Below are 57,671 nucleotides of genomic sequence, written 5' to 3'. Positions count from 1 at the left end.
TCTCTATCGTGGCATGGTTTGTCTATATCGTTCTGTTGTGGGGGCATTACCATGAAGGCTGGCGCGGACGTCGCGTCGTATGGTTTAACGTCGCAGGCGCAGTCATTCTGACGCTGGCCTATTTCGGCAGCCGTATACTGCAGCAGTTCGTGAGTTAAATCTTTAAGGAACCCTACGTGGAACACATCTCCACCACCACGCTCATTGTCACGCTTCTCATCATGGTGGTCATTTCCGCCTATTTTTCCGGTTCTGAAACCGGAATGATGACCCTGAATCGCTACCGTCTACGTCATCGGGCCAAGCAGGGAAATCGTCAGGCAAAACGCGTTGAAAAGTTACTTCGCAAGCCGGATCGCCTGATAAGCCTGGTGCTCATCGGTAATAATCTGGTGAATATTCTGGCCTCCGCGCTCGGCACCATTGTCGGTATGCGCCTGTATGGCGATGCAGGCGTCGCCATTGCCACCGGGGTACTGACGTTTGTAGTACTGGTTTTTGCCGAAGTATTACCAAAGACCATCGCCGCGCTGTATCCGGAAAAAGTCGCCTATCCAAGCAGCGTCCTGTTGGCTCCCCTGCAGATTCTGATGATGCCCCTGGTATGGCTACTCAACACCATCACGCGGCTGCTGATGCGCATGATGGGCATCAAAACGGATATCGTAGTGAGCGGTTCGCTGAGTAAAGATGAGCTGCGAACGCTGGTGAATGAATCGCGCTCGCAAATCTCACGCCGTAACCAGGATATGCTGCTGTCAGTGCTGGATCTGGAAAAAGTCAGCGTCGATGACATCATGATCCCGCGTAACGAAATCATCGGCATTGATATTAACGATGACTGGAAGTCAATCGTGCGTCAGCTTTCGCACTCTCCGCACGGCCGTATTGTGCTGTATCGCGACTCGCTGGACGACGCCATCAGCATGCTGCGCGTACGTGAAGCCTGGCGATTGATGGCCGAGAAAAAAGAGTTCACTAAAGAGACCATGTTACGCGCCGCCGACGAGATATATTACGTACCGGAAGGCACGCCGCTCAGCACCCAGCTCATTAAGTTTCAGCGAAATAAGAAGAAAGTGGGATTGGTCGTCAATGAATATGGCGATATTCAGGGGCTGGTCACGGTCGAGGATATTCTGGAAGAAATTGTCGGCGATTTCACCACCTCAATGTCACCCACGCTTGCCGAAGAGGTAACGCCACAGAATGATGGCTCGGTGATCATTGACGGCAGCGCCAACGTTCGTGAAATCAATAAGGCGTTTAACTGGCATCTGCCGGAAGATGACGCACGTACCGTAAACGGTATTATTCTTGAAGCGCTGGAAGAGATCCCGGTGGCCGGCACGCGTGTGCGTATTGGGCAGTACGATATCGATATTCTCGACGTGCAGGACAATATGATTAAACAGGTGCAGGTATTGCCGGTCAAGCCGCTACGAGAAAGCGTGTCGGACCAGTGAGCGTAATTCAGGCCGGGTAGCGCGTGAGCATTACCCGACCTGAAGGCTGATTAGCCTTTGGCTTTCGCCACAGAGACCATCGCGGCGCGGATGGTACGTCCGTTCAGGGTATAGCCTTTTTGCATTACCATCAGCACATTACCGGCAGCAACTTCGTCAGACTCGACCATTGCAATTGCCTGGTGCACATTCGGGTCCATCGGCACATCGATATCCGCAACCACCTGTACGCCAAACTTCGCCACGACATCCAGCATTGACTTACGGGTCAGCTCAATACCTTCAACCATCGCCGCCATAGCGTCATTATCTTTGTCCGCCACTTCCAGCGCACGGTCCAGACTATCCAGCACCGGCAGCAGTTCGTTGACAAATTTTTCCAGCGCAAACTTATGCGCTTTTTCTACGTCAAGTTCAGTACGACGACGCAGGTTTTCCATTTCCGCTTTGATACGCAACACGCTGTCGCGCTCGCGAGTTTCGGCTTCAGCAAGCTGAGCTTCAAGATTCGCAATTTTTTCATCGCGCGGATCCACCTGCTCAGCAGAAGCGTCTGATTCAACCGCCTCAACTTCTTCGTGCTGATCCATGATAATTTCTTCCGGGGCTTGCCCCTCAGGCGTTTTCTGTTCTTTACTACTCATGAATTTCTCCGCGTTTTTTTCGCATTCATCTCGCTAACTTGGCTTATTATGGGGATCAGATTCAGGGATTCAAGGGAAGTACTCACATTGTCACTAATCTTCGTTACAAGGACCTCGAGAAAATGAACAAACATTTCAAGTGTATTGGCATTGTGGGGCATCCACGTCACCCCACTGCACTGACCACACATGAAATGCTCTACCGCTGGCTGTGCGCCAAAGGTTATGAGGTTATCGTTGAGCAACAAATCGCCCACGAGCTACAGCTGAAAAATGTGAAAACCGGTACGCTCGCAGAGATTGGCCAGCAGGCAGACCTCGCCGTGGTCGTCGGCGGCGACGGCAATATGCTGGGCGCCGCACGCACTCTGGCACGTTATGACATCAAGGTTATTGGCATTAACCGCGGCAACCTTGGTTTCCTGACTGACCTTGACCCAGACAATGCCCAACAGCAGCTAGCTGACGTGCTGGAAGGCCACTACATCAGCGAAAAGCGCTTTTTACTCGAAGCCCAGGTATGCCAACAGGATTGCCAGAAGCGCATTAGCACTGCGATCAATGAAGTTGTGCTGCACCCCGGGAAAGTGGCGCACATGATTGAATTCGAAGTCTATATCGATGAAATCTTTGCCTTCTCTCAACGTTCAGATGGGTTGATTATCTCCACACCAACTGGCTCTACCGCCTACTCGCTCTCTGCCGGAGGCCCAATTCTGACACCTTCTCTGGATGCCATTACGCTGGTTCCGATGTTTCCGCATACGCTTTCCGCGCGACCGTTGGTGATCAACAGTAGCAGCACTATACGCCTGCGTTTTTCTCATCGCCGGAATGATCTCGAGATCAGCTGTGACAGCCAAATAGCCCTGCCTATACAGGAAGGTGAAGACGTATTGATTCGCCGCTGTGATTATCATCTGAACCTGATACATCCAAAAGATTACAGCTATTTCAACACATTAAGTACGAAACTAGGCTGGTCAAAAAAATTATTCTAATTTAACGCTAACCTCTTTACTGTATAAAAAACCAGTTTATACTGTATGTAATTACAGTTATGGTTTTTCATACAGGAAAACAGCTATGTTGGCACAACTGACCATCAGCAATTTCGCTATCGTTCGTGAACTTGAGATCGATTTCCAGAACGGAATGACCGTTATTACCGGTGAGACCGGTGCGGGTAAATCCATTGCCATTGATGCTCTCGGTTTATGTCTGGGCGGACGCGCAGACGCCGACATGGTGCGTGCAGGCGCCACGCGAGCCGACCTCTGCGCCCGTTTTGCCTTAAAAGATACCCCCGCTGCTCTGCGTTGGCTGGAAGAGAACCAGCTTGAGGAAGGCCGTGAGTGTCTACTGCGTCGCGTTATCAGCAGCGACGGCCGCTCCCGTGGCTTCATTAACGGTACCGCCGTTCCATTGTCGCAGTTGCGCGAACTGGGCCAGTTACTTATTCAAATCCACGGCCAGCATGCACATCAGCTCCTGACAAAATCAGAACACCAAAAATCCCTGCTGGACGGTTACGCCAATGAGGCGTCCCTGACTCAAGAAATGGCTGCGCGCTACCAGTTGTGGCACCAAAGCTGTCGTGACCTGGCGCATCATCAACAACAAAGTCAGGAACGCGCAGCCCGGGCGGAACTGTTGCAATACCAGTTAAAGGAACTGAACGAATTCAACCCGCAGCCAGGCGAGTTTGAGCAAATTGATGAAGAGTACAAGCGTCTGGCTAACAGCGGGCAATTGCTCACCACCAGCCAGCAGGCGCTGGCTATCCTGGCGGATGGTGAAGACATCAATTTGCAAAGCCAACTGTACACCGCAAAGCACCTGGTTACTGAACTGGCAGGCATGGACGGCAAGCTTTCCGGTATTCTGGATATGCTGGAAGAGGCCACTATCCAGCTCAGCGAAGCCAGCGACGAGCTGCGCCACTATTGCGATCGTCTGGATTTAGACCCTAATCGTTTGTTCGAACTTGAGCAGCGCATTTCTAAACAAATCTCGCTGGCGCGTAAGCATCATGTTGCCCCTGAAGCGCTGCCACAGTTCTATCAGTCATTGCTGGATGAACAACAGCAACTGGACGATCAGGCCGACTCGCTCGAAACTTTAACCCTGGCGGTGAACAATCACCATTTGCAGGCATTGGAAACGGCAAAAATGCTGCACCAGCAGCGCCAACATTATGCTCAGGAGCTGGGACAACTTATTACAGAGAGCATGCATACTCTCTCGATGCCGCACGGTGTCTTTTGCATTGATGTGAAATTTGAGGAGCACCATCTGAGCGCAGACGGAGCCGATCGCGTTGAGTTTAAAGTGACGACTAACCCGGGTCAGCCGTTACAGCCAATTGCGAAAGTGGCTTCCGGCGGGGAGCTGTCGCGTATTGCGCTGGCGATTCAGGTCATTACCGCACGTAAAATGGAAACTCCGGCGCTGATTTTCGATGAAGTGGACGTGGGTATCAGCGGCCCAACTGCTGCGGTGGTGGGCAAAATGCTGCGTCAGTTAGGCGAGTCAACTCAGGTAATGTGTGTGACTCACCTGCCGCAGGTTGCTGGCTGTGGTCACCAACACTTCTACGTCAGTAAAGAAACGGATGGCGCGATGACGGAAACACACATGCAGCCGCTTGATAAACGCGCTCGCCTGCAGGAATTAGCCCGCCTGCTTGGCGGTAGCGAAGTGACGCGCAATACCCTCGCAAATGCAAAAGAACTGCTGGCGGCATAAACTTTTTTACCTTGTGAAGGTCTGAGTTCAACATAAAATCGCCGACCGACCCGACAGCAAAAGGTTTTAAAGTGGTGAAAGGTCTATTATCATCGGCATATTACATATGAGCCGCGTACTGCTCGGGCCCGAAAAGGAATCAAATCACTATGCGCTGTAAAACGCTGACTGCTGCTGCAGCAGTACTACTGATGTTGACTGCAGGCTGTTCCACTCTGGAGCGAGTGGTTTACCGCCCTGACATCAACCAGGGGAATTATCTGACACCGACCGATGTCGCCAAAGTGCGCACGGGTATGACGCAACAACAGGTTGCTTATGCCCTGGGTACACCAATGATGTCCGATCCTTTTGGCACTAACACCTGGTTTTATGTGTTCCGTCAGCAGCCTGGACATGAAGGCGTAACCCAGCAAACGCTGACGCTGACCTTTAACAGCAGCGGCGTATTGACCAACATTGATAACAAACCCGCTCTGACCGACAACAAGTAGGTTTGAAGATCAAAAAAAGGTGCTCAATGAGCACCTTTTTTATTGTCTGTTATTTTTTAGCGGATTTCTCTGCTCGCTGTCTGCGCAGCTCTTTTGGATCAGCAATCAGTGGCCGGTAAATTTCCACCCGATCGCCGTCATGCAGAACATCAGCAAGCTTTACCGGACGGCTGTAGATACCCACTTTGTTTTTACTGAGATCGATATCGGTTCGTAACTCCAGCAGCCCGGAAGCGCGGATAGCCTCTTCCACTGTTGCACCCTGCTGCAGCGTTACGCGCTGTAAATACTGTTTCTCAGGCAGCGCGTATGCCACTTCAACGACAATTTTAGCCGACGCTGACACTGTAAACCTCTTTCGCGCGAACCGTGAAGGCTTGCACCATATTTGAAGCCAGTTCTTTAAAGATACGGCCAAACGCCAGCTCGATTAACTTATTGGTAAACTCAAAATCGAGATGAAATTCAATACGACACGCTTCATGACTCAGTGGCGTAAACTTCCAGCCGCCAATCAGTTTCTTGAACGGTCCATCGACCAGATGCATCAGGATGCTCTGGTTACTGGTCAGTTGATTGCGCGTGGTGAATGTTTTGCTAATCCCTGCTTTCGAAACATCCACAGCGGCCGTCATTTGTCCCGGAGTCGACTCCAGGACGCGGCTACCAGTGCAACCCGGCAAAAACTGGGGATAGGATTTAACATCATTCACTAACTGATACATCTGTTCCGCACTGTAAGGTACTAAAGCGGTCCGGCTAATCTGAGGCATAACAATTCCCATCAATATCAATCACACAAATAATACCATTTATCACCTGCTAAAAAAAACGCTATAGCCTAACTCGTGCTAAGATAGCGCCTTGCGCCCCGCTGGATGAAATGGGGTGTTTTTCGATTCCAGATTACCTATACTGAGCGGCATTATGACGAAGAAAAAAGCACACAAACCTGGCTCAGCCACAATCGCGCTGAACAAGCGCGCACGACACGAATACTTTATTGAAGAAGAGTTCGAAGCTGGACTCGCCCTGCAAGGTTGGGAAGTCAAATCCCTGCGCGCGGGTAAAGCTAACATCGGCGACAGCTATGTCATTCTCAAAGACGGCGAAGCGTTCCTGTTTGGCGCCAACTTCACGCCGATGGCGGTGGCCTCAACACACGTGGTCTGCGATCCCACCCGTACCCGTAAGCTGTTGTTAAACCAGCGTGAGCTCGACTCTCTGTATGGTCGTATGAATCGTGATGGTTATACCGTCGTTGCGCTTTCGCTGTACTGGAAAAACGCCTGGTGCAAAGTGAAAATTGGCGTCGCGAAAGGTAAGAAACAGCACGATAAGCGTTCCGATGTGAAAGAACGCGAATGGCAGGTAGATAAAGCGCGTATTATGAAAAATGCTGGCCGCTAAACGAAACTTCCCTGTGACCAGTCTCTCATTCTGAGGCTGGTTCTTATTTTTTAGTTATTGAAACCCACCCAATACATTCACCAGGTTTATAGTTTATTTGTGCTGAATCGTTCAGGTATGAAATAAACCTCCCTGACGTTACGATAGCAGTCCATAGTCTAATAAAATAAAAGTTCAAGACCATTACGCTCATATTTTTACTTATTTAATAACACTATTATTACTGGTGTTTATTATATTAATGCGTATTCACGCTAAAATAAAAACCATAAAATACAATATGTTATAATAGCTTAGATCGTTAAAAGCATACTGGAAAGTATCCTTTTCAAATCACTAAATACTTTTTTAATATGGATAAGTTGCAGAATACTTTCTTTCTGACTATATCATCTAATACGAAAGAACTATTCAACCCAAAGGGCCCGAACGTAATTAATCAATAAAATAACATCTGCTTGACCTAATCAATGAAATTACATGTGTAAATTCATCTTTATGATGAACGGGCCCCTGTCTGCTCATTTTCCCAACGCGCTGTTGCGGATTAATACTCCCGGCATGCCATCAGGAGTGAACATATGCGTCTACTCGCCGTTGTATCAAAATTAACTGGCGTTTCCACAAATGTTGAATCCTCTGAAGTTACGCTCAGTTCGCCTTCTATCGTGAAACTGTCGGTGTCACGTGAGGAGGTGAGCCAACTGACACGCGTTAATCAGGACTTGGTTGTCACACTCCGCTCAGGTGAAACCATCACCATTAAAAACTTCTATGTCGGAAAAGGTGATGCGCAAAACCAGCTTGTTCTGGAAGACAGCAATGGCGCGCTATGGTGGGTTCAGGATACTGACGGGGCATTCCATTTCCAGCATCTGGACGATCTCACTCCGCTGATGACGGCCGAAGGTAGCCATGAAGGCGGCGCCGTCTGGCCGTGGGTTCTTGGCGGGATCGCGGTCGCGGGCGGAATTGGCCTTGCTGCGGGTGGTGGTGGCGGCGGCGGCGGTGGAGGAAGTGATAATAACGCCGGGAACGGTAGTGGTGGGAACGGCAACGGCAACGGCAACGGTGAAGGTAACGGCAATGGTGAAGGTAATGGTGAAGGTAACGGTGGGAACGGTAGTGGCGACGCCGATGGCGGCACACCGCCAACGACAACCCCTAACATGCCTGACGTACCCGTTATTACCAGCGTAATCGATAACCAGGAGCTGATTACTGGTCCTGTTAATCAGCAGGAATCCACCAACGATAATACGCCCACTCTGCAGGGCACCGGTCCCGCAAATGCCACATTGCATATTTTTGATAACGGCGTCGAAATAGGTCAGGTCACTATTGATGCCAACGGCAACTGGTCGTTTACGCCATCATCTCCGCTCGCAGACGGTACCCACCAGTTTACCGTCAGTGCATCAGACGGTACGGGCAGCAGCGGCATGTCGGACAGTTGGGAGATTATTGTCGATACGCTTGCCCCCGATGCCCCTGTTGTCACGCAGGAAATCGACAATGTTGGTTCCATCACCGGACTTATCGCCAATAACGGCATAACCGACGATGCCACGCCAACTCTCACAGGCACAGGCGAGGCAGGTAGTTTTATCAGCATTTCTGATAATGGCATTCTGATTGGCATGGTTCAGGTGGATGACGATGGTAACTGGACGTTTACACCGGACACGCCGCTCAGCGACGGCGTTCACAATCTGACGCTGACGCAAACTGACGCCGCGGGTAACGTCAGCGCGGAAACGAGCGTGCCGACATTCAAAGTTGATACTACCCCGCCTGCCGCCGCGGTCATTTCCTCCGTTAATCCGGAAGGTACAACGGTGACCGGGAGCGCGGAAGCGGGAAGCCTGGTCATTATTATCGGCAGCAATAATCAGGTTTTAGGTTCAACCACCGTTGATCAAACCGGTAATTTCTCGATCGCGATTTCTCCCTCACAGACGCACGGTGAAGCCCTGATCGCGAAGATTCAGGACCAGGCAGGCAACGTCGGGCCAGACACGTCCTTCAATGCCACCAACTCTGGCTACCCGGGCGTACCCGTTATCGTCAGCATTATGGATGATGTTGCCCCTTCAACCGGACCATTGAACAATAATCAGGCCACTAACGACCCAACGCCTACGCTCTCGGGTACTGCTGATGCCAACAGCACGGTTAATATTTATAACAACGGGGTGTTTGTTGTAAGCGTGCTTGCCGATACCAGCGGCAACTGGACCTGGACCTCCGCTACGCTCTTGCCTGACGGCCCACACGCCTTCAGCGCCACGGCGACAAACCAGTCAGGGACAGGAGGTATGTCGGCGGCATTTAATATCAGCATTGACACTCTGCCACCGCCAGCGCCGGACGATGTCAGCGTTTCCGCTGATGGTAGCGTCGTCACCGGGACAACTGAGCCGGGCAATACCGTGGTTATTACCGACGGCAATAATGTTCAGATCGGCAGCGGCGTCGCCGGAACGGATGGCGCATTTACCATTACCATTAACCCGCCACAGACCAATGGCGAAACCATTACCGCTATCGCCACCGATCCAGCCGGAAACCCAAGCCCACCGGAAACTGCACTTGCGCCAGACATCACGGCCCCGCAGCCGCCGGCTAACTTGCTGATAAATCCCACTGGCGATCAGGTTACCGGCACCGCAGAATCCAATAGCACGGTACATATTCTGGGCCCAGATGGCACAATTATTGGAACGACAACCGCCGGCCCGAACGGAAGTTTCACCGCCACGCTGCTTCCGCCGCAGACCAACGGAGAACATCTTGTCGCCAACGCGACGGATGCGGCTGGCAATACCAGCGGCAACAGCGCGATTACCGCACCGGATACCACGGCACCTGATGCGCCTACTGGCGTTATCGTCGCCGGTGACGGCGGGTCTGTGAGTGGACAAGCTGAAGCAGGAAGCACCGTCACCGTCAAAGACAGCAACGGTAATCAGATTGGCGTAGGCCAGGCTGACAGCGGCGGCAACTTCGCCGTGTCGATTACGCCATCGCAAAAGAACGGCGAAACGGTAAACGTCACCGCAACGGACAGCAGCAATAACGAGAGTCAGCCGACTTCCGCGCTGGCGCCGGATATCACAGCCCCCGGAACACCCATCATTACCGCCGTGACGGATGACCAGCCCATGTACCAGGGCCCTCTCGATAACGGCGACGTCACTAACGACAGCAAACCTAAACTGGAAGGCACCGCCGAAGCAGGTTCTCAGGTCAAAATTTACGATAACGGCATCCTGCTGACGACCGTTACCGCTGATATCAACGGTAACTGGGACTATACGCCAGCCTCGGCGCTGGGCGAGGGCGCTCACATCTTCACGGTGACCGCCACAGACGCCGCGAATAACGCCAGCAGCGCGGCAAGCTGGAAAATTATTGTCGATACCATTGCACCCACAGTTCCAGTGATAACGTTGGTTAACGATGATGTTGGCAGCATTACGGGTAGTGTGGCAAACAACGGTTGGATCACCAACGACAATACGCCAACCATCTCGGGTACTGGTGAACCAGGTTCACTGGTGAGCCTGTACGATGGCATTCAGCTGTTGACGGTAATTCTTGTCGACAACTCGGGTACCTGGAGCTATACCGTTCCGGTAAATCAGGTGCTCAGCGATCGCACCCATCAGTTTACGGTATCGGCAACCGATGCCGCCGGTAATGTCACCACCTCACCCACAGTGGTCAGCGTTACCGTAGATACCCAACCGCCAGGCGATCCTGTCATTTTGGCTGTGACCGACGACGTTGGGAATGCGCCTATCGATCTACCTACCGGAAGCCGTTCAAACGATACCTTGCCAGTGCTGAAAGGTACCGGAACAGCCGGTTCTACAGTCACCATCTATGATGGGGCTACGCCAATTGGAAGCACGACTGTTTTACCCGGAGGCACCTGGAGTATTCAACTCAGCCAACCGCTCAGCGAAGGCTTACACAATTTATCCGCTATCGGAACGGACGTTGCAGGCAACGCCAGCAACGCCGGGAGCTTTACGTTAACCATCGATACCACGCCGCCAGCCGCACCGGTTATCGTCGCCGGGGAGGGACTGATAGGCAGCGCCACTCTCCCCCTGGCAAACGGCGGCAGTACGAAAAGTACCACCCCTGTTCTATCGGGGACTGGCGAGCCGGGAGCTACCATCACCGTTGCAGATAACGGCACAACGTTGGGTAACACCATCGTCCAGCCTGATGGTACATGGACATTTACGCCGCCAAATGCGCTTCCTGAAGGACCGCATCAATTCACCGCCACAGCGACTGACGTTGCGGGCAACACCGGGATCCCGTCGGCAAGCTTTACCCTGACGGTAGACAATACGCCTCCCGCACAGCCTGGCGCGCCCATCATTACCGACGATGTGGCTCCGGTTACGGGTGTCGTGACGAATGGCAACACTAATGACACCACGCCAACCTTTAGCGGTACCGGTACAGCAGGTGATGTTATTTCGGTGTATCTCGATGGCAACGCTACGCCGCTGGGCACCACCAAGGTTGGTGCGGACGGCACATGGAGCTTTACGCCGACCACGGCTATTAACCCGGACAGTTATCAGGTCACCATCACCGCAACCGATCCGGCAGGCAACGTCAGCCAGCCGTCGACTGCCGTCACCCTGAACATTGATATTACGCCGCCGGCAACACCTACAATCTCTGCTGCAAATGACAACGCAGGCACTGTTCTGGGAGATATCCCAGCAAACGGCACAACCGATGACAGTACGCCAACCGTGCGCGGAACCGGGGAGAGCGGCTCGATCATTACGCTGTATAACGGCACTACCGTCATAGGCACTACTACCGTAGTAAATGGTTTGTGGAGCATCACACCGACGACGGCGCTGCCCAACGGCACCTACACGCTGACGGCAGTCGCCACCGATGCTGCAGGCAACCCCAGCGGCACCTCAAACAGCATTTCGTTTACGGTGAATTCGACACCGCTTACCGCCCCGCAGGTGACGGATATTGCAGATAACGTCGGCGTGATTACCGGTACACTCGGCAATGGAAGCGTGACGGACGATCTCTCCCCCACCGTCAGCGGAACGGGAACTCCGGGCAGTACGATCCTAATCTATGATAATGGCAATCTCATCCCGCTAAACATCACGGTAGGAGCCGATGGTAAATGGAGCGTGGACGTTCCGCTTTCTGCAAATGTGCAACATACGCTGACTTTTGGCGCACAGGATGCGGCAGGTAATAGCCTCCCGGCGGGCAACCCGGTAATTATAACAACCGATACGCAAGCGCCACCTGCCCCCATCGTAACCATCATAGATAATAACGGTACGCTGGTGAACGGGACAGCCGAACCGGGCAGCACCGTCATCATCAGAAATGGCACCACGGTCCTCGGCCAGGCCGTTGCTGACAGCATTACCGGCGCTTACACCGTCACGATTTCACCGGCTCAGACGGCGGGTGAAACATTGAACGCGATCGCTCAGGATCAGGCGGGCAACCAAAGCGGAGAAACATCGTTTACCGCCTCTATCTCGGGCCTTCCACACCCACCGACTTTGCAAATCATCGACGATGTTCCTTCCGGTTTAACTGAAATTGGTAACGGAAAAACGACCAATGACACGCAGCCAACCTTACAAGGCGTGGCAACAGCCGGCGCTGATGTACATATCTACCAAAACGGAATTCTGCTGATCACCGTCCCGGCTGACGCGAGTACCGGTGCCTGGAGCTACACCATCCCCAGCGCGCTGGCGGACGGCACGACCTGGAACTACGCGGTCTCTCAAACGGTGGGCGCTGACACCAGCGGCCTGTCGCCAAACTATGCCATTACCATCGATACCACCGCGCCGCTCGCGCCAGACATCACCGCCGTTACTGATGACGTGGCTCCGGTGACGGGCAATGTCGGCAGTGGACAAAGCACCAACGACACGCGTCCTACGTTGAGTGGTACTGGCGAAATTGGGGCGACCATTACGGTTTATGACGGCGGCGTGTCCATCGGAACCACGACCGTAAACAGCAGCGGAAACTGGAGCTTTACCCCGCAGAATGCCCTGAGCGACGGTACTCACACCTTTACCGTGCGCGCCACCGACGCCGCCGGGAACCAGGGAGTTGCATCTGCCCCCTACCCGATTACGGTTGATACGGGCCTGCCTTCGGCGCCGATCATTGTGTCAGTAACCGATGATGTAGGTGTAACGTCCACGCTCATTTCCGGGCAGGCAACCAACGATAATACGCCAACCCTGGCAGGTACCACCGAAGCCAATAGCGTAGTCACCATCCGCGATAACGGCACGGTGATTGGCACAACCACCAGCGACGGAAGCGGCATCTGGAGCTTTACGCCTTCTCCGGCGCTCGGCGAGGGCAATCACGCGTTGACCGCCACGGTCACGGACGCTGCTGGTAACGTCAGTCCGGCAACAGCGCCATTCTCACTGTTGGTCGACACACTCCCACCAGTAGTGCCAACGATTGTGTCAGTTATCGACGATCAACCGGGAAGCACTCTGCTGACCAACGGCCAACTGACCAATGATGCCCAACCCACGCTGAATGGCACTACCGAACCCAATGCCATTGTCACTATTCGCAGTAATGGTACGATCATCGGCACCGCAAATGCCGATGGCTCCGGTAGCTGGAGCTTCACCCCTACCAGCGCGCTGGCTCAGGGCGAAAATATCTTTACCGTGACGGCGACGGACGCGGCTGGCAACACCAGTGGAGCCTCCGCCTCGTTCAGCGTTCTGGTCGATTCAATTGCCCCATCAGCACCGGTAATTCTGACCGTTCAGGACAATACCGCGCCGACAACCGGGCCTATCTCCAACGGGCAAATCAGCAACGAAAGTCGCCCGGCGCTCAGCGGTACCGGTGAAATTGGCGCGACCATTACCGTGCTGAGCGATGGTCAACCCATTGGCACCACCATCGTCGGCGCAGGCGGAACCTGGAGTTTTACGCCCTCCGCGGCATTAGGTAACGGCCTGCATACTCTGACCGTCACGGCTACAGATAGCGCTGGCAATACCAGTCTGCCTTCTGGCGGCTTTACCTACACCGTCGATACTCTGGCACCGACAGCACCGGTGATTACTCAGGTTGCAGATGATGTCGGTCCGCTGATCGGTAATCTGAATAACGGTCAGGCCACGAACGATCCACTTCCGACGCTTAGCGGTACGGCGGAAGCCAATTCCACGGTGAGAATTTACGATAACGGATCGTTAATCGGCTTTACTTCCGCGGATGGTACGGGCGCCTGGAGCTTCACGCCTGGAACCCAACTTGGCAACGGTAACCACGCGCTGACGGTAACAGCCACCGATGCGGCCGGAAATATCAGCCCAACGTCTGCAGGATTTAACATCGTTGTTGATACCGTCGCCCCGCTTGCGCCAACGATTATCCAGGCTTTTGATGACGTGTTGCCGGGAACCGGAACGCTGTCGAACGGAGCCTTTACCAACGACACCCGCCCCGTACTCAACGGCTCAGCGGAAGCCGGTGCCCGGGTAGCCATCTACGATAATGGCACGCTGCTGGCAACGGTGACTGCGACGATAGACGGCACCTGGGAATATCTGACCACCACACTTGGCAACGGCCAGCATGTGTTTACCGCCATCGCCACCGACGCTGCCGGGAACGTGAGTCCTGTCTCAGGCGGGTTTACTATTAATGTCGACACCATTGCGCCATCCGTCCCACTGCTGGTCTCTGTAGTGGATGATATCGCAGGCGGCGTGTTCAATGCGGCGCTCAGCAACGGACAGTTGACCAACGATGCGCGCCCGACGCTGAACGGCACCGCCGAGGCAGGCAGCACCGTCAGCATCTACGACGGAAGCACCCTGCTGGGTACCGCTGTGGTGCAAAGCAATAACAGTTGGTCGTTTACCCCAACCACACCGCTGGCGAATGGATCGCACACCTTCACCATCACCGCCACCGATGCGGCGGGCAACACCAGCGGCGCGACGCCAGGCTTTAGCGTGGTGGTCGACACCACGGCGCCGACGCAGCCTTCGATCAGCAGCATTATTGATGATTTTGGGCCAAATACCGGGCCGATTGGCAGCAATCAGCCAACTAACGACGCGCGCCCAACGTTAAACGGCATCACGGAAGCCAACGCGCGGGTTGATATTTATGATAACGGCAGTTTTGTCACCAGCGTGACGGCGGATGGTAGCGGCAACTGGAACTACACCCCGGCTACCGCGCTGGCGCAAGGCACCCATTCCTTTACCATCACCGCAACGGACAGTGCGGGTAATACCAGTGGCATGTCGTCTGCGGCCGCGATCGTGGTCGATACCGTTGCCCCGGGGATCCCAACCGGGCTGGCGGTAAACGCCAACGGCACCGCGCTCACCGGCGTTGCCGAGCCAAACAGCACGGTCATTATTACCTCCAGCGGCGGAACGGTGCTCGGCACGGCAACCGCCAATGCCTCCGGTAATTTCACCTTCACGCTGAACCCACCGCAAATCAGTGGGCAAACGCTGCTGGTTAGCGCACAAGATGCCGCAGGCAACATCGGCACGGCGGGTAACGTGCTGGCACCGTTTACCGGCGTACCGCCTGCGCCTGTTATTGCCAGCGTGTTCGATGACGTCGGCACGATCACGGGGCCGGTCGCGGCGGGCAAAACCACCAATGACACCCTGCCAACCCTTAGCGGAACAGCGCAGGCTAACGCCATCGTCAGCCTGTTCAACAACGGCGTACTAATGGGCACCACAACCGCAGACGGTAACGGGCTGTGGAGCTTTACCCCATCCGGCGCGCTCAGTGAAGGTAACCACGCGTTTACCGCCACTGCAACCAACGCCAACGGCGCAAGTGGGTTGTCCGGTTCGTTCAGCGTGATTGTGGACATCACGCCACCGCTCGCGCCAACAATACTGATCAGCGCCGATGGCGGTACCGTCAGCGGCGTCGCCGAAGCGGGAAGCACGGTCACCATTTCTCTGCCCGGCGGCACCAGCGTGACGGCAATCGCCAACAGCAGCGGTGTCTACAGCGTAAACCTGCCGGTTCGCCAGATTGAAGGACAGTCGCTGTCCGCCACGGCGACCGATGCGGCGGGAAATACTTCATCGCCGACAAGCGCTCTCGCACCGGTATTGCCGCTGCTGGCGGAAGACAATGTCACCAGCCTGCCGCTACAAACCGATGTGACCGTCAGCACCGAGCATCAAAGCGATTATGGCTTCCTGTTGGTCAATGCGCTGGGGAATGTCGCCAACGTACTGGGGAACGATACGGCAAGCGTGAATTTCAGCATCGCTTCTGGCGGCAGCGGATCCATTACAATCAATGCCGCTGCGACCGGCGTGGTGCTGTCACTGCTGAACACGCTTGAAGTCGTTATCCAGCGCTTTGACACCGGGCTGAATGCCTGGGTGACAGTGGTGGATACCGGGAAACCAGACTTCGCCAGCCTGCTCACCCTGGGCGCCTCGGGCGTAACGCTCAATTACAGCGGGCTGACTGGCGGTGATTACCGCGTGGTCAGCTACAACACCAACCTGCTGGCAACCGGGGCATACACCAGCCTTGATGTCTCAGTGGTAAAAGCCAGCGCAGGGACCATCATCGGTGGTACCACGGAATCCGGGAATATCATCACCGATACCGATCCCGCCAACGGGCAGGATAACGCGCCTTCCGGCACGCTGGTCACCGCCATCACCGACGGCAACGGCAACGTTGTGAACATCCCGACGGGCGGCATTGATGTGCAAGGGAAATACGGTATTCTGCATATCAATCAGAACGGTAGCTACACCTATACCCTGACCAATACGTCAATCTCGGTGTATGGTCGTTCTGAAAGTTTCACCTACACGCTGACGCATGGCAGCGATCACTCCTCGGCAAAACTGGTGGTAACGCTCGGTCAGGCTCCAACCACCAGTACGGTAACCGCGGCAGACGATGTAGCTGCGCTGACTTACGGGACGCAGGTCATCGCAGTTGATCATGGCACATCACAGCAAACCGGGTTCACGCTCGCCAACGTCGGACTGGGTAATGTGCTGGATGTCAGCCTGGTTAACGGTTTAACCAATCCGATCAAATTTAACGTAGATGACGGCGCAACCCGCACGCTAACCGTCAAGGCCAGCGTGCTCGGCGTCACGGTGGGCGGTTTTGATCTCTATGTTTATCGCTTCAACGAGTCTATTCAGCAGTATGAACAGTTCCGCGTGAAACCTAACTGGGTCACGGCGCTGTTAGGTGGTAGCTCAACGGACTACACCATCACCCTGCCGGGCGGTGACTATCTGTTCCTGCTTAACGCCTCCGGCGGTCTGACGCTGCTGACCGGTTACACCCTGGATATTAAGGCGGATCACACCTACGCCGTCGACAGTCTGACAGCGACAACCAATGGAAACCTGCTGGTCAACGATTCGGCTCCGGCCAATACCGTTATTACCGAAGTGAATGGTGTCGCCGTTAGCAGCACCGGCATTACCACCATTAACGGGCAGTACGGCACGCTGACTATCGATGCGAGAGGGAACTACACCTACACGCTGAGAAGCGGACTGGGCGCAGACGGTATCAACACGCCGGACAGCTTCGTGTATAAGGTCAGAGCGCCAAATGGCGATACCGGCAGCGCGTCGCTGAACATTACGGCAACCCCACAGGCGCTGGATGCCGTAAACGACATCAGCAGCCAGATGGCGGTCACCACCCAGGCCGATACATCCAGGTCGTTTACCGACAACAGCGTTGGGAACGCCAGCTGGAGCGCCCAACTCCTTTCACCCACCTCACAAAATGGTACTGGCGTCATTGAAGTCGCGACGGGAACGGCGGTGCAAAACGCCATACTGCATTTTAACGTCGCTTCAGGTCTGACGCTGGGCGGACTGACCGTCACCTGGGCGCTGTATGACAGCAACAACGTCAAGATTGCCGGTAACTCATTCAATGGCGGATTGCTGATTGGCGGCAATATCGATATTGCCCTCAGCGGGGTAGTACTGCACCCCGGCAACTATCGCCTCGACTATACCGGCAGCGTCGGGGCTCTGGGGCTGGGGAATATCACCATCACCCCCAGCGTGAAAGGCACGATAATCGACCTGCAAAACTTCGAGACTTCCACAGCGAACAGCGTCACCGGCAATATTTATGACGGAGACCATATTGCCAGCGTGCATACCTTGCTAACGGTGAATGGCACTGGCGGCAGCGCCGCCACGCTGGATCCGCTGAGCAGCACGACCAGCGCCATCATTAACGGGTTGTACGGCAAACTGACCATTGGCATTGATGGTCATTACACCTATGCCCTCAACAGCGATGTCTCGCTCTCCACCATCGTCACCAAAGAGACATTTACCTACACCCTTAACGACCAGAATGGCCATACCGATACCGCTACGCTGACCATCAATATGAATCCGCAAGTGGTGAGTACCGTCGATGCCGATCGCCTGACTGGCAGCGCCTACGGCGATACGCTGATTTATCACCTGCTCAATGCCAACGACGCTACCGGCGGTAACGGAACAGCGGACACCTGGACCAACTTCTCGCTGGCCCAGGGCGACAAAATCGATATCGGCGACCTGCTGGTGGGCTGGAACGGGCAGAACGCTACGCTCGGCAACTACCTCACCGTGACCACCAGCGGTAACAACACGGTGATTGCTATCGACCGCGACGGTACGGGCAACACTTATCACTCAACCAATCTCATAACGCTGGAGAACGTACACACCACGCTCGATGAGCTGGTGCAACAAAATCACATTGTGCCCTGACGTTAACGCAATGCGTTAAAGCGCCATAACTACAGCCCCGGATGCCATGACGTCCGGGGCAATAACAGTCGTCGCTGCCGTATTTTGTAAGGGATAAACTATGAGAAATGTCGCGCCTGTTGCCCTGCTGCTGGCATTAACGCTCTGTACCCTGCGGGTGAATGCCGAAGATGAACCGCAAATTATTACGCCGGAAGGACTGGCTACCAGCCAGATGCTTCCCTCGCTGGACGGTGCGGTTGCCGATCTGCCGCTGAGCACTGCCGCCCCCGGCAGCCTGACGCTCAACGACGCGGTAAGTCGCGCCGTGAGCTGGCATCCTTCTATTCGTGAATCAATCGGCAAACTGCTCTCACAAAACGAGCAGATCGACGTGGCGAAATCGAAATATTACCCGCAAGTTTCTGCCGGAATGAACAACGGTTACAGCAATACCTACACCGACCACGGCTTTAGCCCGGCGCTGGTTATTTCGGTGTCACAAATGCTGTACGACTTCGGCAAAGTGGCAAGCCAGGTTCGCGCCGAAACCGCCGGAGCCGCACAACAGCAGGCGAATGTATTACTCAGCATTGATACCATCGCCCACGCAACCGCCAATGCGATAGTCCAGGTGCAGACGTGGCAGCAAATGGTGGATGCCGCCGAAGAGCAGCTCACTGCCTTAAACGGCATTGGTCGACTGACCCGACAACGCAATGATGAAGGGGCAACCTCGCTGTCCGACGTGGTGCAAACCGATGCGCGCATCGAGTCCGCGCGTTCTCAGTTGGCGCAGTATCAGGCCAATCTCGACAGCAGCAAGGCCACTCTGATGAGTTACCTCGGCTGGAACTCGCTTAACGGCATCAGCAACGAATTTCCGGTCAAACTGGACAGCAGCTGCGATGTGGTCAAACCGGAAGATAAACTGGTTCCTGCGGTGCTGGCGGCCTGGGCGCAGGCAAATGTGGCGCAGGCAAACCTCGATTACGCCAACGCGCAGATGACGCCCACTATCTCTCTTGAGCCGTCGGTTCAGCACTATCTCAACGACAAATACCCCAGCCATGAGGTGCTCGACAAAACCCAGTACTCCACGTGGGTAAAGGTCGAGATGCCGCTGTATCAGGGTGGCGGACTCACCGCCAGACGCAACGCCGCCAGTCACGCGGTAGAGTCTGCACAGTATTCCATCCAGCGCACCCGACTCGAAGTACGGCAGAAATTACTGGAGTCCCGTAGCCAGGCGTTGAGCCTCGCCACCGCTCTGCAGATTCTGCGTCGCCAGCAGCGGCTGAGTGAACAAACGCGTGAGCTTTATCAGCAGCAGTATCTGGACCTCGGCTCGCGTCCGCTGCTCGACGTGCTTAACGCCGAGCAGGAGGTATATCAGGCCCGTTTTGCTGAACTCCAGACCCAAAACCAGCTGCGCCAGCTCCAGTTGAACTGCCTCTATAACACGGGCTCTCTTCGCCAGGCGTTCGCCTTAAATAACCGCAGTATTCAATCGGTGGAGATCAAGCTATGAGCGACCTCGATTCACATGCGGAAGATACGATTGGCGAACACGCCCTGAGCCAGTGGGCGCAGGCGATGACGCATATTGCCAACCACTATCGCGTTACCTGTTCGCCCGGCGCAATCCAGGCCAACGCCCCATGGTTTGCGGGAAAAAGTCGGGCCACGGCCCTGTCGCAACTGGCGCGTCAGGCGGGACTATCATTTCATGCGCTGGATACCGCCACGCAGGCGTTCGGTCAGTGGCGTCTGCCGGTAGTCGCGGAGCTACGCGACGGCCAACTGATGGTGATAGAACATTTCAACGGTGAAGATACGTTAGATGTTTTTATCATCGCCGAAGAAGGCCAGCGTAACCGGTTAACGATTGCAGAACTTCTGCCGGAGATCGTGAGCATTACCGCGCTGCGCCCGCTGTCGGCGCTGAAGGACAGTCGGGTCGACCGCTATATTTCGCGCTTCAAGCCCGACTGGATGCGCGAACTGGTGTTAAAGGACATCCGCCCTTACCTGCCGGTCATGATTGCCGCCTTTTTGATTAACGTTCTGTCGCTCGCCGGGATTATCTTCTCCATGCAGGTCTATGACCGGGTGATCCCTGCCCAGTCTTATCCAACGCTGTATGTTCTCTCCACCGGCGTTCTGGTCGCGGTGCTGTTTGGCTTTTTGCTGCGCGAAGCGCGTACCCACATAATGGACCTGCTCGGCAAACGCGCCGATATGCGCATTTCCGATCGCGTGTTCAGCCACGCGCTGAGGCTGCGCAACAGCGCCGTTCCCCGTTCGACGGGGAGCTTCATTTCTCAACTGCGCGAGCTGGAACAGGTTCGCGAGATGATCACCTCTTCGACCATGTCGACCATTGTCGATCTGCCGTTTTTCTTTTTGTTTATCGTGGTGCTGGCCTTTATCGCCCCGCCGCTGGCATGGATAGCTCCCGTCGCAGCCCTGCTGATGATCCTGCCCGGTTTGCTATTACAGAAGAAGCTGGCGGTGCTCGCCAACCAGGCTGCCCATGAATCCACCCTGCGCAACGCAGTGTTGGTCGAAAGCGTTCAGGGGCTGGAAGACATCAAGCTGATGCAGGCGGAAAACCGCTTTTTACAGCAGTGGAACAGCTACATCCGCATTACCGGAGAGTCCGGGCTGCGCACGCGCAGGCTGACTCAGGGGCTGATTGGTTGGGGTATGTCGGTACAAAGCCTGGTCTACGCCGCCATCATTATGTTCGGCGCGCCGATGGTCATTGAAGGCACCATGACCACCGGGGCGGTGGTGGCCGCTTCGATGCTCGGTTCCAGAATGATTGCCCCGATGGCTAATCTGTGCGGCGTGCTGGCGCGCTGGCAACAGGTCAAGGCCGCGAAGATGGGGTTAGACAGCATCATGCAGCTTCCCACCGAAACGCAGTACGATGAAGACCGGGTGCATCAGGAGATTTTTCACGGTCATTATCTGTTTGAAAACGCGCACTTTCGCTACCACAGCGACGATCAGCGCGTTCCACTGCGCATCTCGCGTCTGGAGGTCATGCCCGGCGAACGGGTGGCGATCCTCGGGCGTAACGGTGCCGGAAAATCAACCCTGCTACAGGCCATGGCGGGCGGAGTGGAGATTATCCAGGGCGATGTCCGACTCGACAACCTGAGTCTGGCGCAGATCGATATGGCTGATTTACGCCGCAACATCGGCTTTCTTAGCCAGAACGCACGGCTGTTTTTCGGCACCCTGCGCGAGAATCTGACCCTCGGCGCACCGCACGCCAGCGACGCGCAGATCTTCGAAGCGCTGGAGGTCAGCGGCGCGGCGGCTTTCGTTAAACAACTCGCCAAAGGGCTGGCGCATCCCATTATGGAGGGCGGCAACGGTTTGTCCGGTGGACAACGGCAGTCGATCCTGCTGGCAAGAATGCTGCTGCGATCGCCCAATATCGTGCTGCTCGATGAGCCCAGCGCCTCGCTGGATGAACATACCGAGCGGGAGTTTATTCAGCGCCTGAACCAGTGGCTGGGCAACCGCACACTGATTGTCGCCACCCATCGCGTACCGGTCCTGGAACTGGTCGAGCGCGTGGTGGTGTTAAAAGAAGGCCAACTGGTCATGGATGCCCCGAAAGCGCAGGCGTTGAATGCGAGCCGGGCACCCGCCCCAACTCACGGTCGGGAGTGGAAAAATGAAAACCAATCCGCATGACGCCGCCATGGATGACCTTGATATCCGTCGCGAGCACCGTTTTTCCGGGGCCAGCCGCATTATTCTGCTCAGCACGCTGCTGTTTGCCGTCCTGGGTATCTGGGCATATTTCGGCAAGCTGGATGAAGTCTCAACCGGCAGCGGGAAAGTAATACCCAGCTCGCGAGAGCAGATCTTGCAGTCGCTGGATGGCGGCATTCTCGCCGAGCTTACGGTTCGCGAGGGCGATAAAGTGCAGGCCAATCAAATTGTGGCGCGCCTCGACCCCACCCGTTCTGAGTCCAACGTTGGGGAGAGCGCCGCCCGTTACCGCGCCTCACTGGCTTCCAGCGCAAGGCTTAATGCCGAAGTTAACGATCTGCCGCTGGTCTTTCCCGATTCACTGCGCGCCTGGCCGGATCTCATCGCCTCCGAAACTCGCCTGTATAAAAGCCGCCGCGCGCAGCTTGCGGATTCAATGGCGGAACTGCAGGATGCGCTGGTCTCGGTCAATAAAGAGCTGGCCATCACCCAACGGCTGGAGAAAAGCGGCGCGGCCAGCCACGTAGAAGTGCTGCGCCTGCAACGACAAAAAAGCGATCTGGGATTAAAAATCACCGACCTGCGCTCGCAATATTTCGTGCAGGCGCGGGAAGCGCTGTCAAAAGCTAACGCCGAAGTGGACATGCTGGCGGCTATTTTGAAAGGACGCGAGGATTCCGTCACCCGTCTGACCGTTCGCGCGCCGATGCGCGGTATCGTGAAAAACATCCAGGTCACCACCATTGGCGGCGTAATCCCGCCTAATGGCGAGATGATGGAGATTGTGCCGCTTGACGACCATCTGCTGATAGAAACCCGCCTGTCGCCGCGCGATATCGCGTTCATCCACCCCGGTCAGCGGGCGCTGGTAAAGATAACCGCCTATGACTACGCCATTTACGGCGGTCTGGAAGGGGTAGTCGAAACCATCTCCCCGGACACCATTCAGGACAAAGTGAAACCAGAAATCTTCTACTACCGCGTGTTTATCCGCACCCATCAGGACTTCTTGCAGAACAAACTGGGGCGCCATTTCTCCATCGTACCAGGCATGATTGCCACAGTGGATATAAAAACAGGTGAAAAAACCATCGTCGACTATTTAATCAAACCGTTTAATCGCGCAAAAGAAGCGCTGCGCGAACGATAAATCCTTGAGGATTAGGGGTTGCGGGGGCTGGTCACGCGTGTCACAAGTCTGTTATACTTGCTCTAACACATTGGGGCTGATTCTGGATTCGACGGGATTCGCGAAACCCAAGGTGCATGCCGAGGGGCGGTTGGCCTCGTAAAAAGCCGCAAAAAAATAGTCGCAAACGACGAAAACTACGCTTTAGCAGCTTAATAACCTGCTCTGAGCCCTCTCTCCCTAGCTTCCGCTCTTAAGACGGGGATCAAAGAGAGGTCAAACCCAAAAGAGATCGCGTGGAGGCCCTGCCTGGGGTTGAAGCGTTAAAACTAATCAGGCTAGTCTGGTAGTGGCGTGTCTGTCCGCAGGTGCCAGGCGAATGTAAAGACTGACTAAGCATGTAGTACCGAGGATGTAGGAATTTCGGACGCGGGTTCAACTCCCGCCAGCTCCACCAAACATTCATTCATGATGCATCATGAACCTTAAAAAAGCCTGTAACTTCAACGAGTTGCAGGCTTTTTTGTTGCATGTGTGGTCATGATCTCTGTATGAATCTTGAGCATTATGTATCTTGTTTTGCACCGCGTTGCCAGAACGCTAAAAAAACAAGGTGCAAAAACATGCCTAAGGTATTGAAATCCCTAACCAATACCGAGATCGCTGCCGCCAAGCCGCAGAAGACCGAGTATATGCTGCGCGATGGCGACGGACTGGCGTTGTTGATTAAGCCATCCGGCAGAAAGATCTGGTACTTCGAATACACTCCCCCGGCGCTGAAAAAACGGACCAAAATCAGCATTGGCCCCTACCCGGTAGTCACCCTCGCCATGGCGCGAGATTTCAGGTTGCAATACCGGCGTTTACTTGTGCAGGGCATCGACCCGCAGGCCCATCTGGAGCAGGTTGCAGAGGAGCAACGACTCCAGAATGAATGCACGCTGGAAAAAGTTGCGGAACAGTGGCTCAAAGAGAAGAAACGGACCAGCGATCTTAGCGAAGATCACGCCAAAGATGTCTGGCGTTCGCTGGAGATGCACGTCTTCCCTTCTCTGGGTAATACACCCGTTACCGAGATCCGTCCCAAAATGCTCAAGGAACACCTTACACCGCTGGAAGAACAGGGCATCCTCGAAACGCTGCGGCGGGTTATCTCACGACTCAATGAAATCTTTCGCTTTGCCATCTCCGAAGAGCTCATCGAGTTCAATCCGGCTGACAACCTGGTCGCCCGCTTCAAGAAACCGAAAAAGCAGAATATGCCCGCCCTTCACCCCTGTGAACTGGGCAGGCTAATGCTGGCACTACAGAACGCCTCTATCCGCAAGGAAACCCGCTGTCTGATTGAATGGGAGCTACTGACCTGGGTACGTCCCGGCGAAGCCGTCAGCGCCCGCTGGTGCGACATCGACATGAAAAAAGCGGAATGGCGCATCCCCGATACCTTTATGAAGATGAATCGTTCGCACACGGTGCCTCTCAGCAAACAGGCGCTGCGCGTTCTTCAGATCATGGAGCCCGTCAGCCGCCATCGTCCGTGGGTGTTCCCCAGCATCCGCAAACCACTGGAGCATATGCACCAGCAGACCGCGAACGCCGCGCTTATCCGTATGGGGTTTGGCGGTGAACTGGTCGCCCACGGCATGCGCAGCATTGCCAGAACGGCGGGAGCAGGTCATTTCCCCCGTGAAGTCCTAGAGTCTGCGCTGGCGCACCAGAAAGAAGACGAGATCGAAGCGGCCTATAACCGCAGCGACTACCTGGAACAAAGGCGACCGCTGATGCAGTGGTGGGGAAACTACGTTGATGCCGCCAGACGGCAGGCGCTGCTCGGTGCAGAAGAACCGCTGCAAATCGTGGAAGGAGAATAATGTGACCAGTCCCATTCGTCAGAATCGGTTTGAACGGGAATGTGATATGCCGCTGCTGGAAGCGCGGCATCTCGCCCTTCTGCTTCTCGGCCTCGATGCTTCACAACCTGCAAACGCCCTGCCGGAAGAACATCAGGAAAATTACCGTATTCTGCACGACGCCATCAGCCGCACCATCAAAGCCACTGGCATGGTCAGTGCTCCGGCGAACAAGCGCATGTTCTATGCCGATGAGATGTTTGCCCTGGCCTGGCGGCTTATTGATGACGAACTAACACCACCAGAAGTGAAAGACCGCAGCCTGAAGGCGGTAATGAAACTGTCGCGTAATAGCCATGGCCGCAAGTGGCTGAAGACGCTCGGTGACGATGCGCTGCCGGATCTCACTGCATCCATACAACCTTCCCAGCGTGGGATACATAAGCGCGACAAGGCACGGGAGAATACTGCCCGACTCTGCTGGCTGCTGGTTCAGCTTCTGGTTGAGGAGACTGACGGACGGTACGGTACGTCTGATAAACCGGCTTCGGATAGGATACTTCAAAAGCTGAAGGTTCTGGCTCAGGAGCAGGAATTGCCGTCGGATGGGCTTGGGAGAGGAACATTTTATGAGGTTTTGAGGATGGGAAGGGAAAAGGATGAGTAGACATCTATTATATTTACCATAAGTAGCGACTCTAACAGGCACACTAATTTGAACTTACAAGGTTTTGCACCCATTTAAAACCTCAGCAGATTCAGGTAATTTTGATCTTTATCAACTGATACAGCTCCCATTTATCTGACCTATACTGGCTAGAAGGCATTTGTCCATAAAATGTTCAAACCGCTATTTGGCTTGGAGAAAAATGAATGATTACTCTTGCTCTTCAGCGTGAAACGTTTACCTGATAACCTCAGCAACATAGACCTCAAATACCCTGCAGAAAAAAACTCAACGACTATAAATAAAATTCATATATATCAAATAGTTAAACACAATGGCTATGTGGAAAAAAATTTTCCCACATGATATCATAGGAAAAACTTCTGCAGAACTGTCACTATGAATACCCTGACTTCACATAATGTTGCAATGCGCGAATTTCTACGCTCTTCAGATAAAGAACAATTGAGGAACTCAGTTGATCTAGATGATATAGATACAGTACTTAGAAAATTGCTATCCATTGATGAAATGCGTGACGCTGGAAGTTTCTTTACTGGCCAGACTTTAGCATCAAAAGCAATATCATCTTTCAATAAGCCAATTACACATAGATCAATAGTTTTGGATCCAACCTGTGGTGCCGGTAATTTACTTATTGAAGCATCTAGAAAACTCGGTGTAGAAGCAACTCTATACGATACTTTGAATCAATGGGGAAAAGTACTTTGGGGATTTGATATTCATCAACATTTTATTGAAGCAGCAAAAATTCGTATTGTAATTGAGGCTATAAATAGGGGCGTTGAACAAAATTGTGATATGCAAGAAGCTTTTGAATTACTTTCTCATATTCATGTAAAAGATGCTTTGACAATTAAAGCTGAAGAAATTCAAAATGTAACTCATGTTATTATGAATCCCCCTTTTACCATTTGGTCTTCTCCAAAAGAAAATTATTGGAAAGAGGGAAATGTGAATGCCGCTGGTATTTTATTTGATAAGTACGTGCGATTGCTGCCCAAAAAATGTCTAATAAGTGCCATATTACCGGATGTTCTTCGTTCTGGTAGCAGATACAGTGAGTTCAGAAAGTTTATTTCAAGTTCAGTAAATGCAAATGTTGAGATTTGGGGAAGATTTAACAGAAAAACTGATGTTGATGTATTCTTATTATCGGGGATGATTCAGAGCAACGTAGAAGAAATACAATGGCATAGTGCTATGAATCAAAATTCGGTTATAGCAGACTACTTCAATGTTACGACTGGGCCACTAGTAGCATACCGTGATCCTGAAGAAGGGACTGAATATGCATATTTTTACCCTAAAAATTGCCCTAAGTGGGAAACTGTAAAATTAGCAGTAGAACGAAGAAGATTTTCTGGAAAGGTTTTCACCCCCCCTTTCGTTGTAATTAAAAGAACTTCTAGCCCGTCAGATCGGAGTAGAGCATCAGCCACGCTGATAAACTTAAACGAACCAGTGGCAATAGAAAATCATATGATTGTAGTCACACCTAAGGATGGTAAAGTAAATACATGTAAAAAATTAATGAGGGTCCTACAGAGTCAACAAACGAACGACTTTCTGAATGAGCGTATACGATTACGTCATTTGACAGTTGGTGTGATAAAAGATATTCCATTTGTTGAAGGTCCATAAATCATGGCACGTAGATATCTAGGTAAGAAACCATTTGATCTTTCGGCTCGAGTTCCAATGCAACTTGGCCGAGAAAGTATTTCAAGCTCAACTGTTGCTGTGTCAGAACTTATTAAAAATGGATATGATGCAGATGCTGAAAGCGTTCATGTTGAATTCTTTTTAAGGGAATCTCCGGCACTTTCCACATTAGTTATTAGAGATGATGGAAATGGGATGGATGCAGAGACAATCTATGATCACTGGCTAAAGATTGGAACAGATTTTAAAAATGGCGTAGAACTTTCAATAAATAAGAAACGAGTACTAACAGGTGCAAAGGGCTTGGGAAGACTTGGCCTGGACAGGCTGAGTAAAAAAGTTGTTTTATATACTAAAAAGAAAGGTAGTAACTCAGTAATTCAATTAATTGTTGATTGGAGAAAATATGAAGAAACGAATGCTTCTATTTCTGATATTCAACATGACATTTATGAGCAGGATTTACCATTATCGGGTAAATATGGAGATATATTTTCTTCAGTCGATGATTCTGGTACTTATATGGTATTAATTGGACTCAAGGATTATTGGTGCCCAGATTTTATTGAAGATTTAAAGCAAGAATTAAGGCTATTAATTTCTCCTTATAGATCTAATAATGATTTTTCCATTACTATTCATAGAACAATAAATAACATTGCATTTCCCAAAGAGGTTGTTGATACTCAAGAACTTCTTAAAGCGGCTAGTTGGGAAGTAAAGGCTGTTATAGATTCAAATAATAAAGTCAAACTATCGTTCAAAAACAATGCAACTGGTGAGTTAATAGAGCAAATACCCATCCCATGGAAATACTGGATATCAAAACAAGGTGATAAGCCGTTATTTGGACCATTAAAATTTGAATTCCATTATATGGTTAGAAAAAAAGAGTTTCTTTCTAAGATTGATATGTCTGCGAGAAACTGGTCTAAATTTATGGAACTGAATAGAGGTGTTCGTATATACCGTGATGATTTTCGTGTCCGACCATATGGTGAACCAACTGGAAAGGGAGATTGGTTAGATTTAGGATATCGAAAAGCTTCGAGTCCAGGAGGTATAAAACAAGGTGGTTGGCGAATCGCGCCCAATCAAATCATTGGAGCAGTGAGTATTTCTAAGACTACTAATGCTATTCTTAATGATCAGGCGAATAGAGAAGGTATCGTTGAAAATGAAGCCTATCTTCAATTACGTAATTTTATACTGAAAGTTATTTCTTCGTTTGAAGTTCTTGCAACAAAAGATGCCCAAGCTGATGATGATACAGATCTTGCAGCAGAATTAGAACGGATTATAAAAGAGAAAGATTCTGACTTAAAAGGGGCGATCGATGAAATTAAAGCCTTTTCCAAAAAAACTAAAAGGAAAGGAAAAAAAGTCCCCCCAGCTCAGATCCTAAATCAAAAATTACGTGAACTAGAGAGAGCGAAAGTATCTCATCAAAAAGCACTTGATGATTATTATTCGTATTTGGAAAAAGAACGTAAAAAATTAGAGGGTGAAAAAGACACCCTTTCAAACCTAGCTTCTTTAGGGGTATTAACAGTCAGTTTTGGGCATGAGATTCGCACACATTCATCATTAGCATTAAATAACGCCAAAACACTCAAAACGGTGATTCAGACTGCACGAACAGCAAACCAACCTATAAACTACAACCAACTAATCAGCTTAACCGATCTAATGATTACAGGAGCACAATATGTTGACACATTTTCGAGATTAGCTATTAATAATATTAAGCCAGATAAAAGAACACGTTCAAAAGTCAATGTTCCTAAGATTTTTAAATATATTTTTGACATGATGTCTGCATCCTTTTCAAAAATGGGAATTCAATATAATATAGAATTTGTTAAAATAGCAGAGGAAGATTTTAACGTTCGTTCATTTGAGATTGATTGGGAGAGTATAGCAATCAATTTAATAACCAATGCTACTTGGGCATTAGAGGATACGCAAAGAGACAAAAGACAAATTAAAATCATATTTGAGCGAGTTGGTGGTACAAGACTTAGGCTAGCTTTTATGGACTCAGGATGTGGTTTAGAAACTGGCCAAGAAAATACAATTTTCCTGCCAATGCATAGTCGTAAAACGGATAGGAGAGGTAATTCTATAGGAACAGGTATGGGACTATCTATAATTAAAAATCAGGTGGAAGATCATATGCCGTCAGGGACAATAACTGCTCAACAACATTCAGATTTAGGTGGGGCTGGTTTTTATATAGAAGTTTTGCAGGATAAATAGATGAACACTATTATTTTTATTGATGATGACATTGATGTAAGAGCAACATATGAACTCTCTATGAGCATTATGTTTTCAGAAGAGTTTAACATTTTATGTTTAGATGTCGAGCCTTCGCTAGATGACATGATTAATGTATTAAATAACATACCTGATAAGGTAACTTATTTTATTGATGAAAAACTCAAACACTCTGGAGTAGCTTCATATTCAGGCGTTGAATTAGCTGAAAGAATCAGGATCTTTGATTCAAAAATACCAGTTTACATTTTAACCAGTTTTGCAGATGAGATTGAAAAATATCTTGGCGATATAGAATTTGTGATTGATAAAAATGATTGGGATCTAGAAGAGGATGGAGCAAATCTAATTAAGCGTTTTTTACGTCATATTAATACATATAAAGATATTAAATCTCAGCAAGCAAAAAGATTTGAGTTTCTCCTTGAAAAATCAATCTTTTCTAGTTTATCTGAAAAAGAGTTAGAAGAATTCAAAGCCTTAGACCTTTCTAGAGTAAAAAACACTTTTAGTGAGGGAATTATTAGTGATGAATCTCTTAGTGAGTTAAATGCGGCATCAGATGAATTAGATAAAATCTTTTTAGAGTTGAGTGACGATAATGATAAATAGTTTTTTTTATCCCGTATTAGTCAGACAAGATATTTCTGCCTACTATAAAAAAGAAGGCGAGTTCTACGCCACTTATAACTGTGAAAAAAATTATATCAATATTAGTAAGGATTGCCAGTTTAGATGCGTCTATTGTGATGCTCATATTGATGAATGTGGTGGTGAGCGTTTTTCCTTAGACCACTTTAGACCTACGGATATTTTTTCAGGCAAATTTAATGGAGTATTGAAAACCCATCCTTTCAACCTTCATCTTTCATGCCAAAAATGTAATGTATTAAAAACGAATGACTGGAAAGGATGTACAGATACAATTGATGGTGTAACACACTTATCCGGTTTAGGATATGTAGATCGTTTTAAGGATGATATTACTAGATACATAAGAGTAGATGATAATGGATTGGTTAATTCTATAAGCAGCAACGGTCCCGGGGAATATATGATACGTAAAATGCTATTAAATCGTACTAATCGAGTATATATTAGAAAACGAAGGATTGTAAAAGAAAAAGCCTCACGAATTTTTAATTTATTATTAAATAGACAATCACAACTGATGTATTCTAATAAATTTGGTACAGATGAACATAAAGACGAGATTAGTAAATTACTTGAACTCTTTGATAGATTCAAACGCCTAAACTTACTGAAACTATAACATAATGATAAAAATCATTTCACAACCAATGGAAAACTTGTTAATTAGAGGTAATATCACATCAGCTTATTCTACTAAATAGATGAATCTAATAAAATTACACGTGTGCCAGCCTATGCTTAATTTCAGAAAAATCGGCTGGCAATATCAATACAATGGGAAATCGTTTTCAACATAAAATTATACCGATAACTACACGTTATTGTGCTATGAAGTTTATAATTGTCGTTCAATATAATTAATCTATTGTGAGTCAACTGACTGAAAATTACTCTGATTCTTTAGTGCTCGCCCAAGTTCCATTTCGCATCAACTTTTTAAATGAAGGTGGATAATGTTCTAGAATTCGGCTCACTGGCCCTGATCTACTATGTTACACAAAGATTTAGTTTTATTCTCGTTGAGACGAAAGACATTATAAAACGTTCTCAGTCGTATCTTGCCATCCATTATTCTAAATTTATCTTACCCAGATTGATATCTAAGTAATATAATCGTTTATTTTCAAATAATTACTTTCCCCTTCTAAATTTAACAGAAAATAAATTTTTCCCGGACTCATTACTTTCTACCCGGACTCCACTTTTTCACCCGGACCTATATCGTCCCCTTTCCTTCCGCGCTATAACCGCCTCGACACTCTGTTCCCGTGAGGTGTAATCATGAAAACCCGTGCTGACAGTAACGATGCTTTTCCCGAAAGCGGCTACGTGCGTATGCGGCAGGTGGTCCAGTTTCTGGCGATGAGCGAATCGTCGGTTTACCGCCTGATTAAAGACACCGACTTTCCCCGCCCCGTCCACCTCTCTTCCCGACTGGTGGTTTTCGATGCCGCTGAAATCCGCCAGTGGCAACAGCGCCGCACCGCCATCCGTTAATCCACGCTCAGGGATGAGCCGACCGATACCCCATCATGAAACGTGCCCCCTTCCTCAACAAGCAGTCTCACGACCGCACGCTCGAAGTAGTGATCCTTGCCGGAAGTCTGGCATGGGAGACCTCACGCGTGTGGCGAAAAGATCCCGACCGGGAAGATGATATTCCTCCTGTGGTGCTCGGTCCGGATGAACTGGCCGATCTGGATAACCTGACCATTATCAGGCCCGACACGCTCTACGTCCGGGTATTCCGCACTGGCGATATCCGTGAAGAGGAGCTGCTTAAAATCGCCGTAAAACTGGCACACGCAGGTGTGCAGATGGCCCGGCTGATGACCCCTGACGGTGAGTTGCTGGAGAACTGGACCGGACAGCTTGAACGCCTGAGGCAGAAAAGGCCTTCCGACATCCTGCCGGATCACTTCCGCCTCGATGAAGAAGCGCTGTGGTTTGACAAGCTCACCGAACGCCGCGACGGTGAAAGCGACGTCCAGCCCCAGCGCATCTGTTCCCCTCTGCGCGTCACCGCCATCACCTGCGACAGCCATGACGGCAGCTATGGCCGCCTGCTGGAATGGCACACCACCACCGGGCAGTTGCGACGCTGGGCCATGCCGATGGCGATGCTCAGCGGCAACGGCGAGGAGCTGCGGCGCATCCTGCTGGAGAACGGCCTGACCTACATTTCCACCCGCCCGGCCCTGCGCAGCCTGTTATGCGAGTACATCTCGCGGTCACTCCCCGGACGCCGGGTCACCTGCGTGGAGAAAACCGGCTGGCATAACGGCGTGTATGTGCTGCCGGATGAGGTTATCGGTCCGGGTGGAGACAACGTCATTCTCCAGGGCAGCCACTACCTGACCGGCGGCTTTGCGCAGGCAGGGACGCTGGCAGAGTGGCAGGAGCAGGTCGCCGCACTCTGTGCAGGCAACTCACGACTGGTCTTTGCCATCTGCTGTGCGCTCGCCGCCCCACTGCTGCGCCTGACCGGAACGGGCGGCGGAGGCTTTCACCTGCGCGGTGAGTCCACCGACGGCAAAACCACAGTGATGAAGGTGGCCGCCTCCGTCTGTGGCGGCACCAATTACTGGCACTCCTGGCGGGCCACCGGGAATGCACTGGAGGGAATTGCCAGCCGCCATAACGACGCCCTGCTGCCGCTCGATGAACTGCGCGAAGTGGACCCGCGTGAAGCCGGGATGATTGCCTATATGCTGGCAAACGGCCAGGGCAAGGGGCGCGCCCGTACCGATGGCGAAGTGCGTAACCGCAGGCACTGGACGCTGCTGCTGTTCTCCACCGGGGAGCTGTCGTTGGCGGAACATACCGAACGCGCCGGGGAGCGCCTCTACGCCGGAATGGACGTGCGCATGGTACAAATCCCCAGCGACACCGGACAGCATGGCGCGTTTGAGCAGCTACACGGCTTTGCCAGCGGTCAGCAGTTCGCCGATACCCTCTGCGACCAGGTGGCCCGCTTCCACGGCACCGCTTTTCGTGCCTGGCTGATCTTCCTCACAAGCGACCTGGACGCCAGCACCACGCTGGCGAGAGAGTTACTTCGCCGCTACCAGACCGCCCTGATGCCGGACAACGCCGGAAACCAGGTGCAGCGCATCGTGGCCCGCTTTGCGCTGCTGGCGGTGGCCGGAGAGATGGCGACGCTGCAGGGTATCACGGGCTGGCAGGAAGGCACGGCGTATGATGCGGTGCAGATCTGCCTGCACGCCTGGCTGAACGAACGCGGCCATATTGCTAACCAGGAGGATGAAGGCGTGCTGGCGCAGATCAAGCGGTTCATCACCGCACACCAGTACAGCCGCTTTGCCTCGTGGGATGGCCCGGACCGCCCGCTGAATATGGTGGGCTTTCGCCGGGTGGAAAAAGATCCGCTGACGGGTGAAGAGCACACACTGTTTCACATCCTGCCGGAGGGCTGGCGGGAAATGTGCCGGGGCTTCAGTCCCGCCAGAGCGGCGAGATTATGCCAGGAAGCAGAATGCCTGCTGCCCGGCAGCGACGGGAAATACCAGTCGCAGGTTCGCCTGCCGGAGATCGGCAAAGCCAGGGTCTACCGGCTCACCTCCCGCATCCTCAGTATCTGAGTACAGTCTCGCGTGTCTTAAAAAAAGGTGGTACAGGGTGGGACAAGTGGCACACGCAGGGCTGGCGCGGATTACAGCGTCCCACATTACAGAATTTGGTTTAATAAAAGTGGTACAGGGTGGGACAGCCGCTGCTGAATCTGTCCCACTTTTCAGACTGGCATTTTTCAGGTGGTACAGCGCAAAGCCACGGCTGGCGCGGTTGTACCACTTGTCCCACCTGTACCACCTGTACCACCTCAAAAACAGAAGGAATGAAAATGGCGAAAAGGGACTGCAAAAGCAAAGGGTGAAAGGAAGGGAGAATAAGGGGAACGGACTTGCCCTTAAATGAACATGAAATACATCCCTAACTATAAATCACATCAAATATGTCAACTAATTAAAGCTCTGAGATTTTTAAACCTATTAAAACCCCACTTACCAGACCAGAATTAACATAAGATACTCTAGTTATATTCGAATGATTGTGATTTTTAATAAAACTGACAGTTCTTCTTTCTGACGATATTTCATCTTGTATTGCTGACGATAATCTCTCATCATTCATAACGAAACCAATCTGATTTTTAATCAATGATTGCTCCGACTGGGTGTCTTTGAAAAAAACAGTAGAATCATGATTTATTACTTTGTATTTCTCATCCTCTGAAACAAAGGTCTTAATAAAACCAGAAAATTTACGCCCCCCAGATTCAAACTGAATCTCTCTTTTTTCACAAGTAAAACCACATGAATAAATAATAAAATCGTGTTCAAAGCCTCCATTTAAAATTCGTAAATTTTCATGACATCTATATACAATGTCATATACGCCAGGATTTTTAAACTCTTTATCCTTATAAATTTCCCTGTACGATACTTTACTTTCCTCTATTTCATTAATAATAAAATCATAATCAACCAAAACAATTGAACGAGATGGTAAATAAAACATTTCGTTTGATTTATTTTTTCGCGCAAGTCGCATCTTATTTTCGCGAAAAGAGTCCAACTCATCCCATGTTTTATTATAATTAGTCAGTAAATCATCGATGCATTTAATAATGTAATATTGCAACCGCCCTAGCAATGAACTTATTTCATCATCAGTAAGGATGTCCTCTAACTGCTTACCTACATGAATAATTTGCGTACGATAACCATCATTATTGTCACCACTTGTGTAAAGTTTGAACTCTTCTGCCAGTCTCGTTTCATCATAACTATTAACTACAAGATGCTGGGCTATCTTTGTACGTACTTTTTTAAATTGTTCATAAGTTAGCGGATATGCAATAAATTCAAACAACCTCATAAACTCTATAAATTTATCTGTGTTCCCAGTATTTTCCAATGCATTGGAAAATAAATGCAACGACCGTATCGCTACATTCCCCGTTATATTAATATCTGGTTTAAAAATAGATAAATCGCGTAGAAATGTCATATCATCAATCGTTACTCCTTTCGTAGAACTTAGTACATTTCCATAAATATCAGATTTAACAATTCTCGAAAATAGTCCATGCTGGGATACCATTGCTAAAAGAGTATTTCCATTTTTCAATTGTCCTACACGACCTATCATCGTCTTTTTATCATTAACATCACAAAACCTCAACCTTATAAAATCTACAATCCCCCGTGTTTTATTTATTGCTTTACGTAGAATCTCTTTATCTGAACCAATATTTCCGGGATACTCAGAATACGAACAATCTTTTACGACAATAGTAACACAATTTGAAATCTCAGATAAGTAACCTTCTACTTCTTCTTTTTGCTCATTGGAGTCATAGTACACATTATCAAATCCTTTTGACAATTTAAAATATCCCTTTGGATAAATAGAAACATTCCCCAAAAAAAAGACATCGTTAATATCAAGGTACTCAACTGGTAATATGTAAATATACGAAAACTCATCATCTGAGAATAGTTTTTCTATTTTCTCCATATATACCTCATCAATAAATGAATAAATCCGTTATAAAATCAACAATTTTTTTTAGTACATAACTCATTGTAAAGTTTTAAAATTTCTTCAGCTAAGATATCATCAACAGTATAAAAATAGCATTCTGGTACATCCAGTACTCGTGCAAACTCACACACCAACTCAAATGTCGGCTTATGCGTACCATTCTCATAGTGTGACAAACGTGAGTAAGCTGTAGCCTCTTCTATACCAGCGAGTACACCAAGCTTTTCCTGGGTCAGCTTTGCTCGCAAACGAGCTTCTTTTAGTCTCTTGGGGATCATACCGTGTGTCCTGTAAGGATTTCACGGTAATCTTTAGCATTGCTCAAGTTCTTTTATCTTTAGACTTCATAAAGATAGAAACCATAACATCAAAGGGATGTACTAACACGACCAATTAACTTATAAGCACCTTTTCCACTTTACCCGTTTTCCCCCATATAGCTTCAGCATTGCATCAGCAAAGCTGTCATCCAGCGTGTAGAAGTAACCTTCAGGCATATTGAGAACTTCAGCAAATCGACAAACCAGTTCGAATTTAGGTTTATGCCTACCATTTTCGTAATGGGACATTCGCGAATAGCCCGTTTCTTCTGAAATGCCTGCTGCAATAGCCAATTCCTCTTGTGACATATCGGCTAACTCTCTCGCAATCCTAAGACGCTTCGGAACCATAACCCTGTCCTGTTAGTGGTTATATTGACAGCATCTTTAGCATTCCTTAAGATGAGTTATCTTTAGACTTCCTAAAGAACAGGTAAGGGATTGTCTTGACTGGTTTTAAACCTGAGAGAGGTAAACGAAATGGCTAAAAAAGACTGGCACCCCGCCGACATCGTTGCCGCCTTACACAAGCGCGGTACCAGTCTGGCGAAACTGTCGCGGGAAGCGGGACTGGCCTCGTCAACGCTGTCGAATACCCTTACGCGCCCGTGGCCGAAAGGCGAGTGGCTGATTGCCATCGCGCTCGACGTGCATCCGTCAGAAATCTGGCCCGGCCGTTACCTCAATTCCAGTAACAAACGTGAACCCCGTAAACCGCTTCATCCCATGACAACAACCGATAACTCCGGGACATAACGACCCGCGCTGTGAGTGGCAGGACGCATTAACCAACGACACCTGACAGGAGAGTTGTTTATGCACACTGAAACCACCATCACTCTGATGACAGGAGGCCGCCATGTTTCTGGTCTCCCTGGCTGAAGGCTTTATCCACCTGTTCCAGGCCGCAGGCAAAATCTTCCTCGACATGATGACCGGACTTATCCCGATGCTCATCTGCCTGTTGCTGGCCATCAACTTCCTGATGAAGCTGGTCGGCACCGTACGGATGGAGAAAGTCGCCGCCCTGCTCGGTCGCTCACGCATTCTCACCTACGGCGTATTGCCGGTACTCGGCTGGTTCTTTATGAGCAGCCCCGGCGCGCTGACGCTCGGGAAACTCTTACCTGAGAAGAGCAAGCCCGGCTATGAGGATGCGCTCGGCACTACCGCCCATCCGCTCACCAGCCTGTTTCCCCACGTGGTGCCGTCGGAGCTGTTCGTCTGGCTCGGCGTCGCCGCCGGGATTAAGGCGCTCGGCCTGCCCGTCACCTCGCTGGCGCTGCGCTATATCGCTGCCGCCATGCTGATTGGCCTGATACGTGGAATTATCACCGAGTACCTGTTCCTGCGGCTCAGCAAACAGGGGAACGAACCATGATGACCTACTGCGCGCGTATCGTCGCCATCGGCCTGTTTGTCGCCGACGGCCTCACCGACAAAATGCTCATCACCTTCGACAGCAACGGGCCGAAGGACTGTCTGGACTACTCCCTGTCACTGGAGCCGGGCATGCGGGAAGAGAATCTGTTTATTCTGCCGGGCGATACCCTGCTGCTGGCCGGATACAGCTACCTCATTACGGCTGTGGGCAGAGAAGCACAGCAGTCGCTATTTGAGCTCGGCCATCTGACGATGAAATTTGACGGCAGCCTGAATGCCTTCCATCCCGGCGTGGTCCATCTCTCCGGCCCGGTGCCATTGCTCTCAGCCCTGCACGGGGAACTGGTGATTGCGGAGGGACGCCCATGAACACGGTGCTCATTCCTCCCGGCCCCGGAGGCTACGGTAAGGGGCTGTGGCTGCCCGTCGCCAGTGGCAAGAAGGTGCTGTCACTCACCGGGCGCGAAATCCATCCCGTAGCCATTGAAATTGGCGCACTGACCGAATCGGAAATCGTGAACGGCTTTGCCGATATTCCGCCGGATAACGACATCCTGTGCGTGGTGATTAACTGCGCCGGGTCCCTGCGCTGCGGCCTGTACCCGCAGAAAGGTATTCCGACCATCAACGTGCTGCCTACCTGGCGCGCCGGGCCGCTGGCGCAGTTTATTAGCGAGGAGAATTACGTCTCCGGCGTGACGATGGAGCAACTGGTTCTGGTGGATACCGCCGAAGCCCCGGACGGTGAACCGGAGTCCGTGCCTGTCGCTGCACCACGGGTTATCAGCACGCCACCACCTGCACGTGGCGCGGAAAAACTGGTACGCATGGTTGAAAAGACAGGTACAGCCGTCGGCCACGTTATCGCCCTGCTGTTCGCCGCCAGCCGTGAGGCGGTGGACGTGTCGCTGCGTAACGTTATCCCGTTTATGGCCTTTGTCTCATTGCTGATTGCGCTGGTGCAGGAGACCGCGCTCGGCAGCCTGATTGCCCATGCCCTGACGCCGCTGGCGAACTCGCTGTGGGGACTGGTGCTGCTGTCGCTCATCTGTGGCATTCCGTTCCTCTCCCCGGTGCTCGGGCCGGGCGCGGCCATCTCGCAGGTGATTGGCGTGATGATAGGCACACAGATTGGCGCAGGGGCGATATCTCCGGCCTTCGCCCTGCCCGCCCTGTTTGCCATCAACGTGCAGGTCGGCTGCGACTTTGTGCCGGTAGGCCTTTCCATGCAGGAGGCAAAGCCGGAGACCATTGCGAAGGGCGTCCCCGCCTTTCTGCTCTCGCGTCAATTAACCGGGCCGCTTGCGGTAATAGTCGGCTGGCTGTTTTCCCTGGGCTTATTCTGAGGACTCAATGATGAACAAAATCAGAGCCGCCGTGGTCGGCGCGGGTATCTACGGTAAACACCATATGAATGCGTACCGCCATAACCCGGATACGGTACTGGTCGCCATCTGCGACACCGACACAGAACGCTGCGACGACCTCGCCATGACCTACGGCGTCATCGGCTATACCCGGCTGGATATCCTGCTGCAGGAGGAAGCCATTGACGTGGTCTCGGTGGCGACGCCGGACCCGTACCACACCGAATCCATCCTCACCGCCCTGCGACACGGCAAACATGTGCTGGCGGAGAAACCGCTCGCCACCTCAGTACGCGAGTGTGAGCTTATCGTGGAGACGGCGCGGCAGCAGGACCTGCTGGTCGGCGTCGATTTCCACAAGCGCTGGGACCCGGCAGTAATGCGCATTAAGGCTGAACTGGAGAAGCCGGAGGCCGGGCGCATCCTGCGCGGGCATATCAGTATGGATGATGTCATCAGCGTGCCGACGGAGTGGCTGGACTGGGCGGGCGCAAGCTCCCCGGTGTGGTTCCTCGGTTCTCACTGCTTTGACCTGGTGTGCCACCTTTCCGGTCAGGAAGTGGTGTCAGTGTATGCCGTCGGGCAGAAGCGGCTGATGGTTGAATGCGGCCTCGACACCTTTGATAGCGTGCAGAGCCTGCTGACAATGGCCGACGGCAGTTCGTGGGTGGTGGAAAACTCGTGGGTGCTGCCGGAGGGGTTTCCGAAGGACAACGACGGGCGTATCGATATCCTCTGCGAGGCCACTTATATCCGCAGCACCTCGCAGCATCGGGGGCTGGAAATCACCACGCCGGGCATGACGCTCACGCCCAACAGCTATTTCATCAACTACCGCAACGGTGTCGCCAGCGGTTTTGGTATCGATCCGATCAATGATTTTGTGCGGGCGGTCAGACATAAAGCGCCGTACCCGGTCACCGCCGAAGACGGGCTGGCGGTAAGCCGGATTTGCGAGGCGGTGCACCGCAGTCTGGAGAGCGGGAAACCTGAAGATGTTTAAACAAACGGCGCAGGGTAGCTCCCTGTGCCAGTTCCATATGATTTTGCTAATTCTACTCACTGGTCTATTCACTCGTCAGGCTTTGGCCCGCAGATATATTAATGTTTTCCATCCTGCCGCAACAAAACCCCACACACGATTGTATGTTTTTTAGTCATTAAGGTGAATAGAGGTATTTTATGGCTATGACCTTTTTCACCTTCCTGCCAATAGTATCATGCTAAACCTCTCATCTATGTTTATTGCGCCAATAATAGTCAACAAGTATTTCAAAAAAGTCCCAAGCAAATTATAATGCTGGAGTTTCATAATGTCCCTTTAAAAACCATTTTAAGAAGAGCTATTATGTCCCTCCCTACAAATTTTAATGATATTCTTCGTCTTTTTGAAAAAGATTACGATACAGCCAAAGAAGATAATGCCTTAAGTGCACGCGGACAATTTCTGCAACTTTACCCCCTTAATCGCCTAAAAAAAATGACGCTTGATGACTATGTCATCGGCAAAGGCACGGCCTCATTTTGTGCTTGTGTTGAAGTAAAAACCAGAACATGGGCAAATATGCAAGGTGCGACGGCGCTCAAATTTGGTATTTATTATGGAAAATCAAAATCAGATCCAACCGTCCGCTATCGTTTTACTCAGAAATTTGGCGATGATGATAGTACTAATAAAGAAGTTTTCGCTAATGTTAAAGACGCTTTACTAGACCTAATACAGTCAGGGAAAGAATTAGATTTTAGAGCGATTGACGAGAACCCCCTATCCCAAATGTTTAAGGCTAAAATATTGAGCCTTTACTTTCCAGAACACTTTATAAACATTTGCAGCAAAGATCATCTTAAAGAAATTGCTTTGGAAATGGGTATAAAAGAGCAACAGTTTATTAGTAAATATCAACATTTGTTATTCAAGAAAAAACTAGGGCATAAAATCACCCGAAACTGGAGCAATCCAAAATATATGTCCTTCCTTTATGCCCAGTTCATACGTAAGGATCTTAGCAGCGCTCCTGCTGTGATAGTTAAAAAACCACAAAAAAGAAACCATCCCGAAGTCAATTTCGAAGAAATAACGGACAATCGTGATTTAATAGGCAAAAAAAGCGAAGAATATGCATTAAACTGGGAAAAAAACCGCCTAATCGGTCTCGGCTATTCAAAACTAGCTGAGGAAATAGATGATCGCCGTAATCGTCCAACTTATGGTTACGACTTTCTTTCTTTTAATGCCCCAGGTGATGAGCGATACATCGAAGTTAAATCAATTGGCCGAGATGGAAAAGAGGGAGCATTCCGTTTTTTCCTCTCAGGAAATGAACTCACCGTTTCTAATTTAAGTAACCACCGTAAAAACTATTATTTTTATCTTGTACAGTATGGGAAAGATGGAGAGCCATGCAATCTATATGTAAAACATGCTCAAGATCTTTACACTAATAGTGAAATGACCCCTTGTGCTTACGTTGTTAGGTTCGATCTGGAAGAACCTGCTTAATAGTTTCGACAACCTCCGGCTCATAACTTTAAAAGTGTGAAATCAGGCGCAGAGTCACCTGCGCCTTCATCTCAGTGATACTGCAACAACACCTGCGAAATCTTCCTCGCTTCATCAGCAGGATCCGCTGCATGCGTGATCGCTGATCCCACAATCACCACATCCGGTCCTAACAGCGCATAGTCCTTTACCGTCAGGCTGGTGATGCCACCTGCTACGGCAATCCGGGATTTCCGGCGCGCCTTCAGCATCGTTATCAAATCATCTATCGGCTTGCGCCCCGCCGCCTGCTGGTCGGTGCCGGTGTGTACCGCCAGCATATCCGCGCCCGCCTCCTCCAGCAGGCGAACCCGCGCGGGGAGATCGTCGACGCAGATCATATCCACCACCACCTGCTTTCCAGCCTCCTTCGCTGCGCGAATGCAGGACTGGATTGTTAGCACATCGGTGACGCCTAACACCGTGACATAATCTGCCCCGGCGTCGAAAAGCAGCTGCGATTCAAAATGGCCGCCATCCATAATTTTCGCATCCGCCAGTACTTCCTTATGTGGATATTTTTCTTTAATGGCTTTAACCGCCTTCACGCCTTCCCGAATAAGAAAAGGCGTGCCCACCTCAATAATATCAACGTCATCAACCACCTTATCGATAAATACCAGCGCTTCAGGCAGGGTTAACTCGTCCAGGGCAAGCTGTAATTTCATGTTGGTTTCCTTGTGTCGAATGACTATTCGAGGTTGGCGTGCAGCGCAAAGCCTTTGGTTAAGCGATATCCCGTCGACTGCGCCAGATTCACAATCATGGCATCGCCCAGCACCATGACCGCCTCTTCAAACAGGCTGCCGCCGGGCAGAATGCCTTTCACGTTATCCGGTCCATCCGGCAGTTTGTCGGTATAGGCCGGGATCCTGACCACTACGTCAGCCAGTTTCCCCAGCGTGGACTCGGGGAAAATGGTCAGCAGGGCCACTGTGCCGCCCAGTTGTTTCGCTTTCGTAGCCACATTCACCAGCGAAGCCGTTTCGCCCGATGCGCTGGCCAGCAGCAGCAGGTCGCCTTTTTGCAGCGCAGGCGTGACCACATCGCCGACAACATGCACCTTCAGGCCGATATGCATCAGGCGCATCGCAAAAGCTTTCAGCATTAACAGCGAACGCCCTGCACCAAAAACAAATATCGCGTTTGCTTCAGCGATGGCCTGCTCCAGACGCGCCAGCGCAGCACCGTCAATCCGCGACATCGCCTGATGCAGGTCGCTACAGGCGACGCCTGCAACAGATTGCATTTCCATCATGCGTCCTCCTGACTGAGCGGGAATAAATCATCCTGATACTCGAGCATCCCCATGATTTCCCGGACATAGTTATCGACATGCCCCAGAAAATGGAAACGTTCCGGTGCGGCGCGGTAGCGCTTGTAAAGCGGCGTATCAAAGGTGATGCCAAGATGCGGGTTCTCTTTGACGGTGGCGAATTTGATGTGCGGAATATGCGGGTAGTAATGATTTTTGCGCACGCAGAGCTGCCCGTTCTCCTCCACGATGTAGCAGGCCATACCGTGATAAAACTGCACCGTGTCATAGTGAACCGCACAGGGTTTATACGCAAGATTGCTGAACACCAGCGGCCCGTCGCCGATATTGATGGAGCAGTGACCGTAATTCGGCGGCACGATAATGCTCTGTCCCTCCTTCACCACCGCCACGATAAGATCGTCCACCAGCAGATCTTTTGGCTCAACGGCAAAATCCGGCGACTTTTGCAGGATATACGCCGCAGTGCCCTTAATCACCTCATACACTTCCGGATGGGTGTTGCGCCGCGTGTCGTTATAGCCGTGATAGTGACCGCTGGTTTTCTTGCGCTCCTTGCCGATCGTTCCCGGCATGATGATGGTGATGTCATACTGGTACTGGTCTGCAGCAAGCCGTTCCTGATCCTCCGCAAAGCTGAGCCCGCGATAAACATCGTAAGCCGGTTCATCACGCAGCGCTTCGGTGAACTCCGGTAAGACCACCGCCATCTGCCCGGCGCTTTTGCGGCCAAAGCCGAGATAGTTCAGCGGCGGTTTCAGCGCCATCACGCCATCGTCATCGAGATACAGCGGCAGGCCGCTGTGGTGTAGCTGTTTCATTTTGCCTCCTGTGTATACGCGTTAGCTGCGCGGATCGCCTCTTTCAGCCGATCGGATTTCATGCCAAAGACGCTTTGAATGTTGTTCCCGACCTCGACGACGCCCGCCGCGCCAAGCTGTTTCAGCAGCGCTTTGTCCACCAGCGATTTATCCGTCACGTCAATGCGCAGACGCGACATGCAGGCTTCGATGCTGGTCATATTCCCTAGCCCGCCATAGGCCAGAATGATGCCGCTGACCAGGTCGTTTTGTTCGCTTTCCTGCGCCACCGCGTTTTCTTCAACTTCACGCCCCGGCGTCAGCAAATTCCAGCGGCGAATAGCAAAGGTAAACAGGGCATAGTACAGCGCCCCCATCACCAGCCCGACCGGGAACACCATGTACCAGTGAGGCGCACGCGGCAGGACGCCAAAGAACAGATAGTCAATAAGCCCGCCAGAGAAAGAGAGCCCGATATGCACGCTGAACCACTCCATCAGCAGGAACACCAGCCCCGCCATGACGGCGTGAATGCCATACAGCACGGGCGCAACAAACAGGAAGGAGAACTCAATCGGCTCGGTGATACCGCAGACGATGGAAGTGATCGCGCCAGAGAGCATAATCCCCTTCACCCGCGCTTTGTTTTCCGGGCTGGCGCAGCGGTAGATCGCCAACGCAATCGCCGGAATGCAGAACATCTTGATCGGCGTCAGCCCGGCCATAAAGGTTCCGGCGGTAATCGGCACCTGATCTTTCAACTGGGCAAAGAAGATAAGCTGGTCGCCATGCACCACCTGCCCGGCTTTGTTCACGTACTCGCCAAACTGCAGCCAGAACGTCGGCCACCAGACATGGTTAAGACCAAACGGGATCAGCAGCCGCTCGACAAAACCGAACAGGAAGGCGGACACGCCCGGTCCCTGCACCGTCATGGTATTCGACAGGCCATTAATCAAATGCTGAACCGGCGGCCAGACCACTGCCATCACCAGCCCGACAAACAGCGCGGCGAAGGAAGTGACTATCGGCACGAAGCGCTTGCCGGAAAAGAACTCCAGCCATGACGGAAGCTGGATGCGGTAATAGCGTTTATACAGCCAGGCAGCGATAATCCCGATAATGATGCCACCAAACACGCCGGTCTGGAGCGAAGGGATGCCCAGCACCATCGTGTAGTCACGCACCTGCGCCACCGACTCGGGCGTGATCCCCAGAAACTGGCCGATGGTGACGTTCATAATCAGAAACCCGGCGATCGCCGACAACCCGGCAATCCCCTGGTCGTCACTGAGTCCCACCGCCACGCCGACCGCAAACAGCAGCGGCAGGTTAGCGAAAATCGCGCTGCCCGCTTCCGCCATCAGCTTCAGCACGTGAACCAGCCAGTCAGCGCCGAGAAACGGCAGGCTGGCGACAATATTGGGATCCTGAAAGCTGACGCCGAAGGCCAGCAAAATACCGGCGGCAGGCAGCATGGCAATGGGGATCATGAGCGATCGCCCGATGCTTTGTAACATTTGCAGAAGGTTGAATCTTTTCATCTCGATCTCCTGAGCGCGTCTTTATGGCAGGGATTCGCACAACAGCAGGTTCTGCTCCGAACACCTTCAGTATCCGAACCTGAGATGATTAAAAAAACAGCAACCGACGACGAAAGTTATTTCCGGTTTTCGCTTAAAACCGGAAAATTTATGAGGGCAATCACGCCGGAAACCGTCAGAAAGGGATAAAAGAGGAAATCGCGTTCGGCGGGAGGCCATCATATGAGTATCTTCGAGGCACATTTTCGCAGGCTGCACGCCCGCTACGGCGCAGGCCAGACGCACGAATTACAGATGCAGGAGATCGCCGCCATCTTCGGCTGTTCAGTGCGTAATTGCCGTATTGCGCTGAAAAAGATGCATCAGGAAAAATGGCTCGACTGGCAGCCGCAGCGCGGGCGCGGCAAGCGCTCACGGCTCCACCTGTTAACCTCACCGGAAAAGCTGTTCAGCCAGAACGTCAATAAGCTGCTGGAGAAGCAGGATTACGGCAACGTGCTGCGGTTTATCGGCAACGACAAGTATCTGCTGGATCGCCTGAGCCTGTGGCGCTTTGGGGTACAGGATAAAAGCAGCGAAACGCGGGTACGCATCCCCTACTATCGCAATCTGGATCCGCTTAACCCGCTCGTTCCCCTGCGACGGACCGAACGCCATCTCCTGCGCCAGTGCCTGAGCGGGCTGACGCGCTATGACGCCGTTCAGGGCAGGATCGTCCCCGATATAGCCCACTACTGGACCCACAACGAGGACTTTACCCGCTGGGAGTTCTGGCTGAAATCCACCGCCCGCTTTGCCGATGGCAGCGAACTGAATGCCAGCGCCGTTCAGCGCTGCCTGCTAGCCGCCAGCCAGAGCCCGCAGTTCGCGCCGCTTTTCAGCCCAATCAAAGCCATCACCGCTGACGCCCCCTGGCATCAGGTGATTGAAACGCATCACCCGGTCAGGCGGCTCGACTGCCTGCTCGCCACCCAGCCAACGATGCTGTTTGATTACCAGCAAGGCCACATGCGCTGTACCGGCGCTTTCCACCTGCAGGAGCACAGCGACAACTTTATGGTCCTGCGGCGCAATCAACACTGGCACCAGGCGCGGCCCGGACTGGATGAGATAACCATTTTCACCTGGGCTCCGGAGCACATCAGCATGAGCTTTATTCCCCTGCTGCGGGGTGAGGAGGCGCAGGATGACCGCCCGCTCAACGAGCGTAGTCTGGAGCAGGGCTGCTGCTTTGTACTGCTCGACGGTGACGGTGCCTTTGCGGATGAGGCCGGAAGACGGTTTATCAATTACCTGCTGCAACCTGTCGAACTCCTCAGCCAGACGCAGCTTCCCGACGAATATGCACGCATCCTCTCCGTTGCTCAGGGTATGCTGCCGCAGTGGAATCACCGCCCGGTGGATTTTGGCGGGGTCACCGCGCCGTTTAACCTGCGTCAGCCGGTTATCATCAGCACCTTTCAGCAACCGGAACTAGTGGAGCTTGCCGGGGCGATTCGCATCCTGCTTGAGCGCTGGCATATTCGCGCCGAAATACGGATCGACGCATTTGACAACTTTAACAGCCAGCCGCGCCCTCCCGCGGATATCTGGCTCAGCAACTTTATGCTCGATACCCTTTCGGTTCCGGCGTTTCTGGAATGGCTGGCTTCCACCACGCTGTTTACGCGGCTGCCTGAAGCCCAGCGACGGAACCTGAACGCCCTGTTGCCGACGATTCTGAACAGCGACGATGAGCAGGCGTTCGCCACCATTGCCGCCTTTTTCCATGAAATGACCCACCAGCGATATGTCATTCCTTTGCTGCATCACTGGATGGAATTTGCGACCGAGAAGTCATTTACCTGGCGGGATTTAAATACGCTAGGATGGCCGGATTTTAGCCAACTTTGGCTCGAATAATGCACGCCCGCAAAAGCTCGCTAAAGGGCCTTTAAAGGCCTTTAAGGGTAAGGGAGGGAACGAAATTATTTGGGGATGGGAATCGCTTGGCCGTGGATACTGATAATTATCTCAGATACCATCCAGAATGAAATCCAGAGCCCCCTTTACAGTGTGACGATACATACTGCCATCACAAAACTCAGTGCCCAGGGCCTTTAACGGGATGCTCGCCAGTTCATGCGTCATTAAGGCGTACTGCTTACCATCAATCAGTTCCAGTACGGGATTTAATCGCGCCGGACGAACCTCAGGGTTAGGATAACGCTCCAGAGGTAGCAAAGGGATCACAATACGTGTATTCAACGCACCAATGATATCGCTTGTCACATCTATGAGTAGCGGATATAGCGTGCTTCTACCGGGATTGCGATAAATGGTGAATTGCATGATTTAGAACGTCCTGTAGTCATCACTGAAATACCCATGCTCATCATGGAAGCGGTTAAGCGCTTCCAGTCCTTCAAGATTTTCTGCTTTCCAGCGAGTGGCCGCGTGCTTTTTCAGTTCAGCATCAAGGGCTACAGCCAGAGTCTGGCTCATATTCACCCCAGCAGCACGGGCGGCGGCGATCAGATCGCGTTCCAGCGTGACGGTGACACTCTGAGTAGTACGTTGTTTCATATTAGGCTTCCTCTCTGCTTTCATATACGTTCAGCTTACACGGATTTTTGAACATGGTCATATACTAAAAATACTGTTAACGGTTCATAAATGTTCACATTACTACATAATAACTATTATTATTTTTTATCAAGGGATTATGAATGAAACACCGCCCGGCCATGGCATCAACAGTCCTTTTTTACGATAACTGTCGCAGCCCTGGGACTGCATCCGCGACGATCCATGATCTTCAAGGGTTGTGCCTGTCTGCTACGTCAGTTGGTCAACCTCTTAACACCACAAGTTGGACAATGTGCAAATGCGTACTATTAGTAATAGTACGCAATCAATCAGATAATAACACTTCTATCGCTTCCTTCATTTTTTTACACTTATGAAGTTTTCCTCTGATAATGATTTCATTTAGATTTCCAGAAAGTATGTTTTCAGGCTGAGACATCTTAAATTTAATTAATTTCGCTCTATCCGTAATTTGAAAGTCATATCCATATCTTGATAAAAATGCCATTAATACAAAATGGAAGTTGTTTAATAAATACCATTTATTGCAATGTCGCTCTTTGGTTATTGATGAAATGTAATTGCTAATGGCAATGTATTTTTCAGTATCACACTTCATAAACTCAGAAAATGAAATAACACTTTTATCATTAATCATAAAATCAACCATACTTGAAAGATGATCTTTAAAAAAGTGGTCAACTGCATATGTAGGATCGTAATCTAGCCCATTAAAAATAGAAGCATCAGAAAAAATATTTTGCATTGTTCTGATGTACTTAACGAAATCGAGATCATCTTTCACTGAGAGTGTACTATCCAAATAAATTAACTCTCTTTCAAATATCTTGCACCATGCGAGGAACGAAAGCAGTCTAAAACAAAATGATTGCAGATAATACATGTTGTTTATATTGTTGTCACCATGAGGAATGTGCCATGCTTCATTACAGTTTTTTGAAAAATTCCACAAGCGATGGTTTAGACTCTCTGCAGAGTCTAATAAAGGGGTCTTATATTTAGAAATAGCCTCTTTGATTTTTTTTCGTTGTTCATACTCATTTTCTATTCTTATTTTATATTCGTGAAAACTTCGCTCCCTAAAATAACTTATGATTGCTTTTAATAAAAATATTAATAACGTAACTATAGCTGAGACCAGCGCGGAAATAATCGCTGAATTTGACAGTACGCTAGACATGGGTACACCTCAAATTGTTAATATAAGTGATTTTTATAAGATAACAGATTACTATAGTTTTTTAAATCATCAAGGCTTGTATCTTTTAAAAAAGATAAAAATATTCTCGCCTGTACTCCTAAACTGCCCCCTGTTTATTAATGTACTGAGATATTCGTTACGCCCGCTATCAATATAAAGCCACCTGGATAAAAGATCTGTCAGATCTGTTATAAGCAATAAGCCTATAATGTCCACCTGAGACTCAACCAACACGCAAAATCCCGCTCCCAATAATCAACTTAAAAATCAAATAGATACCCCCTCCCATATCAACATAATTGCCACTCTTTTTGCGCCTTCCCTTCGCGCAAAAAATCAAAATCCCCAACAAACTCAACCACCTCCCCACCAATTACAAGGACAGCCATCATCGAAGATATCGACACGAGCCAGACTTCAGGTTTGTAGACCCGTTTATGATGCACTGCTTTTCAGTGGACTGAAGTAAAGTCGTAGAAGTAAAACAGCACAGTTGGCAATTGGGTGTTTTCTCGCTTTAGCGGAGGTCGCCACTACGCTTAGATTCAACTTATGACGTCAGCCGATAGTGCGACTGCACCAGACCCGAAGGGAAGCTGCGGCTGGATAATAGCGTCAAATCGATATCATGGGGTAATGCTCCGAACAGCGGTTTTCCCGAACCGAGCAGGACAGGAACGGTAGTGATAACGATATCGGCGACCAGACCTTCGCGCAGGAACGACTGTATTAACTGCCCACCATCGATATAGACCCGGTGCACGTTCTTCTCCATCAGGTCAGCAAGAGCCTCCCTAGGCGTGCGGCATGAAAACTGCACTTTGCCCTTCAGCGCCTCAGGCACCGGGGTATTGGTTAGCTGCCGGGAAAGTACCAGCACGGGTCGATCATAAGGCCATTCGTCAAAAGTCAGCACCTTCTCATAACTACCTCGCCCCATAATGATCCAATCTTTGTCCGCGATGAATGCGGCATAGCCATGATCTTCAGTCGGGTCATCGCGCTTCAACAGCCAGTCAATATTGCCATCCTGTCGGGCGATATAACCATCAAGACTGACCGCGATGAAAACATGTGTAGTGACCATCAAGAGCTCCGTATTCAGGTTGCATATATCTCGTTGAGTTTAGCAATGTCCGCTTCAGGCAAGAAGCGAACAAGTTACCTAAGCTGAAGGTCCGCTGTGAGCGAGGAGCGGAAGTATGCAGTCGTTCTCAAAGTCGATGGAGAAATTGCTAACCTGTTCCCCGCGTATTAATCAACGGGGACCAGGTTAGGGAGTGTCTGCGTAATGCTACATTCAGGGGGAATGGACAGAAGTTACATTCTATCCAGTTCTATTGGCAAGGTCAGATCTGGCCTGGTATTATCTGGCTATCCCACTGGTTAATCAGGAAATAATAAAATGTACGCTGACGTAATGAAGGTGATGGACGGAGCCAGAACAATACAAGAACATATTACTAATCTACAGGCGATTCTGGATTTACCTCCTGTCGATCCGAACCTCGAAGCAGGTCTGCGGGCGGTAATTTCATCCCTGATGCAAGAGCAGAGCACCGCTATTCAGCGGTGGTAGAGCCAGCCAGAAAGTACGGATGAATCCCTCGGCAGTAACGGTATACAGGCAGCTATACAATTACTGTCAGCAGCATGTCACGGCAGGAATTCCACAGTGGCAGGTGGCAGCAATAAAGGCCGGATGGACACCACCGACAACGCCATAATATTTCATCAAGGCCGCGCCAGCGGCCTTTTTTACGCCCCTCGTTTAATTTCCGCGTCGTTAGACATACAGGTGGTTCTGTCTAAAGAAACTGATTAAGCCAGCTGCTGTCCTTATTACATTCGTTTGTTCAGATGCAATATCAATACAAACAATGCCACCAATAAAAGTGTGGTTTGCTGTGTTTCGGTTATTGTCTTCAGAAAAGTATCTATCAAACCTTTCGGTATTTAGAATATAGATCCCAAAAAGGGAACAGCACTCTTGAGGATAACACACCAATTATAACTCCAAAAAGGATTGATGCCCCGCCATTCTCTGCCAGTACAACATATAAAGAATTAGCTCTTTCAGTAACGACCACTGTGATAAAAGTTATAACTATAGCAATTAACGCCAGAAAATTAGCGAAAGAATCCACTTTAGCTTTCAACTTCTTTTGATTTTCTGGAAAGGATGCATAGCGATAGTAAATAAATAATAGATATATAGATGCTACACAAGTTGAGTTAATAACTGATATCCAAGCACCTTTACTTTGAATGTCACTTTTATCCAAGATAAAAACCATCGCTAACATCAATAGCGCAATAGAATTAATTAAGAGTCTAACATTCCCCTGACTTTTGGGACTCATTATTTTTTGCTCTGGTGATTCATCAATATTAACCACAGCATCATCACGTTTCATTTCGAGATCGTTAAGCTGTCTATGGGTATTTTTAAGAGCGCTGTACTGAAAATCATTGGAACTTAAATATGGTTTGTAGAGGCTATTTGAAAACAACTGCCCTATTCTTGCTTTATATGTTTTCACAAATCGCCTCTTATCTATTTTACTATCTTGGTAACGCTGACATGCAATATCATAAATATTCAATAAGCTTTCTACCAAGCAGTCAAGTTCAATTCTGTCTGCATTCGAAAATTCAAACTCACTGCCTTTACTGTCTATTTCTCTTTTTATTTTTACATTAAACTTAACAACTTCAGATTCAGCCTTCGAAACAAGTTCAAAAATCTTAATTTCTGAATCACCTAATGAATTGAGATCGCGTTTGAGTGTACGCCTGACACTTACCCACGCCACCCCTGCTGAAAATACTGATATGCAGACACCTGCTGCGTACATGTAATCCTTCAAAGTAAATCCTGAAGAGCTTACAATCTCTGCTGTTGATGTAATTGGCTCACTCATGATTTTTTATCTCTGAGTGCAGCAATTTCCTCAGCTAATTTATCAGCAGAATCAAAAGAAATTTTTTCGTTTCGCTTAATGCTTGGGCAGATACTACTGACACCACTATTCTTTTCCTTTTGAATGTATACTTTTCCCTTCGTACTTGGACTAACATGTCCATCACGTCTGTTTGCTGGTTTAGATTGATTACCGGGTTCGTTTTCTGGTTTTTGGTTTGCCATGTAATTTGTCCAGAGTAATAGGTATAATTTAAGCACCTAGTTTAAAATTCATTCCACGGTACGTCTACATCTTCTGTTACAGCCTTCAGTGCTTCACTCAGCCTGTGCGTATAGGAGCTTTTGTCCATAGCCCACAGGCTTATCCCCCGAATCTGTGGATAATCAATATGTAGTGCCTCCCGGCTTTACGGGCGACACAATATATGTAGTGGCCAAATTCAGTAAACCACTACAAATGGCCGTTAAGCCGTTGGGTCACGCAATCGGCGCAAAACGTGCATTCGAATGAACAGATGTATGCCTCCTTTGATTCAGGTGACAGATCTTTATCACAGCATTCGCAATTAGGACGGAGGTCAAGCATGGTGATCTCTTATTGTTAAAGGGACATCATTGGCTATACCAAAGGCCATCTACCCGTATCTCCTTATGCGATAGATGACGCTATTGTTTTTCACGTGTATTAGATGAGCATGGTCTACAGTCTGGAAAATTCAAGAGAGTGAATTATCCGACAGAAACGTTCACTTGAAGAAACGAACGACAAGCATATAACGTCCACCAAGGCCTCAACCAACACGCAAAACCCAGCCCTCAACAATCAACTTAAAAATCAAACAGATACAAAAATCCTTTCCATATCAACATCATCGCCACTCTTTTTGCGCCTTCCCTTCCCCGCAAAAAATCAAAATATCCAACAAACTCAACCACCTCCCCCACCAATTACAAGGACGCCAGCCCAAACACCGGTGAAAAGCCCTCAGCGCAAGCTGAGGGCTTTTTTGTGTCTGTATTGCCAGTAGCACTGGTCAAATCCAGAGAAATGGGTACACGTATAGTTTCACGTGTGAACGTGTGATTAAAATTCAACTTCACTTCTGATAAGCGAATTTCAGCCCCAAATAAATATCAGGCAGCATCATGATGCAGGCCCATGCTAAATAATGATGATAACTCGTTATTTAACCCAATATTAAATGTGGATTTCCCCCAAGACAACGTAACCGTATTAATTTCTCACACTGCAAAAGTGGAAAAATAGCGTTATCCGCACTTACAGTTTTTTCCTAAAGCCAGCGCTTCGTTTGTATGCCATGCTTAACCACGCTAATAACTTATAACGCTAAGCGAGGATATTATGAAAAAGACAATTATCGCATTATCTGCAATTCTGCTGGCTTCTCCCGTTATTGCCGCCACGACACACGCAACTGATAATGATGTAGCTGCCGCACACGAAAACGCCAATACCGCAAAAGAAAAGCTGCATCAGGCGCAGAATCAGGGCGAAGAGCAAAAATTAAAAGCCAAACATGCTGCTGAAGGCAAACAAGATGACCTGAGCAGCAAAGTAAGTGAAGGTTCACAAAAAGCCTGGAATACAACCAAAGAAGGTACTGAAAAAGGCTGGAATGCAACAAAAGAGGGTACCGAGAAAGGCTGGAATAAGACCAAAGAAGGTGCTGCCTCCGTTGAGAAAAAAGTCAGCGAGTAATCTTCTAAACATTGAATAATAAAAAACCGCGAAAGCGGTTTTTTATTATCAGCTATTCTTATAATAAATGCAGAAACGCATTAAAGGGTACTGGTTTACTGAACAGGTATCCCTGACCAAAGTTAACGTCCATCCGTCGCAGCCTTTCCATCTGTTCTTCACTTTCTATCCCTTCCGCTACCAATGGGATCCTGGCCAGTTCAGAGAGGTGAACAATGTTGCTGATAATGCTATCACTCACGCCACCTTTACCCAATGAATCGATAAACATCTTATCAACTTTCAAAAATCGCGGCGAAATACGTTGCAGCGCAGCATAGTTAGAATACCCGGTCCCAAAGTCATCCAGGGCTAGTGCCGCTCCCGCCTCCTTCAAGCGCTTCAGCACACTTTCACGGATCAGATTCTGCTGTCGCTCGGTGATTTCCAGCATCACGCCAATATGAAACAAGTTCATCCGCCGAATAAAGGCGATGGTGGCATCGGTAAATTCATTATCTTCCAGTGACAATGGAGGTATGTTAATACCGATGTGAAAAGGTATATCGCAATGATCCCTGAGGCACCGCATATCAGTCTCTACCTGCGTCAAAAGTTTCAGCGTCAGCGCATTGATCAAGCCGCTATGTTCAGCCGTGTGGATAAATTCGTTAGGGGGAATAATTCCCTGCTCAGGGTGATTCCAGCGAGCGAGAACTTCAGCCCCGACGATTTTTCCGGAAGCGAGTTCGACGACGGGCTGATAAAATGGAACAAATTCATCATTATGAATCGCACGCTGCAGTATTTTTATCGGTGAAATCCGCTGCACCCGGCGTAAGTGGAAATATAACAGCAACGACAGTAGAACAAATAAAATAAGAAGATAATGGTTATCTCGCACATAATCTGCAATGCCATCCTGTGAATCCGTCACAATCCAGAAAGGATAGTTTTGTGAGGCCATCTGCACGAAAGGATGTTTTGTTGGATACAATAAAAAATGCACATCAATTTTTGCTTTACGGGCAAAATCCATGAGAATTTTATCGATCGCCGCTTTATATACCGCAACCGCCACCACCTGCCCCTGAAACGGAAAATAGAGGATATACATCTCCGTCTTCAGCCGATAAATCTGTTCAATCATCAGTGAGTGTGTGGTCGTTCCTCTGGAAACAATCCCCGGCGATTCTCTGCCTTCGAGAGAAGAACAGTTCCACTCACCATTCCTGATAATACTGACTGAACGAATCTTCTCGCCAGATGCCGTAAGAAGACGCAATTTTCGTAGCAGATCGTCGGTGCAATTTTCCTGGATATTTGCGCTGGCCAACACAGCCAAGGTATTTACGTCGTCAAATATCGTGTCGATTTCTTCGATCAGGCTATTTATCGCGTGTTCCCTGACAAGTTGTCCCTCTCTATCCCATTGCTGCCATGACGTCAGCACACCGGCCAGAAGAAAAAGCAACACCAGCATGATAGGTGTGATTTTCTTGGTTACAGACATGATTAACTCGTGTTGTTGAACAAAGCGCCCTGAAGGACGCTTTTTAGATGTTATTTCAGGAGGAAATAACCAGACTGACATATGCCAGTCTGGCTGAACTTGCCCGGCAGAATCAGCTTAGAAGTTCCATTTCACACCGACCATCGCAGCGCTGTCGTTATAGCCTTTGTCGCCAGCCTGGACCCCGATGTTGCCCCACAGATTAAGACGCGGACTCACCTGTCCTTCCACACCCACTTTTACTTCGGCGATATTTTTCGCCCCGTCCTGACGAACATTCACGCCGTCCATGGTCGTACTGAAATCTCGTGAATTGTGCAGCCAGTTCAGTTCGGCAAACGGCTGGAATTCACGCTCTTTACCGTTATCCATCTGATGATGGCTCTTAATCCAGGTTTTCAGGCCCAGCCGGGTCTGTACATTGCCGTTACCGTTGCTGGTGATACGGGTGCCGTTGCTTTCCTGATGATCGTCCGCCTTCACGCCCATCCAGACCGCCTGCGCCTGAGGCTGGATGTACCATTCATTCAGCGTGCCATGACTGCCGGCAAATTCGCCCATTTTCTGGGCATATCCCATTTCCAGCGAGGCGGTCACCCCTTTCGATTTATATGACTCGCCCTGCAGATCATCGCCTTTAACATTGTTATCAAACCAGCTGTACTGAGCCCAGCTGTCCAGCCAGGCGCCGTTATGCGACGCATCATTGGCATACCATGTGGCATACACGCCGGTACTGTAGCCATTGACTGAACCCCGGGAACGATAACCCGTGCGTGATGACCGGGTGTTACTGTGGTCGTTCCCGTAGCCCGCCATCACGCCCAGGTGCCAGCGGTCAAGTCCGTTCTGGCTCCATTGCGCAATGTCGCCTCCCAGCTGCAATACATAACGGTTGCTCTGGGTTTTCAGCTGGCCGCTGCCGTCACGCCAGTTGTTGTGCCCGCCAACGTGGCGCATCCACATACTGGTGACTTTCTGCTCGCCGGTCAGGGCATCGGTATACTGCGTTTCGCCCAGGCGATCGTACAAACGGGTGACGAACATGTTGTTGGCTGCCGCCAGGTTAGCCGTGTAGCTGCCGCCTTCCGGGCGCAGATCTTTATCGGGATCCGGATCCGGATTTGGTTCGGGATCCGGATTGGTTTTGCCGCTGGTCAGATACCAGTTGCCGCTGTTCTCATCCTGACCGCGCCCAAGGCTGTAGTCATATGCCCCTGCCACAATACGGCCAGCCTGGGTGAACTCACCGTCCGATGCGCCATCAACATGAATAACTTCGATCCCATCAATCGTGGCGGCCCCTTTCCCACCGGCGTTGGTGACGCTGACGGAGGTGGTGCCACTGGTATCGCCTTTCACCACCAGCTTATCCGTAACGGAATTGTCATCCCCCAGCGCGGTATTCAGGGAAAGATGCCCACCATTCCCCGTATAATTGCCATTGACCACCAGCTGGTTACCGGCCTGCTGACCATTCACACCGGTTGCGAGGGTACCGCTGTTAACCAGGTCGCCCCCCACCGTGAACAGGAGGTTGTCGCCGGTCCCGGTTCCCACCTGCAGCACACCGGCGTTATTCACATGACCTGCAACGCCCCCCGTGCCCGAGAGCATCCCCGCAGCCGCAATGTTGACTTCGCTACTGGCCAGCGTGACCGGAGATGTGCCGTCCCCCAGTACCAGGCCGCCCTGCTCAATCTCCGTTTTGCCCGTCCAGGCGGCGTTATCGCCGACGGTAATGGAGCCGGCTCCCAGCTTGGTCACGTCCCCGCTACCATAAACATCGTTATTAAGCTGCCAGTCGGTATTACTGTTCAGCACCAGTGAACCGCTGTTGCTCACCTCTGCGCTGCCCAGATTTTCTGCAGTAAACACGGTGAGCCGGGAATCCGCATCCACAGCAAATTGCCCCGTAAAGGCGCTGTTGTTGCCCACCAGCGCGACATCGCTTTCGCTGAGTTCAACCCGTCCGGCATCGCTGATGCTGTTGTAAAGCGCGCCTGCGGCCTTGCTCATCGTCAGCGTTCCCGCCGCCACAATATCGCCGGTGCCAAGGCCCAGCGTGGTGTTCATCAGCACGCGCGCGCCTTCTGCAATGGTCGTTTTTGCCGTCAGCGTGCTGTTTTCACCGGTGATGGTCAGCGTGTCGCCATTGATGTTCAGCGCGCCGCTTCCGGTCAATATCCCGTCGGCTGTTCCGCCCTGCGCCAGGGTCAGGCTACCGCCATTGATGTTCAGCAGTGAGTCAGCCGCCGCCGTCAGCTTACCGACAGTCTGGCTATAACCGTTCATGTCAAAACCGGTATCAGCGGCCAGACGCAGTTCGCTGGTCTGTCCCAGAACATTATCGTTTTTCATCAGCAGGTT

45 protein-coding genes, 1 other RNA gene and 1 pseudogene (1 of these 47 running past the window's edge) are annotated in these 57,671 nt (G+C 50.6%); 28 read left to right on the top strand and 19 right to left on the bottom strand.

Annotated features, from left to right (window positions below; translation table 11 throughout):
- Window positions 1-158: the 3' portion of a cytochrome C assembly family protein gene (locus OGW16_RS06085; protein ID WP_043017239.1), read on the top strand. 634 nt of this gene lie to the left of the window's left edge; only the last 158 of its 792 coding nucleotides appear in the window; the start codon falls outside the window, past its left edge; its stop codon occupies window positions 156-158.
- Between the two features lie 18 nt (window positions 159-176).
- Window positions 177-1,466: an HlyC/CorC family transporter gene (locus tag OGW16_RS06080; protein ID WP_008324538.1), complete on the top strand. Its 1,290-nt coding sequence runs from the start codon at window positions 177-179 to the stop codon at window positions 1,464-1,466.
- Window positions 1,467-1,516: 50 nt separating this feature from the next.
- On the opposite strand, the gene grpE is transcribed toward OGW16_RS06080, so the two are convergent.
- Window positions 1,517-2,110, bottom strand: coding sequence for a nucleotide exchange factor GrpE (gene grpE / locus OGW16_RS06075; RefSeq protein WP_043017972.1), 594 nt, complete (start codon window positions 2,108-2,110; stop codon window positions 1,517-1,519).
- A gap of 122 nt (window positions 2,111-2,232) precedes the next feature.
- On the opposite strand from grpE, the gene nadK reads away from it, so the two are divergent.
- The 3 genes from nadK to bamE all read left to right on the top strand — a co-directional run bounded on the left by nadK (window position 2,233) and on the right by bamE (window position 5,352).
- Entirely contained in the window at window positions 2,233-3,111 is an 879-nt protein-coding gene (nadK, locus tag OGW16_RS06070; protein ID WP_032944608.1) for an NAD(+) kinase, read from the top strand.
- Window positions 3,112-3,196: 85 nt separating this feature from the next.
- Window positions 3,197-4,858 carry a DNA repair protein RecN gene (gene recN / locus OGW16_RS06065; protein ID WP_047409398.1) on the top strand — a complete coding sequence of 554 codons (1,662 nt, stop codon included), beginning with the start codon at window positions 3,197-3,199 and terminating at the stop codon, window positions 4,856-4,858.
- 149 nt (window positions 4,859-5,007) lie between these two features.
- Complete coding sequence (gene bamE / locus OGW16_RS06060; protein WP_003826401.1) at window positions 5,008-5,352, top strand: outer membrane protein assembly factor BamE; 345 nt, start codon at window positions 5,008-5,010, stop codon at window positions 5,350-5,352.
- Window positions 5,353-5,401: 49 nt separating this feature from the next.
- Here the strand turns inward: bamE and OGW16_RS06055 are convergent, their stop codons facing one another.
- A complete protein-coding gene (locus tag OGW16_RS06055) occupies window positions 5,402-5,698 on the bottom strand; it encodes an RnfH family protein (protein WP_003839823.1) in 297 nt (98 codons plus the stop codon).
- Window positions 5,682-6,125 carry a type II toxin-antitoxin system toxin RatA gene (ratA, locus tag OGW16_RS06050; protein WP_003031213.1) on the bottom strand — a complete coding sequence of 148 codons (444 nt, stop codon included), beginning with the start codon at window positions 6,123-6,125 and terminating at the stop codon, window positions 5,682-5,684. The genes OGW16_RS06055 and ratA overlap by 17 nt, the downstream gene beginning before the upstream one ends.
- 154 nt (window positions 6,126-6,279) lie before the next feature.
- Here ratA and smpB point away from each other — a divergent pair, with 154 nt between their 5' ends.
- The 14 genes from smpB (at window position 6,280) to OGW16_RS05980 (ending at window position 34,178) form a co-directional block, all read left to right on the top strand.
- Entirely contained in the window at window positions 6,280-6,762 is a 483-nt protein-coding gene (gene smpB / locus OGW16_RS06045; RefSeq protein ID WP_043017973.1) for an SsrA-binding protein SmpB, read from the top strand.
- 581 nt (window positions 6,763-7,343) lie between these two features.
- Window positions 7,344-18,596, top strand: a complete 11,253-nt coding sequence (locus OGW16_RS06040; protein WP_286518085.1) for a BapA/Bap/LapF family large adhesin — start codon at window positions 7,344-7,346, stop codon at window positions 18,594-18,596.
- 100 nt (window positions 18,597-18,696) lie between these two features.
- Window positions 18,697-20,106: a TolC family outer membrane protein gene (locus OGW16_RS06035; RefSeq protein ID WP_043017242.1), complete on the top strand. Its 1,410-nt coding sequence runs from the start codon at window positions 18,697-18,699 to the stop codon at window positions 20,104-20,106.
- On the top strand, window positions 20,103-22,289 hold the full coding sequence (locus OGW16_RS06030; protein WP_213733790.1) for a type I secretion system permease/ATPase: 2,187 nt from the start codon (window positions 20,103-20,105) through the stop codon (window positions 22,287-22,289). Before OGW16_RS06035 ends, OGW16_RS06030 begins: the two co-directional genes overlap by 4 nt.
- A gap of 7 nt (window positions 22,290-22,296) precedes the next feature.
- A complete protein-coding gene (locus OGW16_RS06025; RefSeq protein WP_087050841.1) occupies window positions 22,297-23,460 on the top strand; it encodes a beta-barrel domain-containing protein in 1,164 nt (387 codons plus the stop codon).
- A 72-nt stretch (window positions 23,461-23,532) separates the two neighbouring features.
- Window positions 23,533-23,896: a transfer-messenger RNA gene (gene ssrA / locus OGW16_RS06020) on the top strand.
- Between the two features lie 166 nt (window positions 23,897-24,062).
- Window positions 24,063-25,310 (top strand): integrase domain-containing protein, encoded by a 1,248-nt coding sequence (locus OGW16_RS06015; RefSeq protein ID WP_182014530.1) that lies wholly within the window; start codon window positions 24,063-24,065, stop codon window positions 25,308-25,310.
- Window position 25,311: 1 nt separating this feature from the next.
- Window positions 25,312-25,956 (top strand): hypothetical protein, encoded by a 645-nt coding sequence (locus OGW16_RS06010; protein WP_286518083.1) that lies wholly within the window; start codon window positions 25,312-25,314, stop codon window positions 25,954-25,956.
- A 399-nt stretch (window positions 25,957-26,355) separates the two neighbouring features.
- A complete protein-coding gene (locus OGW16_RS06005; RefSeq protein WP_286518082.1) occupies window positions 26,356-27,621 on the top strand; it encodes an N-6 DNA methylase in 1,266 nt (421 codons plus the stop codon).
- A gap of 3 nt (window positions 27,622-27,624) precedes the next feature.
- Window positions 27,625-29,901, top strand: a complete 2,277-nt coding sequence (locus OGW16_RS06000; RefSeq protein ID WP_286518081.1) for an ATP-binding protein — start codon at window positions 27,625-27,627, stop codon at window positions 29,899-29,901.
- On the top strand, window positions 29,902-30,534 hold the full coding sequence (locus OGW16_RS05995; protein ID WP_182014527.1) for a hypothetical protein: 633 nt from the start codon (window positions 29,902-29,904) through the stop codon (window positions 30,532-30,534).
- Window positions 30,524-31,195 carry a hypothetical protein gene (locus OGW16_RS05990; RefSeq protein ID WP_199982680.1) on the top strand — a complete coding sequence of 224 codons (672 nt, stop codon included), beginning with the start codon at window positions 30,524-30,526 and terminating at the stop codon, window positions 31,193-31,195. The genes OGW16_RS05995 and OGW16_RS05990 overlap by 11 nt, the downstream gene beginning before the upstream one ends.
- Before the next feature lie 662 nt (window positions 31,196-31,857).
- A complete protein-coding gene (locus OGW16_RS05985) occupies window positions 31,858-32,073 on the top strand; it encodes an AlpA family transcriptional regulator (protein ID WP_182014525.1) in 216 nt (71 codons plus the stop codon).
- Window positions 32,074-32,108: 35 nt separating this feature from the next.
- On the top strand, window positions 32,109-34,178 hold the full coding sequence (locus tag OGW16_RS05980) for a DUF927 domain-containing protein (protein WP_182014524.1): 2,070 nt from the start codon (window positions 32,109-32,111) through the stop codon (window positions 34,176-34,178).
- Between the two features lie 382 nt (window positions 34,179-34,560).
- Here OGW16_RS05980 and OGW16_RS05975 read toward each other — a convergent pair whose 3' ends face one another.
- The 3 genes from OGW16_RS05975 to OGW16_RS05965 form a co-directional block, all read right to left on the bottom strand.
- Window positions 34,561-36,117 carry a hypothetical protein gene (locus OGW16_RS05975; RefSeq protein WP_182014523.1) on the bottom strand — a complete coding sequence of 519 codons (1,557 nt, stop codon included), beginning with the start codon at window positions 36,115-36,117 and terminating at the stop codon, window positions 34,561-34,563.
- 38 nt (window positions 36,118-36,155) lie between these two features.
- On the bottom strand, window positions 36,156-36,422 hold the full coding sequence (locus OGW16_RS05970) for a helix-turn-helix transcriptional regulator (RefSeq protein ID WP_182014522.1): 267 nt from the start codon (window positions 36,420-36,422) through the stop codon (window positions 36,156-36,158).
- A gap of 120 nt (window positions 36,423-36,542) precedes the next feature.
- On the bottom strand, window positions 36,543-36,815 hold the full coding sequence (locus OGW16_RS05965) for a helix-turn-helix transcriptional regulator (RefSeq protein WP_182014521.1): 273 nt from the start codon (window positions 36,813-36,815) through the stop codon (window positions 36,543-36,545).
- Between the two features lie 129 nt (window positions 36,816-36,944).
- Between OGW16_RS05965 and OGW16_RS05960 the strand changes: the two genes are divergently transcribed.
- The 6 genes from OGW16_RS05960 (at window position 36,945) to OGW16_RS05935 (ending at window position 41,714) form a co-directional block, all read left to right on the top strand.
- Window positions 36,945-37,220, top strand: a complete 276-nt coding sequence (locus OGW16_RS05960; RefSeq protein WP_182014520.1) for a helix-turn-helix domain-containing protein — start codon at window positions 36,945-36,947, stop codon at window positions 37,218-37,220.
- Window positions 37,221-37,323: 103 nt separating this feature from the next.
- Window positions 37,324-37,845: a PTS glucitol/sorbitol transporter subunit IIC gene (gene srlA / locus OGW16_RS05955; RefSeq protein ID WP_182014519.1), complete on the top strand. Its 522-nt coding sequence runs from the start codon at window positions 37,324-37,326 to the stop codon at window positions 37,843-37,845.
- Window positions 37,842-38,216: a PTS glucitol/sorbitol transporter subunit IIA gene (locus OGW16_RS05950; RefSeq protein ID WP_182014518.1), complete on the top strand. Its 375-nt coding sequence runs from the start codon at window positions 37,842-37,844 to the stop codon at window positions 38,214-38,216. Before srlA ends, OGW16_RS05950 begins: the two co-directional genes overlap by 4 nt.
- Complete coding sequence (gene srlE / locus OGW16_RS05945; RefSeq protein WP_182014517.1) at window positions 38,213-39,193, top strand: PTS glucitol/sorbitol transporter subunit IIB; 981 nt, start codon at window positions 38,213-38,215, stop codon at window positions 39,191-39,193. Before OGW16_RS05950 ends, srlE begins: the two co-directional genes overlap by 4 nt.
- A 10-nt stretch (window positions 39,194-39,203) precedes the next feature.
- The gene (locus OGW16_RS05940; protein WP_286518087.1) at window positions 39,204-40,217 is read left to right on the top strand and encodes a Gfo/Idh/MocA family protein; all 1,014 of its coding nucleotides are present in this window, start codon (window positions 39,204-39,206) and stop codon (window positions 40,215-40,217) included.
- Window positions 40,218-40,511: 294 nt separating this feature from the next.
- On the top strand, window positions 40,512-41,714 hold the full coding sequence (locus tag OGW16_RS05935) for a protein NO VEIN domain-containing protein (protein WP_286518076.1): 1,203 nt from the start codon (window positions 40,512-40,514) through the stop codon (window positions 41,712-41,714).
- 71 nt (window positions 41,715-41,785) lie between these two features.
- Here the strand turns inward: OGW16_RS05935 and hxlA are convergent, their stop codons facing one another.
- The 4 genes from hxlA to ptsG are packed head-to-tail and all read right to left on the bottom strand — an operon-like array spanning window position 41,786 to window position 45,373.
- A complete protein-coding gene (hxlA, locus tag OGW16_RS05930) occupies window positions 41,786-42,421 on the bottom strand; it encodes a 3-hexulose-6-phosphate synthase (protein WP_182014516.1) in 636 nt (211 codons plus the stop codon).
- A gap of 23 nt (window positions 42,422-42,444) precedes the next feature.
- Window positions 42,445-43,008, bottom strand: coding sequence for a 6-phospho-3-hexuloisomerase (gene hxlB / locus OGW16_RS05925; protein ID WP_286518086.1), 564 nt, complete (start codon window positions 43,006-43,008; stop codon window positions 42,445-42,447).
- Window positions 43,008-43,850, bottom strand: a complete 843-nt coding sequence (locus tag OGW16_RS05920; RefSeq protein WP_286518074.1) for a glucose-6-phosphate isomerase family protein — start codon at window positions 43,848-43,850, stop codon at window positions 43,008-43,010. The genes hxlB and OGW16_RS05920 overlap by 1 nt, the downstream gene beginning before the upstream one ends.
- Window positions 43,847-45,373, bottom strand: a complete 1,527-nt coding sequence (gene ptsG, locus OGW16_RS05915) for a glucose-specific PTS transporter subunit IIBC (RefSeq protein WP_182014514.1) — start codon at window positions 45,371-45,373, stop codon at window positions 43,847-43,849. The genes OGW16_RS05920 and ptsG overlap by 4 nt, the downstream gene beginning before the upstream one ends.
- A gap of 222 nt (window positions 45,374-45,595) precedes the next feature.
- On the opposite strand from ptsG, the gene OGW16_RS05910 reads away from it, so the two are divergent.
- Window positions 45,596-47,275, top strand: coding sequence for an SgrR family transcriptional regulator (locus OGW16_RS05910; protein ID WP_182014513.1), 1,680 nt, complete (start codon window positions 45,596-45,598; stop codon window positions 47,273-47,275).
- A gap of 111 nt (window positions 47,276-47,386) precedes the next feature.
- Here OGW16_RS05910 and OGW16_RS05905 read toward each other — a convergent pair whose 3' ends face one another.
- From OGW16_RS05905 to OGW16_RS05890, 4 genes are all read right to left on the bottom strand, one after another.
- Window positions 47,387-47,704 (bottom strand): CcdB family protein, encoded by a 318-nt coding sequence (locus OGW16_RS05905; protein ID WP_047636697.1) that lies wholly within the window; start codon window positions 47,702-47,704, stop codon window positions 47,387-47,389.
- 3 nt (window positions 47,705-47,707) lie between these two features.
- Window positions 47,708-47,938 carry a type II toxin-antitoxin system CcdA family antitoxin gene (locus OGW16_RS05900; protein ID WP_047636696.1) on the bottom strand — a complete coding sequence of 77 codons (231 nt, stop codon included), beginning with the start codon at window positions 47,936-47,938 and terminating at the stop codon, window positions 47,708-47,710.
- 328 nt (window positions 47,939-48,266) lie between these two features.
- On the bottom strand, window positions 48,267-49,142 hold the full coding sequence (locus OGW16_RS05895) for a hypothetical protein (RefSeq protein ID WP_220466426.1): 876 nt from the start codon (window positions 49,140-49,142) through the stop codon (window positions 48,267-48,269).
- A 571-nt stretch (window positions 49,143-49,713) separates the two neighbouring features.
- Window positions 49,714-50,250 carry a dihydrofolate reductase family protein gene (locus OGW16_RS05890; RefSeq protein WP_182014512.1) on the bottom strand — a complete coding sequence of 179 codons (537 nt, stop codon included), beginning with the start codon at window positions 50,248-50,250 and terminating at the stop codon, window positions 49,714-49,716.
- Between the two features lie 318 nt (window positions 50,251-50,568).
- On the opposite strand from OGW16_RS05890, the gene OGW16_RS05885 reads away from it, so the two are divergent.
- Window positions 50,569-50,742, top strand: coding sequence for a hypothetical protein (locus OGW16_RS05885; protein ID WP_182014511.1), 174 nt, complete (start codon window positions 50,569-50,571; stop codon window positions 50,740-50,742).
- 361 nt (window positions 50,743-51,103) lie between these two features.
- On the opposite strand, the gene OGW16_RS05880 is transcribed toward OGW16_RS05885, so the two are convergent.
- The 3 genes and pseudogenes from OGW16_RS05880 to OGW16_RS05870 all read right to left on the bottom strand — a co-directional run.
- A complete protein-coding gene (locus OGW16_RS05880) occupies window positions 51,104-52,087 on the bottom strand; it encodes a hypothetical protein (protein WP_286518068.1) in 984 nt (327 codons plus the stop codon).
- Entirely contained in the window at window positions 52,084-52,311 is a 228-nt protein-coding gene (locus tag OGW16_RS05875) for a hypothetical protein (protein WP_127341552.1), read from the bottom strand. Before OGW16_RS05875 ends, OGW16_RS05880 begins: the two co-directional genes overlap by 4 nt.
- Window positions 52,312-52,546: 235 nt before the next feature.
- Window positions 52,547-52,675, bottom strand: a pseudogene (locus OGW16_RS05870) (DUF1272 domain-containing protein); the annotation flags it as partial.
- Between the two features lie 777 nt (window positions 52,676-53,452).
- Between OGW16_RS05870 and OGW16_RS05865 the strand changes: the two are divergent.
- Window positions 53,453-53,809, top strand: a complete 357-nt coding sequence (locus OGW16_RS05865; RefSeq protein WP_003826111.1) for a KPN_00521 family repetitive protein — start codon at window positions 53,453-53,455, stop codon at window positions 53,807-53,809.
- Window positions 53,810-53,867: 58 nt separating this feature from the next.
- Here the strand turns inward: OGW16_RS05865 and OGW16_RS05860 are convergent, their stop codons facing one another.
- Window positions 53,868-55,301: an EAL domain-containing protein gene (locus tag OGW16_RS05860; RefSeq protein WP_286518067.1), complete on the bottom strand. Its 1,434-nt coding sequence runs from the start codon at window positions 55,299-55,301 to the stop codon at window positions 53,868-53,870.
- 117 nt (window positions 55,302-55,418) lie between these two features.
- Window positions 55,419-57,671 (bottom strand): autotransporter outer membrane beta-barrel domain-containing protein (locus tag OGW16_RS05855; protein WP_286518066.1); only part of this gene is annotated, 2,253 nt, incomplete at its 5' end.

The sequence above is a fragment of the Citrobacter sp. Ce104 genome, from assembly GCF_030334595.1.
In the GTDB taxonomy this organism is placed as follows: Bacteria; Pseudomonadota; Gammaproteobacteria; order Enterobacterales; family Enterobacteriaceae; genus Citrobacter; species Citrobacter europaeus.
Note: the sequence above shows the minus strand (reverse complement) of the source record. Positions and strands in the feature narration are given on the sequence as shown.

Coding starts and splice junctions, on each gene's coding strand:
- OGW16_RS06030 (WP_213733790.1), top strand. CDS start 20,103: ATGAGCGACCTCGATTCACATGCGGAAGATACGATTGGCGAACACGCC.
- OGW16_RS05890 (WP_182014512.1), bottom strand. CDS start 50,250: ATGGTCACTACACATGTTTTCATCGCGGTCAGTCTTGATGGTTATATC.
- nadK (WP_032944608.1), top strand. CDS start 2,233: ATGAACAAACATTTCAAGTGTATTGGCATTGTGGGGCATCCACGTCAC.
- OGW16_RS05940 (WP_286518087.1), top strand. CDS start 39,204: ATGAACAAAATCAGAGCCGCCGTGGTCGGCGCGGGTATCTACGGTAAA.
- OGW16_RS05885 (WP_182014511.1), top strand. CDS start 50,569: ATGTACGCTGACGTAATGAAGGTGATGGACGGAGCCAGAACAATACAA.
- OGW16_RS05895 (WP_220466426.1), bottom strand. CDS start 49,142: ATGTCTAGCGTACTGTCAAATTCAGCGATTATTTCCGCGCTGGTCTCA.
- OGW16_RS05970 (WP_182014522.1), bottom strand. CDS start 36,422: ATGATCCCCAAGAGACTAAAAGAAGCTCGTTTGCGAGCAAAGCTGACC.
- OGW16_RS05965 (WP_182014521.1), bottom strand. CDS start 36,815: ATGGTTCCGAAGCGTCTTAGGATTGCGAGAGAGTTAGCCGATATGTCA.
- OGW16_RS05990 (WP_199982680.1), top strand. CDS start 30,524: ATGATAAATAGTTTTTTTTATCCCGTATTAGTCAGACAAGATATTTCT.
- OGW16_RS05875 (WP_127341552.1), bottom strand. CDS start 52,311: ATGGCAAACCAAAAACCAGAAAACGAACCCGGTAATCAATCTAAACCA.
- bamE (WP_003826401.1), top strand. CDS start 5,008: ATGCGCTGTAAAACGCTGACTGCTGCTGCAGCAGTACTACTGATGTTG.
- OGW16_RS05950 (WP_182014518.1), top strand. CDS start 37,842: ATGATGACCTACTGCGCGCGTATCGTCGCCATCGGCCTGTTTGTCGCC.
- OGW16_RS05910 (WP_182014513.1), top strand. CDS start 45,596: ATGAGTATCTTCGAGGCACATTTTCGCAGGCTGCACGCCCGCTACGGC.
- ptsG (WP_182014514.1), bottom strand. CDS start 45,373: ATGAAAAGATTCAACCTTCTGCAAATGTTACAAAGCATCGGGCGATCG.
- OGW16_RS06015 (WP_182014530.1), top strand. CDS start 24,063: ATGCCTAAGGTATTGAAATCCCTAACCAATACCGAGATCGCTGCCGCC.
- OGW16_RS05975 (WP_182014523.1), bottom strand. CDS start 36,117: ATGGAGAAAATAGAAAAACTATTCTCAGATGATGAGTTTTCGTATATT.
- hxlB (WP_286518086.1), bottom strand. CDS start 43,008: ATGGAAATGCAATCTGTTGCAGGCGTCGCCTGTAGCGACCTGCATCAG.
- OGW16_RS05985 (WP_182014525.1), top strand. CDS start 31,858: ATGAAAACCCGTGCTGACAGTAACGATGCTTTTCCCGAAAGCGGCTAC.
- recN (WP_047409398.1), top strand. CDS start 3,197: ATGTTGGCACAACTGACCATCAGCAATTTCGCTATCGTTCGTGAACTT.
- smpB (WP_043017973.1), top strand. CDS start 6,280: ATGACGAAGAAAAAAGCACACAAACCTGGCTCAGCCACAATCGCGCTG.
- OGW16_RS06000 (WP_286518081.1), top strand. CDS start 27,625: ATGGCACGTAGATATCTAGGTAAGAAACCATTTGATCTTTCGGCTCGA.
- hxlA (WP_182014516.1), bottom strand. CDS start 42,421: ATGAAATTACAGCTTGCCCTGGACGAGTTAACCCTGCCTGAAGCGCTG.
- grpE (WP_043017972.1), bottom strand. CDS start 2,110: ATGAGTAGTAAAGAACAGAAAACGCCTGAGGGGCAAGCCCCGGAAGAA.
- OGW16_RS05905 (WP_047636697.1), bottom strand. CDS start 47,704: ATGCAATTCACCATTTATCGCAATCCCGGTAGAAGCACGCTATATCCG.
- srlA (WP_182014519.1), top strand. CDS start 37,324: ATGTTTCTGGTCTCCCTGGCTGAAGGCTTTATCCACCTGTTCCAGGCC.
- OGW16_RS06025 (WP_087050841.1), top strand. CDS start 22,297: ATGGATGACCTTGATATCCGTCGCGAGCACCGTTTTTCCGGGGCCAGC.
- OGW16_RS05995 (WP_182014527.1), top strand. CDS start 29,902: ATGAACACTATTATTTTTATTGATGATGACATTGATGTAAGAGCAACA.
- OGW16_RS05980 (WP_182014524.1), top strand. CDS start 32,109: ATGAAACGTGCCCCCTTCCTCAACAAGCAGTCTCACGACCGCACGCTC.
- ratA (WP_003031213.1), bottom strand. CDS start 6,125: ATGCCTCAGATTAGCCGGACCGCTTTAGTACCTTACAGTGCGGAACAG.
- OGW16_RS05900 (WP_047636696.1), bottom strand. CDS start 47,938: ATGAAACAACGTACTACTCAGAGTGTCACCGTCACGCTGGAACGCGAT.
- OGW16_RS05935 (WP_286518076.1), top strand. CDS start 40,512: ATGCTGGAGTTTCATAATGTCCCTTTAAAAACCATTTTAAGAAGAGCT.
- OGW16_RS05865 (WP_003826111.1), top strand. CDS start 53,453: ATGAAAAAGACAATTATCGCATTATCTGCAATTCTGCTGGCTTCTCCC.
- OGW16_RS06040 (WP_286518085.1), top strand. CDS start 7,344: ATGCGTCTACTCGCCGTTGTATCAAAATTAACTGGCGTTTCCACAAAT.
- OGW16_RS05960 (WP_182014520.1), top strand. CDS start 36,945: ATGGCTAAAAAAGACTGGCACCCCGCCGACATCGTTGCCGCCTTACAC.
- OGW16_RS06035 (WP_043017242.1), top strand. CDS start 18,697: ATGAGAAATGTCGCGCCTGTTGCCCTGCTGCTGGCATTAACGCTCTGT.
- OGW16_RS05880 (WP_286518068.1), bottom strand. CDS start 52,087: ATGAGTGAGCCAATTACATCAACAGCAGAGATTGTAAGCTCTTCAGGA.
- OGW16_RS05920 (WP_286518074.1), bottom strand. CDS start 43,850: ATGAAACAGCTACACCACAGCGGCCTGCCGCTGTATCTCGATGACGAT.
- srlE (WP_182014517.1), top strand. CDS start 38,213: ATGAACACGGTGCTCATTCCTCCCGGCCCCGGAGGCTACGGTAAGGGG.
- OGW16_RS06005 (WP_286518082.1), top strand. CDS start 26,356: ATGAATACCCTGACTTCACATAATGTTGCAATGCGCGAATTTCTACGC.
- OGW16_RS05860 (WP_286518067.1), bottom strand. CDS start 55,301: ATGTCTGTAACCAAGAAAATCACACCTATCATGCTGGTGTTGCTTTTT.